Origin of the sequence: Nonomuraea sp. MG754425 (assembly GCF_021699195.1) — a bacterium.
In the GTDB taxonomy this organism is placed as follows: domain Bacteria; phylum Actinomycetota; class Actinomycetes; order Streptosporangiales; family Streptosporangiaceae; genus Nonomuraea.
On sequence record NZ_SSXE01000031.1, the window covers coordinates 57,672 to 114,101 of the forward strand.

Sequence of the window (56,430 nt, forward strand, 5' to 3'; positions counted from 1 at the left end):
CGGGCCACGCGGCGCTGTTGATCGAGGAGCGCGGGGTTCTCGTCGCCGGCGACATGCTGTCCGATGTCCTGGTTCCGATGTTCGACCTGGACGCCGCGGACCCGATCGAGGACTACCTCACCGCGCTGCGGCTGCTCGAGGGCGTGGCGAGCGGGGTCGATGTCGTCGTCCCGGGCCACGGTTCCGTCGGCGGAGCCGGCCAGGTGCAGGCACGGATCGACCAGGATCGGGGGTATGTACGCGCATTGCGGGACGGCCAGGTCGCCGCCGACCCACGGGTCGGCCCGTCAGCCAAGCCCGGCTGGGAGTGGGTGAGCCACGTGCACGAAGGGCAACTCCAGCGTCTCGCCCAGGGAAGCGAGCGCGACGGGGCGTCCCACTAGCGATCGGTGCACGACACGGCCGGTGCGCCTGTCGCCGGTCGGGATCTGGGGCGGCGGCTCCCCACGCGGCGGCATCGTCGCCGTCTGACGGGGCCTGCTCCCTCAGGAGGCCAGGAGGCGCAGGCCGTCGTGGGAGGGGGTGCCGGGGTCGGCGGTCCAGGTGATGAGCCGCTGGCCGGGGTCGGTGGCGCAGACGAGCGAGGACCAGTCGAGGGTCAGGTCGCCGGCGACCGGGTGGCGCAGGAGCTTGGTGCCCATGCCGCCGACGGCGACGTTGTGGGCGCCCCACCACCGGCGGAAGTCCGGGTCGCGCACCGACAGCTCGCCCACCAGCTCCATCAGCCGGGGATCGTCGGGGTCCCTGGCGGCTTCCATGCGCAGTTGCGCCACGCCGCTCGGGGCGATGTCCCGCCAGTCCGCGTACAGCCGCCGCATGGCGGGGTCGGTGAAGATCAGCCGGACGAAGTTCCGCTGCCTCTCCGGGATCCGGCCGAAGTCGGTGACGAGGGCGGCGGCCATCTGGTTCCAGGCGAGGATGTCGGTGCGCCGGCCCAGGACCACGGCCGGGACGGTGGCGAGGTCGTCGAGGAGCCGCCGCAACTGCGGCTGGACCTGCTGGGCGACGGGCCGGCGTGGCCGGGCGGCGTCCTTGCCGGACAGTTCGAACAGGTAGGCGCGTTCGTCGTGGTCGAGCCGCAGGATGCGCGCGATGGCGTCCAGCACGGGTGCGGAGGCCCGGCGACGTCCCTGCTCCAGGCGCGTGTAGTAGTCGGTGCTGATCGACGCCAGCAGGGCCACCTCCTCCCGGCGCAGTCCCTTGACCCGCCGCCGGCCGCCGGAGCCGGGCAGGCCGACCATGGCCGGGCTGAGCGCCGTCCGGCGGGCCCTGAGGAAGTCGCCCAGTTCACTGCGATGCGCATTGCTGCTCATATGACCCCAGTCTGGCACCCGGTGCGGACGGCGTGAGGGGGCCGGGCCTGTCCCAGGACAGCGCCGTCCCAGGACACAGGCCGCCCGTTTTCCGCCGGGGCGGCGCATGTGACGGTGGATGCCCGCAACCACCTGAGGAAACCCGAGGACATGAAGACGAACGTCACCTTCTCCAGCGGCGGCCTGGCTGTCGCCGGGATCCTGTTCACCCCGGACGGCCACGCCGGGCACCGATCGCCGGCCGTCGTCGTCTCCCACCCCGGGGGCGGCGTGAAGGAGCAGACCGCCAGTGTGTACGCCGAGCGCCTGGCCCGTGCCGGTTTCGCCGCGCTCGTCTTCGACGCCGCGTACCAGGGTGAGAGCGCGGGCGAGCCGCGCGGCCTGGAGAACCCCTTCCAGCGCGCGGAGGACGTCAAGTCCGCCGTGAGCTTCCTCACCACCCGGGACGACCTCGACCCGGATCGCATCGGCGCGCTGGGCATCTGCGCCTCCGGCGGCTTCGTCCCGTACGCGGCGCAGACCGACCACCGCATCAGGGCCGTGGCCACCGTCAGCGCCGTGGACCTGGGGCACGCCTTCCGCGAGGGGCTCGGCCGGACGCAGCGGCCGGAGGTGCTCCAGGCCCTGCTCGACCAGGCCGGGGCCGCCCGTACGGCGGAGGCGCGGGGCGAGGCGCCGTGGCTGGTGCCCTGGATCCCCGCCGGCGCGGAAGAGCTGCCCGCGGACGCGACCAGGCAGGTCCGCGAGACCTGGGAGTACTACCGCACACCGCGCGGCCACCATCCCAGGGCGGTCCAGGGGTGGGTGTTGCGCAGTATCGACCAGATCGCGCAGTACGACTCGTACGCGATGATCGGCCGCATCTCGCCCCGGCCGCTGCTGATGATCATCGGCTCGGAGGCGGAGAGCGGGTACGTCAGCCGCGAGGCGATCGAGCGCGCGGCCGAGCCCAAGGAGTTGTTCGTCATCGACGGCGCCACCCACGTGGACCTGTACGACAAGGACGAGTACGTCACCCCCGCCGTCGCCCGGCTCGCCGCCTTCTTCGGCGAGCACATGTGATCGGCAGGTCGCGAGTGATCCACGCCGGGCCCTGTCGCGACGGGGGACCGGCGTCGTATGGTAGATCAACTCCGTGATATGAGGGGGCATAGGTGGAACTGTCACGTCGTGGGCTGATGAAGCTGGGCGGTGGAACGGCTGCCGGACTGGCCTTCGGAAACACCGGACTTCCCGCGGCGGCCGGCGCCCTGTCTCTACCGGCGTCCCCGTCGTTCGACCTGCACGATGACGTGACCGCCCTGTTCATGCACCAGAAGGCGTGGTGCGCGCCGGTCATGCAGTGTGCGGGCTACGACCATCTCAACAAGCACTGGTACGTCACCCAGGTCATGTACATCCCGGCCGACGGCGTGACACAGACGACGCGGACCTACCAGGGCGACCTCTGCGTCACCAAGCTGAGCGCGGACGGCACGACGAAACTCGGCCGCATGTATCTGATGGGCTTCGGCCACGGGGCGCAGTTCGGCATCGAGGCGACGGCCGCCGGGCAACCGCCGTACCTGTGGATCGAGTACGACTCCGTGCCGTCCTCGGCGGGCGTGGGGGCCGGCGTCAAGCTCTGCCGGATCAGGTACATGGGGCCGCCGACCGATCAGCCGGCGCGGCACTTCCGCTGGGACAACGCGCAGGACCGGGCCGACATGAACTTCCTGGACCGCACGCCCGACCCGCTGCAACTGCCCGGCGCCGGGGCGACGCTGTCCGCACCCCGTCCCGTGGTGGATCCGCTGAACAGGCGGCTGCTGGTGCGCTTCACCCGCAACGGGCAGCGGCAGGCGGCCGTGTGGGACCTCGCGACCGCGGTGGCCGCGCCGCTCGGGGCGCCGCTGGTGCTGCGGGAGAACCTGCCGAAGGAGGAGACGCTCGCGCAGGGGTTCTGCTGCTACGGCTCGTACATGTACCAGTTGGAGGGGAAGGGGTACGCGAAGATCCCGCGCGACCCGGCGGACGAGGGGACGACGTACATCACGAAGATCGACCTCAACTCCTCCGCCACCGAGCGGGTGTTCACCCGGGCGCTGAAGAGCCTCGACTACCGGGAGCCGGAGGGCATGAACATCATGCTCGTTCCCGACCCGGCCAACGCGGGCGCGTACCTGCCCCGGCTGACCTTCGGCTTCGCGTCGGGGCTCCCGGGCGACCGGCGGGTCAACATCGCGTACAAGGATGCGCTGATCTAGCGTCTTCGCAGGCTGTGCGCACGGAGTCGTTCGACGACTGCGGCGGCTGGTACTGTGTGTGGCGCAGTGACGACTGGGTCCGCTGCGGAGGCCGAAGAGGAGGTGAGTTGATGACTGTCGTGGAGACCGCCGCCATGCGCGGCGCCCGGACCATCCTCACTTCCCGGGCCTCGTCCTGACCCGCACCTGCCGTCCGCTCCCCTAGCGGGAGTCCCCGGTCGCGCGTGCCGTCCGGAGGGGCCCCGTTCCAAGGGTCTCCATGGTGTCTCATCAACCTGCCCGCATCTCTCCCGCGCGCATCCTGACTCCGGCCGGCCACGGCCGGGACGAGGACCGCGACCCTTCCCGCGCCGACGCGCGCCCGCCTGCCGAGCAGGCACGTCCCGAGCAGGACGGCGCGCGCCCGCGACGCGCCGTCAGCCGCTTCTCCCACCGCAAGGCATGACGGAAAGGAATCTGGTCATGGACCTTCCCCGTATCTTCACCATCCGCGAGAGCAGCCACCGCATCCACAACCCGCTGACCGACGCCAAGCTCGCCACCCTGGGCCGGGCCCTCCACCTGGCCCCCGGCACACGCGTGCTCGACCTGGCCAGCGGCTCGGGCGAGATGCTCTGCACCTGGGCCCGTGACCTGGGCGTCACGGGCACGGGCGTGGACATCAGCAGCGTCTTCACCGAGCAGGCCCGGGCCCGCGCCGTCGAGCTCGGCGTCGCCGACCGGGTCGCGTTCGTCCACGGCGACGCGGCCGGTCACGTCGCGGACGAGCCGGTCGATCTCGCCGCCTGCGTCGGCGCCACCTGGATCGGCGACGGCGTCGCAGGAACGGCCGAACTGCTCGGCCGCAGCCTCCGCCCCGGCGGTCTGATGCTGATCGGCGAGCCCTACTGGCGCCGGACGCCGCCGGACGAGGAGGCCGCGCAAGCCTGCCACGCCACGAGCCTGGCCAACTTCCTGCTCCTGCCCGAGCTGATCGAGCGGTTCGGCGACCTCGGGTACGACGTCGTGGAAATGCTGCTGGCCGACCAGGACAGTTGGGACCGGTACAGCGCGGCTCAGTGGCTCAACCTGCGCCGCTGGCTCGACCGGAACCCGGACGACGAACTGGCCGACGAGGTACGGGCCGAGCTCAGCACCGAGCCCGCCCGCTACGCCCGGTACACGCGTGAGTATCTCGGCTGGGGAGTCTTCGCCCTGATGCGGCGCTGATCGTCCGAGCCGCGCGGGGCCGGGGGCGGCCCGCCGTCTGGCCTCGCGCGGCTCGCCGTGAGCGTCGTTCCTCGCCGCTGGCTATCCTGTGGCACGTCGAGCCGGGCACGGCTCCCCCACCACGAGCCCACCGGAAGGCGACGACCGTGACACCCTCCCAGCGGCGGAGCGCCTGGCCGGCGACGGCGGTGGTGGTGGTAGTGGCGCACGCGGTCCTGGCTCTCCTGACGGCGATCATCCTGGCGGGCGTCTGGCGGCTCGGCGCGGACCTGTGGCAGATCCTCACCGCGGCGGGTGCCTCCGTGCTGCTCCATGCGGGAACGGTGGTGGCCCGCCGACGGCCGTGGCCCGGGTACGCGATCGGCGCGCTGGCCATGCTCGTCCTGGTGACGATGCCCTTCCTGGGCTGGTCACCCAGCATGCTGCCCTCGGCGGTGTGCTTCCCGTACATGTTGTGGCGGCTGGCCGGCCTGGTGCCGATGCGCTCCTCGGTGCTCGCGCTGGCCGTCGCCGTGCTCGGGATCGTCCTGACCGAGGTGGTGGCGTGGGCCCGGCAGCCCGCTGACGACCCCGGGTGGACCCGCCTGGTCGAGGGCGGGCTGCTGCTGCTCGTGGTCGGCGGCGGGTGGCTGGCGGCCCTGCTGGCACGTCGCAGGCGCGAGGCCGGCCGCCGGGCCGAGAGCGAACGGCTGGCCGCGGCGGTCGCGGACGAACGGGCCGGCATCCGCCGCGACCTGCACGACGTGATCGCGCACACGGTCACCGTCATGGTCGCGCGGATCGACGCCGCGGCGGTGACGACGGCCGATCCGGCGACCCGCCGCGAACTCGGCGACATCGCCGAGGCCGGCCGGGACGCCCACCTGGGCCTGCGGGCGATGCTGGCCACCCTGGGCCCGGCCACTGTGACGCCGCGCGCCGATCCCCGCTCCGGGCAGGTCCCGATCTCGCTCGACGCCCTCCCCGACCTCGTGGCCGCGGCGGCGAGCCCGCTGCACGCGGTGACGTTCGCCGAGGTGGGCGAGCGGCGGCCGCTGAGCCTGAGCGCCGAGGTCGCGGCGGTCCGGACCGTGCAGGAGGGCATCACCAACGCGCTGCGCCACCTCGAACCGCCGGTCGAGGTGACCGTCCGGCTGCGCTGGGCCCCGTCCGAGGTGGTGGTGGAGGTGCGCGACGACGGCGGAGGGGCGCTCCGCGACGCCGGCAGCCACGGGACCGGCCTGATGGGCATCGAGGAACGGGTGCGTGCCGCGGGTGGCACCCTGTCGATCGACGACGGGGACCACGGGTGGCTGCTGCGGGCGCGGCTCCCCACGAAGGAGGGGGCATGACGGGGATCCGGGTCATGCTCGTCGACGACCAGGAACTGCTGCGGGCCTCGCTCCGCACGGTGCTGTCGGCCGACGCGCGCATCGAGGTCACCCACGACGTCGCGAACGGCGCCGACGCGATCGAGGTCGTCCGGCGGCACCGCCTCGACGTGGTGCTGATGGACATCCGCATGCCGCGCATGGACGGGGTCGCCGCCACGGCGGAGATCGTCAGGATCGCACCGGCGACCCGGGTGCTCATGCTGACCACGTTCGATGACGACGAACTGGTCGTGGCCGCCGTCCGGGCCGGCGCGAGCGGCTACCTGACCAAGGACGTCCGGCCCGCCGCCCTGGCCCAGGCCGTGTGTGACGTGGCCTCCGGGACGTCGGCACTGGCCCCGGGGGTGGCCGCGACGATCCTCGACCTCGTACGGCAGGTGCCGATGCGGCGGACGGCTGCCCTCGACGGCCTCACCCCGCGCGAGGTCGAGATCTTCGGCCTGCTCGCCCGCGGCAGGTCCAACAGCGAGATCTGCGCGGACCTCGTGCTGAGCGAGAACACGGTGAAGTCGCACGTCCGGGCCGTGCTGCAGAAACTGGGCCTGCGCGACCGCGTGCACGCGGTGATCCACGCGTACGAGAACGGGCTGGTGGGCCGGCACGATCTGCCCGGCTGAGATTCCATCCTGCCGGGTGGCGGCGTCTCACCCCTCGGGGTGATGCCGGCCGGTGCCGCCCGGCCTAGGTTCGACGACGTGCGATTCCCACCTCTGCGTTCTCCTCGTGTGCTCTGCCTCCTCGTCCTCGGCGGTGTGCTGCTCGGCTGGCCGGCACCGGCCCATGCCGGCGGCGACCGGCCGGTCGACGAGTACCGCTCCGTCTACGGCACGCCGGGTGTCGCGGCGGCCGTGATCGACGGCTCGTCCGTCGAGACGATCGTCCGCGGCCGGGACGGAGACGGCCACGCGGTGACCGCGCGGACCCCGTTCCGGATCGCGTCGATGAGCAAGTCGATGACGGCTACGGCGATCATGCTGCTGGCCGACCGTGACCGCGTCTCCCTGGACGACCCGGTCGTCAAGGTGCTGCCCGAGTTCAGGATGGCCGATCCGCGCTTCACCGCGATCACCGTGCGCCATCTCCTCAGCCACACCTCGGGGCTGTCGAACAGCACGAACAACGAGTACGTGTTCCCGCCCCCGCGCAGCGCGCGGGAGATCGTGGCCGGGCTGGCCGGCAAGACCCTGGTCGCCGCTCCGGGCACCCGCTCGGAGTACCACAACACCAACTACTCGATCGCGGCGCGGATCGTCGAGGTGCTGTCGGGGCAGTCCTTCGACGCCTTCCTCCGCACCGAGCTGTTCACGCCGCTGGGCATGACCGGCACCAGCTCGACGTCGGGGTGTTCCGACGGCGCCGAGGGCCTGCCGTCCGGGTACGAGGTCGTTCTCGGGGTGGCCGTCGCGGCGCCGGAGATGCCGGGAATGTGCGTCGGCAACGGCGGGGTGATCTCGACCCTGGACGACATGGTGCGGTGGCTGCGCTTCAACCAGGGAACCTTGGGGCCGGACCTGCTGAGCGCCGGCTCCCTGGCCGAGTTGCACACCGTCCAGCCGGAGGCCGGCGACTACGCGCTCGGCTGGCAGTCCCGCTCCGTCACTGCCGGCGCCCCGCCGTCGCTGGTCGGGCACGGCGGCACGCTGGCGACGTGGACCGGGGACATGGTCTTCTCGCCCACGACCGGGATGGCCGCCGTCGTCCTCACCAACAGCGGCGGCGATCCCAGCCTGCTCTCGGCCAACCTGCTCGCCGAGCGGACCGGGGCGCCGGCGACGCCGATGAGCAACCCGCTCACCGTCGTGAACGCGGTCCTGCTCGGGCTCACGGTGGGGATGACCGCGCTGCTGGTCACCGCGGTCGTCCGGGCGCGCCGCTGGGCCGCGCGACGCCGCGCGGCGCGCCGGCCATGGCTGTTGCCGCGGCTCGTGCCCCTCGCCCTGGTGACGGTGCTGGGCGCGGTGCTGCCGACGGTGATCTGGGGGGCGTTCAACGTCCAGTACTGGATCGTCACCGCCTGGCTGCTGCCGCTGCTGACGCTGCTCTGCCTCCTCTGCTTCGGGCTCGGGGCGCTCGCGCTCGGCCGTCGGCTCTGGTGCTTCCGTCGCACCGGTCAGGCGACCGCCGCGCCGGTACGGCCGGCCACGGCGGACGTCTGACCCGGGCGGGGCGGGCGTGCGGGGCGGTCGGGCGGGATCACCACACCTCGACGTCCACGCCGATCGTGAGGGTGCGCAGGGCACTGAGCGCGAGACAGGTGCGGTCGTCGCTGCTCAGCCCGTACTTGCCGGCTTCGCCCGTCCCGGGCAGCAGGTCGAGCACGGCGCTGATGTGGCCGCGATCCGCCGCGCTCCGGGCCACGTCCGCGGACTCTCGTCGCCTGGCCGCCTTGGGCAGCGTCGCGAGCCGGGAGTGCCGGGCGGCGAGCTCGGCCACCTGGGCGGCGGTCGGGCCGGTGGGCCTGCCCTCGGCCGCGATCCGTTCGGCGAGCGGCAGGAGCTCCTGCACCGAGGACCAGTTGATCTCGCCCCACAGCCGGAGCAGATCGGGCTGCCCGTAGACGGTGAGGGCGTGGGCTCCCGTCCAGTCGTCGAACCAGCGCACGCCGAAGGCATGCCGCTCGTTCGGGTCGTGCCGCTCGCTGCGCTCCCCGATCAGCTCGCGCACCAATTCGGTCTCGCCCCGCCGCAGCAGGCACACCAGCCAGGGCACGCCGCTGTGGTACCGGCCGCGCGGCGTGCCCACGCCGCCGTCCAGCACGACGCGGGCCTCCTGCTCCCGGCCGCACTCGGTGAGCGCCCAGACCAGCGGCAGGCGGACGTCCCAGTTCGAACGGCCGGCGTCGGCGGCCGCGCGCGCGGAGGCGAACCACTGCTCGGAGCGGTCACGATGCCCCAGGACCGCGCAGGCCCCGGCGACCGCCGCCAGGTCCGCCGCCTCGCCCACGTCCGCGAGATCGTCGTCGGCGTGGGGGAAGACGGCGGCGGCCTCGGCATCGTGACCGGCCGCGCCGAGCACGAGCGCGATCCGCGCCAGGTGTCCGGGACGTCGCCGGTGTTCCGGGATCGCGAAGGCCAGGTCGCGGGCTTCGGCGGCCTCGCCCCGGCGGGCGTGGACCATCGCGAGCTGCTGGAGCGTGTCGACGGTCCAGTCCTCGAAGCCCAGCGAGACCGGGTGGGACAGGTCGACGAGCGTGCCGCGGACCACCGTGATCAGGTCGGAGACGGTCGCCGTGTCGGGCGGCGGCCACGTCCCCGTCGCCTCCGCCGTGCTGCCGCGTCCCCGGAACGGCGCCAGCAGCCGCGCGCTCTCCGGCGAGGCCGCCCACACGCCCGCGTGCGCCGGGTCGGGGAAGATCTCCTGCTCGCCCCAGCGGAACGGCCAGGCGCAGCGGCGGGCGACCGACCAGCAGAGCCGGGCGTCGAGATCGCCCTCGCGGCCGGGCGGCGCGATGAGCGTGCCGTCCTCGAACGCCACCGCCCAGGTCTCCTCGTCCAGCGCGAACGCCGGGTCGAGCCGGAGCCGGTCGCCGAGGTCGCGGCCGGTGAACAGCAGCGGGCGGCGGGCGGCCGGCTCCGGCTGATGCCGTCCAGGACGCGCAGCCGCTCGGGCTGTCCGGCGAGGGACCAGATCTCGATCCGTCCCTCGGCGGTGACGCAGGCGGCCCGCGCGCCGTCCGGTGACCAGGCCCACGACCGGGCGTCCGCGCCGCGCGGGTTGGACGGGCTCGCCCGGACGTTCAGGTCGTGCCGGTGCTCGCCGGTGGTTCCGTCGATGATCCCGACGATTCCGCCGGCCGGGTCCACCACCGCCAGCCGGCCGCCCGGACCCCAGCAGAGGACGTCGGCGCCCGGGTAACCGGGCAGTTCCGCCGTCGTCTCCCCCGTCAGGGCGTCGGCGACGACGAGCCTTCCGTCGCGCGGGTAGGCGAGGAGCCGCTCGTCCGGGCTCCACTCGGGCGGGGCCGCGTCCTCGTCCTCGTCCAGGGGCAGGATCCAGGAGACCCGCTGTCCGTCCACGTCGAGCGAGATCGCCGCGTGCGAGTACACCGCCTCGCCGTAGATCCGGGAGCCGTCGCGCGACCAGAACGCCCGGTCGAGGATGTGTTCGGGCTCATCGCTTTCGCTCTCCCAGGACTCCTCGGGCGGTTCGCGGAACTCGATCGGCGGGGTTCCCTCCGGGTGGGCGTCCGGCGGCCCGGCGACCGAGCCCTCGTGCATCGCCACGATGACGTTGCGCAGGAAGCCGGACCCGCCTCCGTAGACGAACGCGCGCCTGCCGTCGGGGGCGAACGCCATGCCCGGCGGCCTGCCGGAGGCGAGGAAGAACGCGTCGGCGATCGGCTCGCGGGCGGTGCCGAACGCATCCCACACGCCGGTCGCGTTGGTGTTGTACTCCAGCGCGATCCGCGTGCCGTCCGCCGACCACTGGAGGCAGCGCGCGCGGTCGCCGAACCCGACGCCGCCCATGACGGCGTCGATCGCGTGGACGCAGCGGCCGGTGGCGACCTCGAAGATCTGCAGGACACCGCCCCGGTCGTAGTCGGCGCCGGTGCCGCTGCCGACCGCGAGGTGGCGGCCGTCGGGGCTGAGCGCGTGCCCGGTCAACTCGCCGTGGTGCACGTCGGCGTGGCGCAGCAGCGCGCCCGCCGCGCGCAGCCGGGCGGTCGCGAAGCGGTGCGCGTCGGTGACCCCGTGCGCGTGTTCCAGCGCCCGCAGCGCCTCGCGCAGCGGCACGGTGTCGCGCTCCGGGCGGAACGCGGACCAGTCGGCGTTCTCGAGGGTGGCGAGGGCCTGGCCGGGGTCCATCCGCTCGTCCGGGACGCCGGTGAACGGCGGGGACGGCGGCGGCGTGCCGGGCTCCCGGCCGTCGAGCACCGCCTGCAGCGCGTCCTCGTCGTGGATCGGGATGCCGCGCACCGCCGCCGGACCTGCCTTGGCGCCCGACTTCGCCCCGGCGAAGACCAGGTCCGTCTTCGCCGAGACCGACGCCGTCACCTTCGCGCCCAGCGCCTCCAGGCCGCGTTTGGCCTCATCCTTCGAAAGCCGGCCGAACCGCCCGGCCAGCACGATGTGGCTGCCACTGATGATCATGCCAAGCGACCGTAGCGGAGAATCCCGACACTTTATGGCGAAGTGCCGCTTCAGCGCCGTGGACGTGCCCCGGTCGGGCTGTTCGCCAGGGCCGCGCCCAGCGGCGTGTGCGCGTAGCGGACGGACCGGCCGGCGCGGGTGCGGGTGACCAGGCCGGCGTCGCGCAGCACCGCCAGATGGCCGCCGACGGCGCCCAGGCTCAGGCCGAGCTGGGCGACGAGCTGCGTCGTCGTCGCGGGCACGTCCAGCGCGCGCAGCACCTCCGCGCGGCGCGGGCCGACCAGCCGGTCCAGGGCCGCACCGCCCGGTGCGCGCGCCACGGGGCCGAGCAGGTCCGCGACGCCCCGGGCCGGATAGACCAGGGCGTACGGCCATGGTGGCTCGACGTAGCTGATCAGGGTGCCGAACACCGTCGGCATCAGCAGCAGGCCCGCGCCGGCCGGCCGGAGGCGGTCCCACTCGGTACGCGAGCCCGTACGCACCTCGATGGTCCCGGTCTGCCCCTCGGCGCGCCAGCTCACCCGTGGGTCGAGATCGGACAGCGCTGCCGCCCAGCCGTACATGGCCAGGTGGCCGGCGCGGCGGACCAGGTCACGTTCCAGCACCGCCCGCAGCCGCGGCCAGTCGGGCTCGACCAGTGCCCGCCAGCTCGCCTCGAGCGCGTCGGCGAGCCGGGTGACCACGTCGGGCGCGTCGAGGATGCGTCGCACGTAGCGTGGCGGCGTCCGCAGCCCGGCCAGGTTGCGGGCCAGTTCCAGGCGGGCCCGGCGCAGCGGCGTGGCGCGTACGACGGCCAGTTCGGCGGCGAAGCCGGCGCCGGAGCCCGACGGCGGCGGATGGACGAAGTCGGCGTTGTAGCCGCCGCGGCGGAACAGCGCCGTCAGCGCCCCGACCGCGGGCACCTCGCGGCGCAGCTCCGCGTACCGGGGCGCGACGCGCTCGGCCCACGGCCGCAGCGGGCCGGCGGCCTGCACGCCGGCGGCGACGCGCAGCGCCTGCATCGCCTCGCCCAGCGGCGAGATCGCGTAGCGGGTCCGCGCCACATCGACCGGGCCCACCTCGATGGCCAGCATGTTTCGCCTCCACACGAAAGGATAGCCACCGTGGCCGGGCCGCCGTGATGCTGTCGGCCATGATCCCTGCACCCGGGTCCGCCACCTACCGCGAGGTGTTCGCCGTCGGCCAGTTCCGTGTGCTGTTCGGCAGCTACACGCTCTTCCTGGCCGGCGAGACGGTGCGGACGCTCGCGCTGTCCGTGACGGTCTACGCGGCCACCGGGTCGCCGCTGCTGTCGGCGCTGGCGTACGCGGCGGGCTTCCTGCCCTACGCCGTGGGCGGCACGCTGCTGCTGGCTCTCGCCGACCGCCTGCCGCCGCGTACCGTCATGATCGGCTACGAGGTGCTGCGCGCCGCGGTCAGCGCCGTGCTCGCCGCCGGTCTGCTGCCGGTGCCGGGCATGCTGGCGCTCGTGTTCGTGACGGGGCTGCCCAGCGCCGTCGCCTCCGCCGCACGCACCGCCCTGCTGCCCGACCTGCTGGACGGCGACCGCTATGTGCTCGGCCGCGCCGTGTTCTCCATGGCGGCCGGCGGCACGCAGGTGCTCGGCTTCGCCGCCGGCGGCCTGCTGATCGCCGCCGCCGGCGCGCCGGGCGCGCTCTGGATCACCGCCGCGACCTGCCTGGCCTCGGCCGGGCTGCTGCGGCTGCGCCTGGCCGACCACCCGCGCCGCCGCACCGGCGGTGCGGCCGGCGCCGGCGAGACCTGGCGGGTGAACCGGGAGCTGCTGGGCCGGCCCGCGGTCCGGGGACTGCTGCTGGCGCACTGGGCGGCGCCGGCGCTGATGGTCGGGGCCGAGGGCGTGCTGGTCCCGTACGCCGCGCGGGCGGGCGCGCCGGACGCGGCCGGTCCGCTGTTCGCGGCGGTCGCCGCCGGGATGTTCGCCGGCAACCTGATCGTCGGCCGCCTGGTGCGCCCCGCGGACCGGGAGCGGCTGGCCGGCCCTCTCGCGCTGGCGCTCGGAGTGCCGCTGCTGGGGTTCGCGCCGGGCCCCGCACCGGGATACGCCGCCGTCCTGCTGGCGGTGTCCGGTTTCGGGGTCGCCTACCAGCTCGCGCTGGCCCGCCGGTTTCTCGACGCGGTGCCCGAGACGCGGCGCGGACAGGCGTTCGGCCTGCTGCTGACCGGCACGATGACGCTGCAGGGCCTGGCCGCCGCGGCCGGAGGCGCGCTGGGCGAGGTCGCGGACCCGGGGCTGGTCGTCACGCTGGCCGGCGCGGCCTCGGCCACCGCCGCCCTGCTGTCCTGGCGGACGCTGTCACCCTCCCGGCGTCCCTGACCTCGGTGTCGACCTGGGTGGACCGCGGTCGGTGACCGCCGTGGCCCTCGGCGTCGCGGTGGCGGAGCTCTGAGCCGGGTCGGGACGCCGGAGAATCGGGGGATAGCCGACTGTAAACAGAAAGTAATTGATCAGGCACTGTGAGTTGCGTCATCGTGCTCTAGTCCGAGCACCTCACCCCGCAGGAGCACTCATGCTGCGTGTTCACCACCTGCTGTCCGGAGCCGTTCTCATCACCGCCGCCGGTGCGGGCCTCGCCCTGCCCGCATCGGCTTCCGCCCAGGCCGCTCCCACCCCCATGTGTCTCGACGTCACCAACTACCGGGGCAACGGCATCGACATCTACCAGTGGGAATGCCAGAGCGGCAACAACAACCAGAAGTTCGTCATCGACAACGGCCAGATCAAAATCAAGGACACCATCGGCACCAACCGCCCGATGTGCGTAGACGTCACCAACAAAAATCAAGGACACCATCGGCACCAACCGCCCGATGTGCGTAGACGTCACCAACAACCGCGGCAACGGCATCAAGATCTACCAATGGGAATGCCAGAGCGGCAACAACAACCAGAAGTTCGTCATCGACAACGGCCAGATAAAGATCAAGGACACGCTCTGAGCCAGGCGGAGCACCCGGTGGCGGGGCCGGTGTCACCGGTCCCGCCACCGGCGGTCAGGCGAGGTGGTGCACCTGGGTCAGCGGGAGGGAGCCGGCCGGTGGCAGCCCCGTCGGCCGGCCGTCCACCAGCACGGGGCCGCCGTCGCGCGGCACCCGCACGTCCGGGACGGCGGTGTTGCGGACCATGTCCGCGCGGGTGAGCCCGCGCGAGCCGGCGACCGGCAGGTAGCTCACCCCGGACGGCAGCGCCCGCCGCGCCGCGGCGTCCTCCAGGGCCTCCCGCGCCACGAAGACGTGCGCCAGCCGCCGCGGCGCGTCGCCCATCGCGCCGAAGAAGCGCCGGTAGGCCCGCGGCTGCCCGGCCCGCGTGGAGGCCGCGCCCGAGGCGCTCACGCCCCAGGCCACGAACCCCGACTTCACGACCAGTTCCGGCTTCGCGCCGAACCAGGCCGGGTGCCACAACACCAGGTCGGCGACCTTGCCCGGCGCGATGCTGCCGATCTGGCCGGCCATGCCGTGCGCGATCGCCGGATTGATGGTGATCTTGGCGAGGTAGCGCAGGACCCGCTCGTTGTCGTGGCGGCCGGCCACCCCTGCCACGGCCTTGGCGTGCGCGGCGAGCTGCCACGTCCGCCGGGCCGTCTCCCCGACGCGTCCCATGCCCATCGAGTCGGAGTTGACGATGCTGACCGCGCCGGCGTCGTGCAGCGCGTTCTCCGCCGCGATCGCGCTGGCCCGCACGCGGCTCATGGTCACCTCCGCGTCGCCGGGCAGCAGCGGGTTCTGCCGGTGCACGGTCATCGTCATCGGGAACAGCTCCGCCACCGTGTTGACCGTGTACGGCAGCGTCGGCGTGGTCGAGGAGGCCAGCACGTGCCCGTGGGAGAGGATCTCCAGCAGGTCGGGATGGCCGCCGCCGCCCTCGACGTGGTAGGCGTGCACCGTCCGGCCCCGCGTCGCCCCGATGGTGTCGGCCAGCAGGCCCGACTCGTTGAGCGAGTCGGTGTGCAGCGCCACCGGCAGGTCGGCGGCGTCGGCCACGGCCAGGCAGGTGTCGACGACCGCGGGCTGCGCGCCGAAGTCCTCGTGCACCTTGAAGCCGCCCGCTCCGCCGAGCACCGCCGCCTCCAGCGGGCCGCGCCGCACCGACGAGCCCCGGGCGAGGAAGGCCACGTTCACCGGCACCTCCCGCCACGCCTCGATCATCAGGTCGAGGTTGCGCTTGGGGTTGACGCCGATGTCCCACACGCCGCCGATGCCCATGCCGACCACGGTCGTGACGCCCGCCGACAGCGCCACGTCGAGCAGCGCCGGGCTGGACAGGTGGACGTGCGAGTCCACCACGCCGGGGGTGACGATCAGGCCCTCGGCCGGGATCATCGCCGTGTGCGGGCCGACGACGAGTTCGACGTCGTTCACCGCGTCGGGCGAGCCGGCCCGGCCGAGCCCGGTGATCCGGCCGTCCTTGATCCCGATGTTGGTCTTGAGCACGCCGAGCAGCGGGTCGAGGACGAGCGCGTTGGTGACGATCACGTCCAGCTCGGAGTGGCGGGCGCCGCTGGTGAGCAGCAGCCCCTCGCGCACCGTCTTGCCGCAGCCGCCGAGCAGTTCGTCGCCGGCCTCGGTGTCGTCGCGTTCGACCTCGACCACGAGCCCGGTGTCGGCCAGGCGCACCCGGTCGCCGGTGGTCGGGCCGTACACGGCCGCGTACGTCGCCCTGTCGAAGCTCATTCCCGGCCTCCGCTCGCCCGTCCGGCGCTCGTCGTTCGTGTCCTGCCGCCGCCGCTCATTCCTCGTCTCCCAGCGTGAGCCGGGGCGCGGTGGCCGCGCCCCCCAGCATGACCAGCCGCACCGTGACCGCCGCCCCGGGCGGGAAGCACAGGCTGCTGCCCGCGGGCACGTCCAGCCGCCGCCCGCGGGCCGCCTCCCGGTCGAACGACAGCGCCGCGTTGGCCTGCCAGAACGGGTAGTGCGACGACACGTGCACGTCCACGTCCGCGGTGTTGGTCACCTCGACCTCCACCCGGTCGCGGCCGGGCGCCGGTTCCGGCCGCCCGGTCGCCGCGGGCAGCACGGCCCCCGGGTCGGCCGGGTCCGGCTTCGTGCCGAGGGGGTCGTCCACGGCCACGAGCGCGGTGCCGGCCGGGAACAGCGCGTCCACCTCGACCCGGCGGACCAGCGCCGCGACTCCGGGCCTGGCCTCCTCGACGCGCACCGCGGCGCGGCCGGCCGCGATCACCGCCTCGATGGGCAGCCCGTCCCAGGCGGCCTCGAACACCGCGTCGGCGATCAGCGCCACGACCTCGGGCGCCGACAGCAGGGCGCCCCGGTCACGGCGGCGCCGGGCCAGCTCCGCCACCGTGAAGACGGTCAGGCGGTCGTGCTCCGCGGGGGTCAGATGCATCGACGCCTACCAGTCCCGGACGAGTTCCATGGTCGAGCAGTGGATGCCACCGCCGTTCTTGAGGATCTCGTCGTACGGCACCGGCACGATCTCCACGCCCTCGGCGGCCAGCCGGTCGGCGGTGCGCACGCAGTGCGCGGGGAACAGCAGCCGCCGTGGCCGCACCGTGAGCGAGTTGCAGGCGTACTGCTCGTCGGGGTGCGGCGAGACGACCTTGATCCCGAGGCTGTCCAGCCGGGCGAGGAACTCGTACGGCAGGCGGTGGGTGTTGGCCAGCGCCAGGTCGTGGTCGACCATGTGGAACTGGCCGTCCACGTGGATCGTGTACCCCGGCAGCGGCACCGGCACCACCTCGATGCCGAGCGGTTCGAGGATCCCGGCGAGCTGCCGCGCCCCCTCGGGGTTGCACCGGATCGACACCCCGAACACCGCCAGGTCGCGCCGGAGCTTGACGAACGTGCCGCCCTCGGCGAGCCCCGTGCCGGTGATCGTGCCGAGGATCGGCATGCCGAGCGCGGCGACCGTCCTGGTCACCGACGCCTCCTCGCCGCGCCGCATGCGCGGGGCCAGACGGGTGATGACGGCCCCGCCCGGCACGGTCAGCATCGGGTCGCGGGTGTAGACCGACTTGGTGTGCTCGGGCAGCTCGGGCGCCTGGACGACCTCGATGCCCTCGGCCCGCAGCGCCGACACCAGCGCCGCGTGCTGCTCGGCCGCGAGCCGCAGGTCGGGCGCCTGGTCGCCACGCCAGTACCAGCGGCGGTCCGGGTCGACGAGCGCGCCGGCCCTGGGGTCCCACGCCTCGGCGGTGATCTTCGACAGGCCGCTGCTCGGCGGGCGTACCAGCACCGTGCGCAGCGGGCTCACCTCGTCGGCGGCGCCCCAGCGGCGGCCCCAGTAGCGCTCCAGCTCGGCCGGGTCCTGGAAGCCCGGTTCGGGCTCCGGGCCGACCAGCTTGTGGTAGTAGTGCTCAGGCTGAGCGCCGTCGTCGGCGATCGTCGTCATGTCAGTCCTTTCCTCCACATCCGTGCGTCATCATCGCGTCACAGCTCCGCGACCCGGAGCCGCTGGGCCGCCACGGCGGCGAACAGCGTGATCAGCGAGAACACCAGCAGCATGACCGCCACCGGCCAGAGGCTCTCCCCGGTAGCGGCCAGCAGCGCCGTCGCGGCCAGCGGCACGAACCCGCTGATGGCCCCGGACACGTTGTACGACAGTCCCACGCCGGAGTAGCGCACCTCGCTGGTGAACATCTCGCTGAGCAACTGCCCGCAGGCGGCGTAGCTCACCGACACCAGCACGACACCGATCACCAGCCCGGCCGCGACCCCGGCCGGGGTGCCCAGGCCGACCAGCCAGAAGATCGGGAACGCCGCCACCGCCGAGGCCGCCGCGCCCCAGACCGCCACCGGCCCCGCCCCGACACGGTCGGCGATCTTGCCGAACAGCGGATACAGGCACAGGTTGATGAACGAGGCCAGCGTGGCCGCGTTGAGCAGCACGGTACGGTCGATGCCCGCGGTGTCGGAACCGTAGTTGACCAGGAACGTCCCGCACAGGTAGTAGCCGCCGATCCCGACGAACGACACCGCGACGCCGACCACCAGCCGCCACCCGCTGGTGCGGATCAGCTCGACCAGCGGACGCTTGGCGTCGCGCTGCTGGGACAGCATCTTCTGGAATACCGGCGACTCGTCCACCCTGCTGCGCACCCAGAGCGCGACCAGCAGCAGCGGGAAGCCCAGCAGGAACGGGATCCGCCACCCCCAGGACTCGAACTGCGCGTCCGGCAGCAGGCTGACCAGCGTGAACACCGCCGTGGCGGTCAGCGAGCCGACCGGGGAGCCCATCTGCGGCATGACGCCGTAGATGCCGCGCTTCTCCTTCGGCGCGTGTTCGACCGCCAGGGTGGCCGCGCCGCTCCACTCGCCGCCGACGGAGATGCCCTGCAGCAGGCGGAGCGTGGCCAGCAGGATCGGCGCCGCCACCCCGATCTGCGCGTACGTCGGCAGCAGGCCGATGCAGCCGGTCACGACGCCGATGAGGACGACGGTGACCATGAGGATGCGGCGCCGGCCGTACCGGTCGCCGAGGTGGCCGAAGACGGCCGCGCCCAGGGGGCGGGCGACGAAACCGACGCCGAAGGTGGCGAAGGAGGCCATCGTGCCCGCGAGCGGGCTCAGCTCGGGGAAGAACTGGCTGTTGAAGACCAGTGCCGCCGCCGTGCCGTAAACGTAGTAGTCGTACCATTCCAGCGCGGTGCCCGCGAAGGCGCCCAGCGCGACCGTCCGTGGGTGGGTTTCCGGCCGCTGGGGGTGAGCCGAGGATTGCATGATGCCACCTTGTCGCGTCCCTGACCTGCGCTTCAATCGCAAATCGGCACCCGCGTGCCGCCACTAGACTGTGCATTTGCACAACCGAGGAGGTTCCGGGGATGGCGGTCGAAGAGCTCTCGCGCGAGCTGGTGCGCGACGTCGCCCCGCTGGCCGACCGGTTCGTCTCCGAGCTGGCCGGCATCGGCGCCCCCTACGCGGGCACGGTCGTGCCCGAGGAGACCCTGCTGGCCGACGCCCGCCGCAGCCTCGAACTGATCCTGCGCCTCATCGGCCGGCTGCCCGTGCCCGACCACGTCGCGGGCGCCTCGGCCGAGATCGGCGCGGCGCGGGCCGAGGCGGGCGTGCCGCTCGACGCGCTGCTGCAGGCCGTACGCCTCGACGCCCGGGTCGTGTGGGACGAGCTGCGCCTGCGGGCCGACCCCGGCGACGCGCTCACCCTGATGGCCGAGGCGCCGCGCGTGTGGGAGGCGGTCGAGCACCACTCGATGGGCATCCTGGCCGCCTACCAGCAGCGGGTGCTGGAGATGGCCCAGGCCAGGCAGGACGAGCGGGCGCGGTGGTTCGCCCGGCTGCTGGAGTGCGACGGGCGTCACCCCGACATCCGGCGGCAGGCGGCCACCGTGCTCGGCTTCGACGAGGGCGCCTGGTTCGCCGTCGTCGCGCTCCCACCTGGCCCGTTCACGGCTCTGCGGCCGGTCCGCGAGCAGCTCGCCGCGCTCGGCGTCCGGGTGCACGCGCAGGAGTGGCCCGCCGGGTCGCTCGTCGTGCTGCAACTGCCCTCGCGGGCGGGCGCCGCCGCGGCCGAGGGCTGGTTCCGCGGCGTGCGGTGCGCGGTGAGCCCCGCCGTCGAAGGTCTCGCCGCGCTGCCCAGGGGGGTCCGCCTGGCCGAGCTGACCCTGTACGCGCTGCCCCCCGACGCCGCCGGCCCGCTCGCCACCCGCGACCTGTGGCCGGCGATCGCGGCCGGCATGCTCGGCGAGTTCCGGGCCGACCTCGTCCGCGACGCGCTCGGCGGGCTGGGCGAGCTGCCCGAGCGCGACGTCGCCAGGGTGCTGGAGACCGTGGAGCGTTACCTGCGCACCGGCTCGATCGCCGAGACCGCCCGGCAGCTCTACTGCCACCGCAACACGGTGCTCAACCGGCTGCGCCAGTTCGCCGCCGTCACCGGCCGCGACGTGATGACCTCGGCCGACGCCGCCGTCGTGACCCTGGCGCTGCGGGCCCGCGCCTACGAGTGAGCGAGGTGTGTCAGTCGAGGACGTGGGCGTGCAACGCGCGCAGGACCGCGTTGGTCCGGTCGCGCGCCCCCAGCTTGAGCAGCACCGTGGAGACGTGGTTCTTGACCGTCCCCTCGGCCAGGAACAGCGCGCGGGCGATCTCCCGGTTGCTGTACCCCTCCGCGACCAGGCGCAGCACCTCCAGTTCCCGCCCGGTGAGCCGCTGGATGTCCGGCAGGCCGTCGTCGTCCGGCGGGCGGCGGCGGTGCACCGCGCGCACCAGCCGGTCGGTGATCGACGGCGAGATGAGCGTCCCCCCGCCGGCGAGGACCCGGATGGCCTTGGTCAGCCGTTCGAGGGTCACGTCTTTCAGCAGGTAACCGCAGGCCCCGGCGCGCATCGCGTCCAGCACGAGGGTGTCGTTGTCGAACGTGGTCAGCACGAGCACCGGCGGCGACTGTCCGGCGCGGTCCCGCAGCGCCGACAGGGTCCAGATGCCGTCGTGACGGGGCATCCGCAGGTCGAGCAGGACCACGTCGGGCGCGTGCTCCCCGATCGCCGCCAGGGCGGACATGCCGTCGTCGGCCTCGCCCACCACCTCGATGTCGTCGGTCAGGTCGAGCAGGCTGCGGATGCCCTGCCTGACCAGGGTCTGGTCGTCGACCACGAGCACCCGGATCATCGGGCCGGCACCGTGGCGGTGACGCGGAAGCCGTCGCGGCCGTCGAGCCGCACCTCACCGCCGATCGCGTCGATCCGCTCGCGCAGGCCGCGCAGGCCGTTGCCGGGCCGCACGTCGGGGCTGCCGCGGCCGTCGTCCACGGTGGTGAGCCGCACGCCCTGATCGGGGGTGTTCTCGACGCGGATGCGCAGCGCGGACGCGCCGGCGTGCCTGATGGTGTTGGTGACGATCTCCTGGATGACGCGGATGAGCGTCATGGTCACCTCCTCGTCCGGGCGTACGTCGTCGTCGATCCACACGGAGATGTCGAGACCGGGGATGTCGCGGACCACGGCGGTCAGCGACTCGCGCAGGTCGGGGGCGTCCGAGCGGAGCTGCCCGACGGTCGTGCGCACGTCGCGCAGCAGGTCGCGGGCCACCCCGTCGGCGCGCTCGACGTGCGCGCGGACGGCGGGGCCCTCGTGGTGCTTGGCCACCTCCAGCTCCAGGGTGAGCGCCGTGAGCTGGTGTCCCATGAGGTCGTGCAGTTCGCGGGCGATGCGCAGGCGTTCGTGCGCGCGGGCGGTGTCGGCCATGACGACGCTGGCCGTCCGCAGCTCCACGTGCGCCTCGGCGAGTTCGCGGCGCAGCCGTTGCTCGCGCACGATCGCCAGCGCGCTGAGCACCGTCGCGGTCTGGAGCAGCAGGTAGACCAGGGCGCTGAGGCCGATGTCGGTCGGCGTGCGGGCGTCGAGGGCCACCGACGCGGCGATGACGCCGGTGTTGAGCACGATCACCACCGGGATCACCCGGTGCGGGGTGAGGTACGCGCTCAGCGTCGCGGTGAAGACGAGCAGGATCGGCAGCCAGCCGGCGTTGGGCGCGGCCAGGACCGTCAGCCAGCCCAGCACGACGGCGACGCCGTAGCTGATCAGCGCCCGTCGCCGGCGGCCCAGGTCGTCCCAGATCGCCGCGGCCGTCGCGGTGACCAGCAGCCCCGCGAACACCGCGCCCCACAGCGGCCGTGGCACCACGATGTGGCCGAGCCCGATGAGCGTCGGGGCGCCCACCGCGACGCAGACCAGCAGGACCAGCAGACCTGCCCACACATCTGGCCCGATTTGCCGCATATAGCCACTGTAGTGGGCGGACAGCCGGCACTGAGGTGCCGAAAGTCATGGGTGCCGGCACTGACCATCGGCACAAGACCGGCAAGCCGCCCTCCTCGTAGCGTCGGCGACATGTCAGCGACAACCGCAACAGCCGCCGTCGAGGCGGACCGCCTGTACAAACGGTTCCGCGCCAAGGTCGCGGTCGACGAGGTCAGCCTGTCGATCGCGTACGGCGAGGTCTTCGGCCTCCTCGGACGCAACGGCGCGGGCAAGACCACCACCGTGGAACTGATCGCCGGGCTGCGCCGGCCCGACCGCGGCACCGTCAGCGTGCTCGGCCTGGACGTCCGGCGCGACCGGGCCCGGCTGCGGCAGGTGCTCGGGGTGCAGTTGCAGGAGGCCACCCTGCACGCCACGCTCACGGTCGCCGAACTCGTCCGCCTCTACGCGACCTTCTACCGCGACCCGGTCCCGGCCGGCGAGCTGATCGAGTCGGTCGGCCTGACCGAGTCGGCGCGGACCCGTTTCGCCAACCTGTCCGGCGGCCAGCAACAGCGGCTGTCGATCGCGCTCGCCCTCGTCGGGCGGCCCCGGCTGGTGATCCTGGACGAACTCACCACCGGCCTCGACCCCGAGGCGCGCCGCCAGATGTGGGCCACCATCGAGGACCTGCGGGTCTCCGGCGTGACCGTCGTGCTGGTCAGCCACGCCATGGAGGAGGTCGAGCGGCTCTGCGACCGGGTCGCGCTGCTCGACGCGGGCCGGGTCGTCGCCCTCGACTCGCCCGCCGGGCTGGTCCGCAGGGCCGGGTTCGCCCAGCGGGTCACCTTCCGTGCCGCCCTCCCCCTGCCCGCCGGGCTGCTCGAGGACCTCGACGAGGTCGATCGGGTGCACACCGGCAACGGGCGCGTGACCGTCGAAGGGCACGGCGACCTGCTGCAGGCCGTGAGCGTCGCGCTCGTGCGCGCGGGCGTCGTGGCCACCGAGACCCGTAGCGAGCAGGCCGGCCTGGACGACGCCTTCGTCGCCCTGACCGGGCACCGGCTCGACACCGAGGAGGACGCACGGCGATGAGCGAGGTCACCGTCTACCGGCCGGGCCCGCGTTCCTGGGCCGTCATGCTGGTCAGCGAGCTCAAGATGGTCGCCAGGGACACCGCGGGGCTGATCGTGCCGCTCGGCCTGCCGATGCTCATCCTGCTGGTCAACGCCTCGTCCGCCGGCCGGCAGCCGGTCGGGCAGGGCCGGACCGCGCTCGACGCGTACGTGCTGCCGCTGGTGTTCACGATGGTCGTGGCCATGACCGGCATCGTCAACATGCCGAGTTTCCTGGCCTACTACCGCCGCAGCGGCATCCTGCGACGGCTCGGGGTGACGCCCGCGTCGCCCGCGCTGGTCCTGGTCGCGCAGGCGGCCGTCGGCATCCTGCAGATCGCGGTCGGCGTCGTGGCCGCGTGGATCCTGGCCGTGCTGCTGTTCGACGCCAACCCGCCCGTGAGCGTCGGCCCGGCGATCGGCGTGCTGGCGCTCACGACGGCCGCCATGTACGCCATCGGCCTGATCGTCGCCGCGCTGTCGCCCACCCCGAACTCGGCGGTGGCGATCGGCCTGACCGCCTTCTTCGCCCTGGGGGCCTCGGGCGGCATGTTCGGGGGGCGGGACAGCCTGCCCGACGTGATCGCCACGATCGGCGGCGTGCTGCCGTTCGGCGCGGGCAACCAGGCCCTGTCGGCGGCCTGGCTGGGCGCGCCCGTCGAGGCCGGCCCGCTGCTCGGGATGGGCGCGACCATCGTGGCCGGGGTGGTGATCTCGGCGCTGTTCTTCCGCTGGGAATGACCGCTGCGCCGGGTCAGGCCGGTACGGCTCGCATGACGCCGGCCACCTCGTCCACCACGGCCCGGGTGGGTCGCTGGCAGACCAGCCACGTCGTCATCACGGCCTGCGGCAGCTCCTGGACGGGCCGCCAGCGCCAGCCGGGCAGCCGCAGCGCGGCGACGTGCGAGGCGACCAGCGCGGCGTCGGAGCGCGTCGCCTGCGCGCAGGCCAGGACGTGCTCGGTGAACTGGGCGAACTGCCAGTACGGCCGGACGCCGGCGGCCAGCACCGCCGCCGTGACGCTGGCCTGGGCGGGCTCCCGTTCGCGGGCGTGCACGAGCACCCGCAGCGTGTGCAGATCGCCGACCCGGTAGCCGGGCTCGTCCGCCAGGGGATGGCCGGGCCGCACCGCCAGCCCGAGGGTCTCCTGGCGCACCAGCCAGGAGGCGAAGTGACCGGGCGGCTGCCGATGGACCAGGCACAGGTCGAGCCTGCCCTCGTGGAGCAGGCGGAGCTGGTCGAAGCTGGTGGCCTCCACGTAGTTCAGCTCGGCGTGCGGCAGTGCGGCGGCCACCGCCTCGACGACCGACGACAACCAGGACGCGGGCGTCGCGGGCGGCACGCCGACGGAGACCACCTGCCGCGCCCTGGCCGCTTCCGAGACGACCTCCTGGGTGGTCGCGGCCAGGCCGAGGATCTGCCTGGCGTGCTGCAGCAGCGCCTCCCCGCTCGGCGTCAGCCGCACCCCCCGGGACGTGCGATCGAACAACCGCTGGCCGAGCCGCCGTTCCAGATCCATGATCTGCCGGCTCAGCGACGGCTGCGAGACCAGCAGCCGCTGGGCGGCCTGATAGAACGAGCCCTCCTCCGCGACCGCGGCGAAGTAGCGCAGGTGCCGAAGTTCCACCACTCCTCCTCGACCGGCCGCTCGGCTATGCCTGTGGAACATAGCAGAGGTGCCCAGAAGGACTTGGACCGCACGGTGTGCCGGGCCCTGTACTGATGTCGGCGGCCATCACCGATGCTGCCGCACGACGGTGAGCAGCGCTGCGTGCTGCGTTCTTCGAGGAGTGAGATGAGGCTAGGCGTGTGTTCGGCCTGCCTGCCGGAGCTGACGCCGGACCAGGCGGCGGAGGCGGCGGCCGAGGCAGGGTATGCCGGAATCGAATGGCGGGTCTCCGCCGAGGCCGCCGATCCGCAGGCACCGGCGCACTTCCTGCGCAACAACCGGTGCACCCTGCGCCCGGAGCGGGACGACGTCCGCCGCGCGCGCCGGCTGTGCGACCGGGCGGGCCTGGCCGTGATCGGGCTGAACGGCTCGGTCCGGGCCGGTGACCTGCGGGGGGTCGAGCAGCTCATGGGCCTGGCGGCCGAGGCGGGCGCACCGCGGATCCGCCTGTGGGCGCCGTCCACGGCGGACGGCGGCTTCCACGAGTCGCTGGACCGGGCCGTCGCCTTCTTCGGCGAGGTCGCGGCGCTGGCGGACCGCCTCGGCGTCCAGGCGCTGCTGGAGATGCACCAGCGGACGATCTGCCCCAGTGCCGCGCTGGCCAAGCAGGTCGTGGCCGGGCTGCCCGCGCACCTGGTGGGCGTGATCTACGACCCGGGCAACACCGTGGTGGAAGGCTCGGAGGATCCCCGGCTGGCGCTCGCGATCCTGGGCGAGCACCTGGCCCACGTGCACCTCAAGAACGCCGCCCACGAACGCGCCGGGGACGGCGGCCCGTGGCGGCACCGATGGACGCCGATGGACGACGGCGTGCTCGACGTGCCCGCGATCCTGCGGCTGCTCGACGGCGCCGGCTACCGCGGCTGGGTGTCGGTGGAGGACTTCAGCGCCGAACGGCCGGCGCGCGACACCCTCGCCTTCGACGCCGCCTACCTACGCGGCCACGCCACGTTCGAGCCCGCGGCGGGAGGGCGGCCGTGAGCGCGCGAGGAGCGATCCTCACCGGAGGGGCCGGCGTCCTCGGCACGGCCATCGCCGCCCGGCTGGCCGCCGACGGGTTCGAGGTGACGCTCCTCGACATCGACGAGGCGGCCGTGGCGGAGGTGGCGGACCGTCTGTCGGCGTCCGGCGGCGGGAACGTCGTAGGGCGGCGGGTGGACGTCAGCGACCCCGGCGCGGTCGGCGCGGAGATCGCCCGGCTGGACCGCGCGGGCCGGCGGCTGGACTGCCTGGTGAACAACGCCGCCGTCAACCCCCGCCTGCCCCTGTCCGGGCAGGCCCCTGAGGTCTGGGACCTGACGATGGCGGTCAACGTGCGCGGGCCCATGTTGCTGTGCCAGGCGCTGCTGCCCTGGTGGCGGCGTCATGGCGGCGGCCGGGTGGTCAACGTGAGTTCGCGTACCTGGCTCGGGGGCGGGCCCACGGCGTACGTCACGTCCAAGGCGGCCGTCGTGGGCCTGACCCGGACCCTGGCCGTCGAGCTGGGCCCGCTCGGCGTCACCGTCAACGCCGTGGCGCCCAGCGTGGTGGAGACCCCCTTGACCAGGGCGGGACGCACCGACGCGGAGTTCGAGCGGTTCACCGCCCGCCACCTGGCGATGACCCCGCTCGGCCGGCTGGCCCGCCCCGGGGACGTGGCCGCCGCCGTCGCCTTCCTCGCCGGCGACGGGGCCGCCTTCATCACCGGTGAGGTCCTGCACGTGTGCGGCGGGGCCCAGCTCGCACCGTCGGCCTGACAGTCCAGCCAGCGAAAGATCGACTCATGCCCTACTTCGAACGCTCCGGCGTACGCCTGTTCTACGTCGACTACCCGTCCGCCGCCGACTACCCGTCCGCCGCCGGCTCCCGGCCGCCGCTCACCCTCCTGCTCGTGCACGGCCTGTGGGGCGCGGCCGAAGGCTGGATCCACCAGATCCCCGCCCTGCGCACCCGCTACCGCACCGTGGCCGTGGACCTGCGCGGGCACGGCCGCTCCGGCGCCCCGCCGTCGGGCTACGACCTCGGCGACCACGCCGAGGACCTGGCCGCGCTGATCCGGCACGCCGGACTGACGCCGGTCGTCCTGCTGGCCCATTCGATGGGGTGCTCGGTGGCCACCGTCCTGGCCGCCCGCCACCCCGATCTGGTCCACGCCCTGGCGCTGGTCGACCCCGACTACGCCGGCGATCCGGGCGAGCGGGAGTGGCTGGCCCGCCTGGCCGACGACCTGGAGGGGCCGGACGCCGACCAGGTCGCGCAGGATCTCGTCAGCGACCGTTTCCACGCCCCCGCCACCCCTGGGCACCTGCGCGCCTGGCACCTGCTGGAGGTGCTGGCCCGGCCGGCGTGGGTGCGGGCGCAGACCTTCCGGCACAGCGCGTTCGGCCCGAGCAGCCTGCGTTTCCGTCCGCAGGCCGAACCCGTCCTGCGGCGCCGCCGCCGGCCGGTGCTGGCCTTCCACCGCCATCCGGCACGCGCCGAGGTGGAGCGCCGGTGCCTGCCCGGCGAGCACAGCCGCATCGTGCAGCACCCCCACGCGGGCCACTTCATCCACCAGGAACAGCCCGACGAGGTCAACGACACCCTGATGCAGTGGCTGGCCGCCCTGCCCCCGTCAGAAAGACAGGTACCCAGCCATGGCCGTTGACGAGAGCCTGGCGCCGGGCGGCGCCGCCCCTCCCCCGTCATCACCCCGATTCAGGGCGCGAGCCTGGGGCGTCACCGCCGTCCTGGTGCTCTCCTCGGTCGTGGTGTTCCTCGACAAGGCCCTCCTGGGCCTGGTCGCCAAGCCGATGAGCGCCGAGCTCGGCATGTCTGCCGCCGGTTTCGGCTCCCTGGGCAGCGCCTCCTACGTGCTGTTCGGCGTCACCTGCGTCGCCGTCAGCTTCGCCGCGCAGCGCGTCTCGCCGCGCTGGGTCCTGCTGGTCTGCGGCCTGTTGTGGGCCGCCGGCCAGGTGCCGGCCGTCGTCGCCGCCACCGGCGGCATGCTGTACGCGAGCAGGATCCTCGTCGGAGCCGCGGAAGGACCGGCCAACCCGCTGGCCATGACCGTGCTGTACTCGTGGTTCCCCAACGAGCGGCGCGGCCTGCCGCAGGCGCTCTACACGGCGGGCGCCGCCGTCGCGAAGATCGCCCTTGCGCCCGTGCTCACCCTGATCATCATCGGGTTCGGGTGGCGGGCCGGGTTCCTCACCGTGGGGGCGCTCGCGCTGGCCTGGTCGCTGCTGTGGCTGGCCACCGGGCGGCAGGGGCCGTACGGCGCCGCCCCCGCCCGCGGCGACCGGCCGCGGCCCGGAGACCCGGCCCGCGTGCCGTGGCATCGCGCGCTGCTCAACCGCACCTTCATCGGCTGCTTCGTCGCCTACTTCGCCCAGAATGCGCTCGCCGCCATCATCTTCACCTGGCTGCCCTCGTACTTCGAGAACGCGCTGGGGTTCTCACCGGAGGCGGCCGGGGCGCTGTTCGGGCTGCCCAGCGCGCTCGGCATCGTGGCGCTGGTCGCCTCCGGGGCGGTCACCGACCGGCTGCTGCGCAGGGGCGTCACCTCCAGAAAGGCCCGCGGCCTGCTGGGCGGCGCGTGCCTCACCGGCGCCGGCATCCTGCTGACCTGCCTGCCGCTGATCCACACGCCGCTGCCGGCCATCGCCCTGCTGATGCTCGGCTACGGCATCTCCGTCACCGTCAACACCTTCGCCAACCCGGCCGTGGCCGAACTCGTGCCGCCCGCCCAGCGCGCCGGAATCCTGGGCGTCTTCGCCGGGCTCAGCGTGACCGCGGGCATCGCCAGCCCCGTCATCACCGGCCGGCTGCTGGACCTGGCCGCCACCCCCGAGGCCGGCTACACCACCGCCTTCCTGCTCAGCGGTATCCTGCTCGCCGTCGCGGGAGCGCTGTTCGCGCTGCTCGTCCACCCCGAGCGAGACCGCCACGACCCCACCCGGAGTGCGCATGTCCCGGCCTGAACCGCACGTCCCGCCCCTCGACCTCACCCCGGACGAACTGCTCTCCACCACCCGCGCGGTACGCCGCCGGCTGGACGTGACCAGGCCGGTGCCGCGTGAGGTGCTGCTCGACTGCACCCGCCTGGCCCAGCAGGCGCCCACCGGGCGCAACCGGCAACGCTGGGACTTCGTCTTCGTCACCGACCCCGACCGGCGGCGCGCCCTGGCGGAGCTGTGGCGGCGCGGCCTGACCGAACCCGCCGCCCCGCGCTCCCACGACGGCCCCAGCCGCCACGACTTCACCGCCGGGTCGGGCTGGCCCGCGATCGCCGGCAGCCTGAACCATCTCGTCGAGATCCTGGATCAGGTACCCGTCCTGATGGTGCCGTGCATCCGGGTCGGCTCGCGGGCGGAGCTCGACGATCCGGCGACGCAGGCCGGCACCTGGGGATCGGTGCTGCCCGCGGTGTGGAGCTTCATGCTGGCCGCGCGCAGCCGCGGGCTCGGCACCGTGTGGACCACCCCGCACCTCAACGTCGAACGCCAGACGGCCGCGCTGCTCGGCCTGCCCTACGAGACGACCGTTCAGTGCGGGCTCATCCCCGTCGCCTGGACGATCGGCACGGAGTTCAAGCCCGCCCGCCGCGTCCCGGTCACCGAGGTCGTCCACTGGGATCGCTGGTCGCCGGGGTGATCGGCGGGCGCGCCGGACGGGTGCGCCGGGCTGAAAGGCGGCGCGCCCGCTCGTCAGGCGGCGCGCTCGCGTTCGGCGCGCAGTTGCAGGGCCACATCGATGATCATGTCTTCCTGGCCGCCGACGTAGCCCGCCTCCCCCACGCGCTGCAGGATCTCGTGGGCGGGCACCTCGTACCGCTCGGCCGCGCGCTCGGCGTGCAGCAGGAAGCTGGAGTACACCCCGGCGTAGCCCTGCGTGATCGCCCCGCGGTCGGCGAACGGCAGCCGGTGCAGGAACGGCTTGACCACGTCGTCCGCGGCGGCCAGCGCGCCCTGGACGTCCACGCCGGTCGGGATGCCGAGCCGGTCGAAGGTGGCGACCAGCACCTCGGTGGGCGAGTTGCCCGCGCCGGCGCCGAGGGCGCACAGGGCTCCGTCGATCTGGAGGGCGCCGTTCTGCGTGGCGAGCACGGAGTTGGCGACGCCGAGCGAGAGGTTCTGGTGGCCGTGGAAGCCGACCTGCGCCTCGTGACCGATCTCGGCGACCAGCGCGCTGACGCGGGCCTGCGCCTCACCGAGTACCAGCGCGCCCGCGGAGTCGACGACGTACACGCACTGCGCGCCTCCGTCCACCATGATGCGGGCCTGGGCGGCGAGTTCCGCGGGGCCGATGCGGTGCGACAGCATGAGGAAGCCGACGGTCTCCATGCCCAGGTCGCGTGCGGCGGCGAAGTGTTGCAGGGACACGTCGGCCTCGGTGCAGTGCGTGGCGATCCGGGCGACGGAGGCGCCCGCGTCACGGGCCTGCCGCAGGTCCTCGACGGTGCCGAGGCCGGGCAGCAGCAGGACCGCGATCCTGGCGTTCGTGGCCTCGTCCACGGCGGCGGCGACGAGCTTGACGTCGTCCTCGAGCGAGAAGCCGTAGTTGAAGGAGGAGCCGCCGAGTCCGTCGCCGTGCGAGACCTCGATGACCTCCACGCCGGCGTGGTCGAGGGCGTGCACGACGCCGCGGACCTGCTCCTCGGTGAACCGGTGCGCCATCGCGTGGCTGCCGTCACGCAGCGTCGAGTCGGTGATCCTGATCTTCTGGGTCATGCGTGCACCTTCACGAGTTGCTCGCCCACCCGGGCGGCGGCGGCGGTCATGATGTCGAGGTTGCCGGCCCACGGCGGCAGGTAGTCGCCGTTCCCCCGCACCTCGAGGAACACCGCGACGCGGGCCATGCCGTTCCAGATGTCGCGCGGCGCGTCGAACTGCGGCTCGGCGCGCAGGGTGTATCCGGGCACGTACGCGGCCACCTCGCCGATCATGGCGTGGATCGACTCGGCGACGGCCGTGGTGTCGGCGTCGGCGGGGATGGCGCAGAACACGGTGTCCCGCATGATCATCGGTGGGCTCACCGGGTTCAGGATGATCACCGCCTTGCCCTTGGCGGCGCCGCCGACCTGCTCGATCGCGCGGGCGGTGGTCTGGGTGAACTCGTCGATGTTGGCGCGCGTGCCGGGGCCCGCGGAGCGGGAGGCGATGGAGGCGACGATCTCGGCGTACGACACCGGGACCACGCGGGAGACGGCGCTCACGATCGGGATCGTGGCCTGCCCGCCACACGTGATCATGTTGAGGTTGGGCACGTCGGACAGGCTGTCCAGGTTGACCGGCGGGCACACGAACGGCCCGACGGCCGCGGGGGTGAGGTCGATGGCCTTGATGCCCGCCGCGGCGTAGCGCGGGGCGTTGGCGGCGTGCGCCTTGGCCGAGGTGGCCTCGAAGACCAGGTCGGGCAGGGTGTCCTGGTCCAGGAGCCAGTCCACGCCGCCGGCCGAGGCCGGCACGCCCAGCGCGCGGGCACGGGCCAGGCCGTCGGAGGCCGGGTCCACGCCGACCATGGAGTGGACCTCGATGACCTCGCTGCGCAGCAGTTTGACCAGCAGGTCGGTGCCGATGTTGCCCGGTCCGACGATGGCGGCGCTCAGCCCGCTCACTTCGCCTCCCCCTGCGTGCCGGTGGCGAAGGCGGCCGTGACCGAGCCGATGCCGCCGAAGGTGGCCGTGACGACGTCGCCGGCCGCGACGGGAACGGCCGCGGTGACGGAGCCGGGCAGGACGATGTGTCCCGCCTCCAGCGTGATGCCGCGCTCGCCGAGCACGTTGGCCAGCCAGACCAGCGCGTTCACCGGCGAGCCGAGCACGGCCCCGCCCGCGCCGGTCTGTTCCAGCACGCCGCCGCGATGCAGGAGGCAGCCGGTCAGCGCCAGGTCGACGTCGCCCAGCCGGGCCGGCCGGGTGCCGAGCACGACGCCGCCGCTGGAGGCGTTGTCGGCGATCGTGTCCACGAGGGTGATCTTCCAGTCGGTGATGCGGGAGTCGATGATCTCCAGCGCGGGCAGCACGAAGTCCACGGCGGCCACGGCCTGCGCGGCGGTGACGCCGGGGCCGGACAGCGACCGGCCCAGGACGAACGCGATCTCCGGCTCGATCCGCGGTTGCAGGAAACGGGCGGTGTCGATGGGCGCGGCGTCCAGATGGAACATGGCGTCGGTCAGATGACCGTAGTCGGGCTGGTCGACGCCGAGCTGCCGCTGCATGGCGGCCGAGGTGAGGCCGACCTTGTGACCCTTGATCACGGCGCCGGCGTCGGTCCAGCGCCGCACCTGCGCGAGCTGGACGGCGTAGGCGTCGGTGACCGACAGATCGGCGTGTGTGGTGGTCAGGGGTGGGATGGGGATGCCGGTGGCGTACGCGCTGAGCAGGTCGGCCGCCGCCGTCTCCACGGAGCCCGCGTCCATGTGGGTCCTTTCGTCGTCTTCGATGTCCGACCTTCGTCCTCCGTGACGGCGGCGGGCAAGCCGGGCGTCTCGCCTGGCGGGCCGCCTGCGCCGGGACGGGCGGCGGCGGCCGGCGCGGCCGGGCCGGGGGCCCGGTCAGTGGCAGGCGTGCGCGGCCGGGGACGGCGGCACGTCGAGGGCGGGGCTGCGGTCGAAGAAGTTCACCGGCAGCAGGTGGAACCCGGCCCGCTCCACCGGCATGACCGGCCAGTCCTCCGCGCGCGGAACGTGCGTGACGCCGAGGGTGTACCAGACGACGATGTCGGTGTCGACGGTCGGACGATCGGCCCGGGTCCAGACGGGCAGGCCGTCCCCCTCGCGGTGCTGGTTCGGGAAGTCCCCGGCCGACCGCATCTCCGACGGCGAGTACGGGGTGACCCAGACGTTGCGCCTGGTGAAGCCGGCCCGCCGCGCGATCGGGGACTCGTCCTGCGCGAGCAGGGTCGCCGACGCCCAGCCCGGCAGCAGCTTGTACCCGACGGGCAGGCCCCAGGCGTTGGTCCTGCCCCGGTTGACGATCGTCCAGTTGCGCGACACCTGGGGGTCGGTGCGGCCGACGCCGCCGAGTTCGCTCTCCAGCAGGGTCTTGCGGACGGTGAAGGCGCTGCCGGTCGGATTGTCGGGTCCGACCGGGATGGGGGCCGCGTCGTTCTCGAAGACGCTGTTGTCCGGGCCGTCGATCTCGAAGTCCAGCCGGAAGGAGAAGATGTGCTGGTGGTAGGGGGCGACGATGTTCTCGCCGATCCGCGTGGCGCTGGGGGTGGGCTCCCCCTCGTGGATCGCCCGGGTCTGCACGATCCCGGTGAGCTTCGCCTCGACCTGCACCGAGCCGTCCTGGTGGAAGTACCAGAAGAAGCCGTACTCGTAGTTGCCGACGGTGGCGATCGAGCTGACCACCAGACGCCGCGAGCGCCGCACCTCCGTGGCGCCGGTGACCCAGTCCTGGTGCTTCCAGAGGATGCCGTCGTCCTCCTCGTGCACGCAGATGGCGTTGGGCAGCGTGTACGGCTCCCCGTCCTCGCCGGCCATGACCGCGTCGAGGTAGCGGATCTCGCCGAGGCAGTCGCAGCCGAGGACGAGGGAGTTGGTGAGCTTCCCGAGGCCGAACTCGCCGACGTCGAAGGCGCTGCGCCAATGGTGCTCCGGCGCCGCGTCGCCGTAGGGCACCACCATCTCGGCCACCGAGCCGCGGTGCAGGATGCTGCGGTACGCGTCGCCGTCGCGGTACTCCAGCCCGTGGACGACCAGCCCCTCCAGGGGGTGCAGGCTGACCTGGAAGCGCCACTTCTGCCAGGTCAGCTCGTGGCCGTCGAGGGTGAACCCGACCCCTTCCGGCTGGGTGATCTCCAGGGGTTTGACGTCGTCGCGCAGCGGGGCGCCGGATCCGGCGTCGTAGTTGGCGCAGGCCCGGTTCATCGGGCGCACGCCGTGGTCCTTGACGTCCAGGACGTCGCCGGTCACGAGGTCCACGAACGCGACCACGCCCTCGATCGGGTGGGCGTACCCGTTGTCGGCGGGAGAGTCGCGCACGTAGGAGATGGCGCCGCAGACCCGTTCGCCCTGGATGCCGGGGATGTTGCCGACGCACCACGGGTCGACCTGGACGTGGGTCACGTCGGTGATGCCGCGCCTGGCCAGCGCGTCGAGGTAGCGCCGGTCCTTCTTGACCGCCGCCGCCACGCTCTCGAACTCGCCGAGGAGCACCGGGGCCGCGCCGTGCGCGACGACGTCGGCGGACTCGACGGACTGCGCGTCGAGGTCGATCCGGACGTCGTACGAGCGGCCGGTGGAGCGGTCCACGACCATGGCACGGGCCCGCCTGGGGACCTGCGTGCCCGCACGGAGCAGGGCTTTGTCCGGCTCGTCGGTGAACACGGCACTGAAGCCCGGCCTCTCGCCGACACCGGCTCCCCGCACGAGCCGGGCAACCGCCGAAATCTCGCCGGCGGTCAGTGGAGCGAACAATTCGTGCCGCATGTGGTTCCTCTCCCGAAGGTGGCCTCCACTGTCGCGCCGGGAAGGGGGCCCGACCAAGACCGCGTCTCGGTCAGTGAACCCTGCTCGGCCCGGCGGCGTGCGGTGACCGATCGGCGCCCGCGTGCCGGTCGGCCGAGATGGGTCAGGCCGCGGCCAGGTCGTCGTTGCGCAGGCGCATCTGCTTGCTCCTGGACATGAGCCGGTACAACGTCGGGCTGCTGAACAGCACCCTTCGCAGCCGGATCATCAGGGTGCGGCGGGCCTGCTCGGCGCGGGTGGCGGGGGTGAACAGCGTGCGGTTGGTCAGGCCGCTGCGCTGGCAGGCGTCGGTGTAGGGACGCAGCCTGGCCTCCCAGGCCGTCAATGCCGCCGCCAGGTCGCCGGGGTGGCGCTGGAGCATGTGGCCCAGCAGGTCGGCGCCGGCGATGCCGCTGGTGGCACCCATGCCGGCGTACAGGGTGACGCACCAGGCGGCGTCGCCGACGAGGACGACCCGGCCGCGGTGCCAGGTGTCGAGGCGGGCCTGTTCCACGGAGTCGAACAGGTACTCGTCGCTGGTCTCCAGCACCCGCACGGCGGTCTCCATCAGCTCGCCGAGCGGTTCGGGGCCGTAGACCTCGCGGATGCGTCGCGCGGCCGGCTTGGTGAACTCGGCGTCCACGTCGTCGGTGTGGTAGGAGAACAGCACGGTGGGCGGGCGGTCGGCGAAGGGGAAGACCCAGAACGAGCGGCCCGGCTCGGTCAGGATCACGCCCTCGCCGCGGGCCAGGCCCGGCAGTTCGGCGGGCAGGGCGAAGGCGGCGATCATGTGGTCGAGCCGGTGCAGGTACTTCTCCGGCGGGCCGAAGGCCAGCTTGCGCACCGTGGAGCGGAGCCCGTCGGCTCCGACGACCAGGTCGAAGCGTTCGGTGCGCGCCGTGCCGTCCGCGGTGTCGCGCAGGGTGACCGTCACGCCATCGGCGTCCTGCTCGATCGCCTCGGGCACGGTGGCGTAGCGGATCTCGACGTCGTCGGGCAACGCGTCGAAGGCGGCGCGTTCGACGTCGCCGCGCATCATCATCCAGGGGCCGTTCGGCAGGTCGGCGAAGCCGATGCCGGGCCGGCGGCGGCCCGCGCGGTCGATGTCGTGGTTGACGCGCCGGGCCGGGATGCGGTTGCGCAGGCCCTTCAGGATGCCGAGCCGGTCGGCGGCGATCCGGCCGGAGCCGAACATCGCGATGAAGTAGCCGCCGCCGCGCCGGGCGGCGGCCTTCTCGATGACGACCGGCCTCCAGCCGGCCTGGTGCAGGGCGATGGCAGTGGAGATGCCGCTGACGCCGAGCCCGACGACCAGGGCCCGGGGGGACGATTGCGCGGAGGTGGTCATGATGTCGATCCCTTGCTGAGGGGCGATGAGGTGTGGGCGAGCTGACGCGCTCGACGGGCGGCGCGGGGCGGGACGCGGGCACGGCGGAGCCGCCGGTCGTGCGATGGGTGCGGTGGACGGTCACGGCGTCCCCGGTGACGATCAGGTCGCAGCGGGTCCGGCCGGTGCCGGCCGCATGGTGTGCCGTCTACGGGAGTACTGGCGGCCGGAGGCGTCGGTCACGATGGTGACGTCGCGGGTGCTGCCGGGAGCTTCGGTGAGGAAGGCGCGTCGCCGCGGATCATCACCTCTCCTTCGCGGGTTGGTCGCAGGGTGGCGGCAGGGCGACCGCGCGCAGGAACGCGTCGGCGAAGTACTCGCAGGACTCCTCCATGCTCGGCAGGACGAGGCCGGGCACCAGTTCGCTGACCGGCCGCAGCAGGAAGTGGTGCAGCACGGGCCCGACGAGCTGATGCATGAGGATCGGCACCGGCAGGTCGCGGATGCGGCCGCGCGTCACCTCGCCGGCCAGCCACTCGCTCACGCCATTGAGCAGGCGCGGGCCGACCAGCTCGGTGAGTTGTTTGAGCCCGTCGTCGGACGGCTGGGCGAGCAGCCGCGCGATCATCGCCGGGGCCAGGCGCGGGCGATGGTCAAGCCCTTGGGCGAGGCGTCGGTAGAGCAGGTGGACGGTCTCGGCGAGGTCCCGGTCCGGATCGGAGAGCGCCTCGCCCACGTCGAGGCCGTCCGCGTACTTTTCGAAGATCGCCCGCAGGAGTTCGTCGCGGCCGCCGAACGCGGCGTACAGGCTGTGCACCGAACAGCGGGCGGCGGCGGCCACGGCCTCCAGGGTGAGGCCCGTCAGCCCGTGCTCGGCGATGAGCCGCGCGCCCGCCTCGATCGCCCGCTCGCTGACCGGGTTCCGCCTGCCCGGGTCGACGCCGGAGGCCCGGACCGCCTCGTCGAGCTGGTGACGGGTGCCGCCGAGCTTGCGCAGCAGGGTGCTGCGGGAGATGCCGGCTTCCTTGGCGATCGCCAGCACCGGGACGTCGCTCACGTCCTTGCCGAGCCGGTGGGCGGCGCGGACGGCGGCGTCCACCAGTTCCGGTGGGACGGGGTGCGCACTCATGATCGACCCTTCTCACTCTGATACAAGAGTAAATGTATCACTGAATCGTGTATCAGAGTCAATCGAGCCCAGCCGGGAATCGTGCAAGGCCCCCTACGCCTCGGCCGCACCTCCCGGAGGGTCAGGCCGCGGGCGGTCGCTGTTCGACGCCGCGGGCGATGGCGGCCGCCGCCGCGTGCAGGCCGGGCAGGAGCGTCCGGGGCGCCAGCCGGCCCATCGGCACGGTGGCCGACACGGCCGCGTGGACGGTTCCGCCGGCGGGGACGACCGGCACCGCGATGCTGCCGAACCCGGGCAGGGTCTCCTCGGCCTCCAGGGCGAAGCCGCGCTCGCGGATCAGCTCCATCTGCCGCGACAGGTGCGCGAAGGTCGTGACGGAGCGCGGGGTGAGGGACGGCAGCCCGGTGCGGGCGAAACAGCGGAGCTGCTCTCGTGGGTCGGAGCACGTCGAGAGCAGCATCTTCCCGGTGGCCGTGCACGACGCGGGCAGCCGGCCGCCCACCCGGGAGTAGCTCTGGGTGGTGGCCATGCCGGAGACCTGCTCCAGATACAGGACGTGACCGCCGTCGAGCACCGCCAGGTGAATGGTCGCCCGCGTGGTGGCGAACAGATCGGTCAGCACCGGCCGCGCCACGGAACGCAGCACCGCGGAGGCGGGGACTCGCTGGCCGAGCTCGAACATGCGCATGCCGAGTTGGTAGGAATCACCCCGGCGCTCCAGCAGGCCCCACTGCACCAGTTCCTGGGCCAGCCGGTACGCCGACGCCTTCGGCACCCCGGACCTGCGGCTCAGCTCGCTCAGCCGAAGCTGGTAGGCCCCCGATTCGAAGGCGCTGAGAAGCAACTGGGCTTTACCGAGCACGGAGTTCGGGTAGTCAAGGTCATCGCCCGGGGCGGCGGGTGCGTCCATGAACGACGGTGACGGCATCGGGGGCTCCTTGCTGTCGAAGGACCAGAGCCCGATTATCCAGATGGATAACCACCGAAGTCCATAGAGTGAACGTCACTTCTTGTTACATCTATGTAGAAAAATGGTCGTAATACCACAAAAAGTGCATCGGACGCGCTACGGGTCAGACGAAGTCGATGAAGCCCAGGTACATCCCCATGGCGCAGGCGTACCTGAGCCGCCCCCGCTCCTGGGGCGGCAGCCGGACGGTCGCGGGCAGGCGCACGTCCCGCCCGCCGATCGTGACCAGGCCCGTGCAGCCGGGCGTCCCGGCCGGACGGAGGACGACGTCCGTCGCGACGCCCGCGCGGGCCCGCACCAGGCCCGGACGGTAGCCGCGGTCCGTCGCCCACACCTCGACCACCTGGGTTCCGTCCGGGCGCGGTTGCGCCACCGGCTCCGTCGCCGGCCGGGTGACGGAGGCGGGTGTCCAGCCGCCCAGCCGCAGGCCGGAGACGACCGTCCAGCCCCCGCAGGCCAGCGCGACGACCACGGCCACCCGCACCAGGCGGGTCTCCGTCAGCACGCGGACGAGCGCGCCGAGCAGCGCGAGAGCCGGGGCCGTGCCCACCACGAAGCCCGCCATGACCGCCGCCCCGCCGAGCACCGAACCGGTGGACACCGCCGTGATCTCGGCGCTGATCGTCATCCCGCAGGGCACCAGGATCGTGGCGGCCCCGAGCGTGGCCGCCCGCGTGGCCGTGCGGCCCGGCGGCACGGTGACGCCGCCGCAGGCGTCCCCATGGCGACGGCGGAGCAGGCGGACCGCGAAGCCGATCACCAGGACGCCGGCCACCACGAGCAGGACGGCGCGGGTCTGCGGCCCGAGGCGGATCGCCGAACCGAGCGCGCCGAGCAGGGCGCCGGCCGCGACGTGCGTGACGGCCCGGCCCAGCAGGAACGACCCCACGGAACGCAGCGGGCCGGGCTGCCGCGCCAGGCCGAACAGCAGCCCGCCCTGGACGGCCGCGCACGAGGAGGCGCCCGCCACCAGACCGGCCGCCACCCCGCCGGTGAAGACCGCGACCGTCCCCGCGCTCATCGGCCCGCCGGACGCGGCGCCGCGCGCCGCGCGCACGATCCCGGGCCCGGGATCCTCCCGGCGGAAGCTGTCATCGCGGATCGCCTCGCGTCTCAGTCGATGGCCGATGGGTGCACGCAGTCGAGCACCCCGCCGGGTCGCCGGCCAAGGGGCGATCTCGCTGACCGAACCGGGGCGGCCACATCTTTCCTCCGGGACGTTCCGCTCACCAAACCCGTTCGTGGACACCCCCGCGTGCGGCCTACCAGGCTGATCCCGGAACCCGCGACGAGGCGGTACGGCGTACGGATGGGGAATTCATGGCGCAGGTGGAGAGCACACAACCCGGGCACCCGAGGTTCGAGGCGCCCGAGGCGTACGAGATGTTCGTCGCAGGCGAGTGGGTGCCCGGCGCGGAGGTCTTCGACGCGGTCGATCCGAGCACCGGCCGGGTGTGGGCGCGCCTCCCGCAGGCCGCGCCGGAGCAGGTGCGCGACGCCGTCCGGGCCGCGGGCGCGGCGTTCAAGGAGTGGCGCAGGACCAGCCCGGCCACGCGGCAGCGGCTGCTGGCGCAGATCGCCGACCGGGTGGAGGCCGACCCCGACCGCTGGGCGCGGCTGCTGGCGACCGAGAACGGCCGGCCGATCCGGGAGGCGTACCTCGCCGACGTGCCGAACTGCGCGGCCGTCTTCCGCTACTTCAGCGGCCTGGTACGCGACCTGCACGGCGACCAGATCCCGGTCGAGGACCCCGAGACCCTGATCTACACCACCCGCGAGCCGCTGGGCGTCATCGCGGCCGTACTGCCGTGGAACTCGCCGATCATCACCCTCGCCAACAAGGCGGCCCCCGCGCTGGCGGCCGGCAACACGATCGTGGTCAAGCCGAGCGAGTTCGCCACCGCCAGCGTGCTGGAGTTCGCGGCGCTGATCGCCGACCTGCTGCCGCCCGGCGTCTTCAACGTGGTCACGGGGGACGGCCGGACCGGCGCGGCGCTCGTCTCCGACCCGGACGTCGCCAAGGTGACCCTCACCGGCGGCGGGCCCACGGCCAGGAAGATCATGGCGGCGGCGGCCGAGGCGCTCACGCCCACGCTGATGGAGCTGGGCGGCAAGAGCGCCCTCATCGTCGCCGAGGACGCCGACCTGGAGCGGGCGGTCGCGGACGCCGCGCTCGGCATCTACCTGGCCAACGGCGAGGCGTGCATCGCCTCGTCCCGGCTGCTGCTGCACGAGGCCGTCGCCGACGAGTTCCTGGAGCGCTTCGCCGAGACCGCGAAGTCGATCCGCGTCGGCGACGCGCTCGACCCGGAGACCCAGGTCGGCCCGCTGGTGTCCAGGCCGCAGTTCGAGCGGGTCACCTCCCGCATCGCGGCCGCGCGCGGCGAGGGGCTGGCCATGCCGGCCGGCGACGAGCCGCTCGACCTGCCCGCGGCCAACCAGGAGGGGTTCTTCGTCCGGCCGACGATCTTCGCCGGGGCCCGGGTCACCGCGCGGATCGCCGGCGAGGAGGTGTTCGGGCCGGTCACCGTCGCGGAGCGGTTCACCGACTACGCGGACGCCGTCGCCCGCGCCAACGGCACGCGCTACGGTCTGGCCGCGGGCGTCTGGACCGCGGACCTCACCCGGGCCCACCGCATCGCGCGCGAGCTGGACGCGGGCATCGTCTGGGTCAACAAGTGGTTCGACCTGCCCGCCGGCATGCCGATGGGCGGTGTCAAGGACAGCGGTTTCGGCCGTGAGCTGTGCCGCGAGACCCTGGCTGAGTACTCTGCGTCCAAGGTCGTGAACATCGACCTCGGCAGCCCCCGCTTCCCGCTCTGGGGGAGCACCCTGTGACCGGCGATCCCGCGTGCCGGACGGGCACCGCGCGGATCGGCTGATCGCCGTTCGGGAGAATTGGATATCTCACGTGATATGCCTGATCCATGGGTGAAGCGCCGCCGGAGGCAGCCGGTCCCACGACCCGGGAACGGCTGCTCCAGGCCGCCATCGGCATAGCCGCCCGGCAGGGGCAGGGCGCGGTCACCTATCGCGCGGTCGCCGCCGAGGCGGGTGTCACGCACGGGCTCGTCCGCTTCTACTTCGGCACCCGGCAGGCGATGCTCAGCGAGGCGTTCGAGCTGGCCGCCCGCCGGGACGCCAGGGAGGCCGGGCTGCTGAGCGAGCGCCTCGACGACCTGGGCGCCGACTTCGTGCGGACCATCAGCGAGCACGGCGAACGCCAGATCCTGCAGTACGAGTACCTGATCAGCGCCGTGCGCGGCACCGCCCCGCTGAAGGACGTCGGCGCGTTGTACGACTTCTACGCCGCTCAGGTCGGGCAGACGCTGCGCAACATCCGCGTGGACGATCCCGACGGTTCGCTGGCGGCCCTCGTGTTCGCCGCCTTCGACGGGCTGGTGCTCCAGCACGCCGTGTACGGCGACCCGGAGCGCACGGAGCGGGCCCTGGCCCGGCTGCGTGACGTCCTCCGCCTGCTGCAGGGCGAGCGCGACTGACGGTCGTGCCGGTTCGGTCACCGGTCCCCGGAGATGGCGGCGGACCGGTGAATGGCAAGAAACTCCCGCTGAACCCCTGTGTCATCTCTGGAAGGGCGGAATCTGACATGGGATCGACGTCGATTCGCTACGGGTACGCCGACACCCCGTTCGGCCAACTGCACTACGCGGAGCAGGGCACCGGGCGGCCCCTGCTCCTGCTGCACCAGACGCCCCGGTCCTGGGACGAGTTCCGCGAACTCGTCCCGCTCCTGGCGGACGGCCGGCGGGTGATCGCCATGGACATGATCGGCTTCGGCGGCAGCGCGAAGGTGCCGGGGCCGCACACCATCGAGTTGTTCGCGACCGGCGCCCTGGCGCTGCTGGACGCCCTCGGCATCGACCGGACCGACCTGCTCGGTCACCACACCGGCGGCGTGGTGGCCGTCGAGATCGCCGCGAGTGCCCCGGGACGGGTGGACCGGCTGGTGCTGTCGTCCACCCCCTGGGCCGACTCGCGCTACCGCGCCGGCCACGCGGACGAGCCCAAGGTCGACAACGCCGTTCCGGCCCCCGACGGCTCGCACCTGCGCGCGCTCTGGGACCAGCGGCGGCCCTACTACCCGCAACCGGGCACGGACCTGCTCGACCGGTTCCTGCACGACGCGCTGACCCCCGGCCTGGACCCGGCCGAAGGCCACCGCGCCTGTTCCCGGTACTACATGGAGGACAAGATCGGCCTGATCACGGCGCCCGTGCTGCTGCTGGGCGCCACGGCGGACCCGTTCGCCCTGCCGCAGTTGGAGCCGCTGCGGCGCAATCTCACCGGCGCCGAGAGCGTCCGCTCGGTCGTCATCGAGGACGGCATGATCCCGCTGATGGAGCAGAAGGCCCCGGAGGTCGCGGCCGTCGTGGCCGAGTTCCTCGACGCCCCGGCGGCCGGCGGGCCGGTCAGGGGCGCTGCTCGTCCGACAGGGTGATGGACTTGGTGATGCGCCTGCTGACCATGCCCAGCAGGCCCACGTACTTGTTCACGTCGGCCCGGAAGGTGGGTGCGGTCACCGACAGGGCCGCGACCATCGTGCCGGTGGCGCCGATGAGCGGGATGGCCACGCTGAGGTAGCCGATGCGGATCTGTTCCCGCTCGATGGCGTAACCGGCCTTCCTGGCCTGGTCGAGCTCCTGGGCCAGCAGCTTGGGCAGGATGACCGTCCGCGGGGTGATGCGGGCCAGCGGCGCGGCGACCACCTCGGTGAACAACGAGGCCGGGCCGAAGGCGAGCAGCGCCTTGCCCGTCGCCGTGCAGTGCAGCGGCATGCGACCGGCGACCCGCGAGGGGCGCGACACCTGGCTGTGGCCCGACACCTTCTCCAGATAGATCACCTCGAGGCCGTCCAGCACGGCCAGGTGGATGGTCTCCCCGGTCGCCTGGTACAGGTCCTCCATGTAGGGGCGGGCCGCCTCACGCAGGATGCGCTGACGCGGCACCCGCTGGCCGATCTCGAACAGGCGCATGCCCAGCCAGTATTCGGAGCCGCGCCGTTCCAGCAGCCCCCAGCGCAACAGTTCCTGCGCGAGCCGGTGCACCGACGCCTTGGCCACGCCGCTGCGCCGGACGATCTCGGACAGGCCCAGGCTCTCGTCGTCAGGTCCGAACGCTTCCAGGATCAGTCTCACCTTGCCGAGCACGCTGTTCGCGGCGCCGTCAAGGTCTGATGCGATAGGGGGGTGCATAATCGACATTGACTGATAATTGCCTTGATGTCCGGTTCGCACAATGGATGTGTTCCGGTAGACGAAACGCCGGCAAAGAATGGAGGGTGTCCGGGTTCCGTTCGTGACGACAGACCCGAACACCCTCGCGACCACGCCGTACGGTCGGCCCGGCTACGGCACGACGACCGCCCGGCCGCGTACTCTCCCGTCCCGCAGCAACTCCAGGGCCCGCCCGATCTCGGAGAGGTCGAAGCGCTCGACGTTCAGCCGCAACTCCCCCGCCAGCAACCACTCGACCAGCAGCGGCGCGATCTCACGGGCGCGGCGCTCCTGCCTCACCATGTTCACCGGGAGCAGCGCCACGTCGTCCAGCAGCCACGACGGCAGATCGACCGTGACGGACGCGCCCAGCACGTAGCCGATCACCACCGCCCGGCCGCCGGGCCGCACCCAGCGGGTCCGCTCGATCAGCCCGTCGCCGCCCAGCGTGTCCACCAGGAGGGAGGCGCCGCGTTCCGCGGCCAGGCCGGCGGCGTCGGAGAGCAGCACCCCGTGCACTCCCTCGGGCACCTGGTCCACCTGTTCGGGCCGGGCGACGACCCCGGTCACGGTGGCGCCCGCGCGCAGCGCCAACTGGGCGAGCATGGAGCCCACCGCACCCGCCGCGCCGGTGACGACGACCTCCTCGCCGGGCTCCAGCCGGGCGACGTCGTGCAGGGCGACGTACGCGGTGGTGGTCGGGACGAAGAAGGACGCCGTGACGTCGGCGGGCAGCGCGGCCGGGACGGGGGTGACGGCCTTGGGCGAGACCGACACCCGCTCGCTCCAGCAGCCGTCCCGCAGCAGGCCGAGCCCGCCGCCCCGGAGCAGGACGTGCGTACCCGGCTCGATGCTGTCGGAGGCCAGCACGACGCCGCCCGCCTCCACGCCTCCCACGTACGGCAGCGGCGGCCGCATGCCGAAGGACCCCCCGGACACCGTCAGGTCGAGGTGGCCGAGCGCCGCCGCCCGCACCTCGACGAGCACCCTGCCGGGTTCGTCCACGGGCTCGGGGACGTCCTCCACCACCGGGGGCGCGCCCCAGTCGTGGAAGCGTGCCGCCCGCATCACGACCCGCCCGCGGAGTTCTCGGCGAGGAAGGCCAGGCTCAGCGGGTTGTACACGTCGGCCTTCTCGTGCTGCGGCCAGTGACCGCACTCCTCGAACAGCTCCAGTCGCGAGCCGGAGATGGCCTCGTGCATGGCGGCCGCCTCCGGGATCTCGCCGAAGGGGTTCTGACGGCCCCAGACGATGAGCGTCGGCTGGGTGATCCGGGCCAGATCGTCGGGGCGCAGGATGTTGCGCAGCCGGGTCGGCAGGTCCTGCAGGCACAGCAGATTGTCGAGATTCGCCGCGAACTCGGGGCTGTGGTAGATGGCGTGACGCACCTGCACCAGTTCCTCGGTGGCGTCGGCCGGGTCGGCCATCAGCAGGCGCAGCCGCTTGCGGGTGAGCTCGACGTCGTCGCTCTCCACCGCCTTGCGGGTGCTGGTCCGGATGCGCTCCATCACCTCCGGGTTCGCCACGGTGCCGCCCGCGCAGAGCAGTTGCAGGCTGGCGACCCGGTCCGGGTGGTCGATGGCGGTCCGCGCGCCGACCCAGCCGCCGAGGGACTCGCCCACGATGTGCGCGCGCTCGATGCCGGTGGCGTCGAAGTAGGCCAGCAGGTGCTCGACGTAGCGGTGGATCTCGTACGGATGGTCGGGCTTGCCGGTGTAGCCGTGGCCCAGCATGTCGATGGCGTGGCACTCGTAGTGGGCCGCGTGCGCCGGCAGGTTGCGGGTGAACGCCTCCAGGTGACCGCTGGTGCCGTGCAGGAACACCACGGGCTCGCCGGCGCCGGCCCGCAGGCTGCGGGTCAGCACGCCGCCCGCGTCGACGTAGGAGAGGCTCAGCTCGATCGGGGTCAGCTCGGTCCAGATACTCATCGTTGTCACACCTTCGAGGGCTTGTCTTGGTTGATCCGGTGCACCTGCGTGTTGCCGCGCGACAGCAGCAGGCGGACCAGGGCGACGGCCAGCGCGATGGCGGGCAGGATGACCAGCAGCTTCTTCACGCCGGCACCCACGGGTTCGCCAGCGAGTCGAAGAAACCGGTGACCACGGCGTGGTAGGCCACGGGACGCTCCTCCTGGAGGTGATGGGACACGTGGTCCATGATGTGCAGGTTGCCCCGCTGGACCATGCGGGCCAGCATGAGCGGGTAGTCGGGGGTCAGGAAGGCGTCGTTCATGCCCCAGACGAACAGCGCGGGGGCCCGCACCTGACCGAGTTCCCTGGTCAGGTCCTGCCACTCGCCGCGCGGCGAGTCCGACATCGCGGCCAGCTCCCGCTCCTGCGGGTCGAGGCTCTGCTCGTAGCGCAGGTCGAGCGTCGAGTCCGGGAGCCGGTCGGCGTCGTACCACTCCAGGCTGGTGATGAGCCGGCGCATCTTCTCGCGGGTCGGCCCCTCACCGCCGTAGTAGGCGTCGCGGGCGGCGCGGCCGCGGTGGCCGTTCTCGGGCAGCGGGGCGAGCGGGCCGTAGAACACCGGCATGCTGCCGGTGACGACCAGCGAGCGCACCCGCTCGGGGTAGCGGGCCGCCAGGCACAGCGCGATGGTGCCGCCCCAGGAGTTGCAGACGAAGTCGGCCTGCTGCACGCCGAGCGTGTCCATGAGCGCGACCGTCTTCTTCGCGTGGAAGTCCCACATCGGGCCGCTGATCCGGCACTTGTCCGACCTGCCGTACTGCAGGATGTCGACGATGAGGCAGCGGCGGTCGGCGGCGAAGAGCGGCGCCACCGGGCCGAAGTCGCTCCATCCGGTGCAGCCGGGGCCGCCGCCGTGCAGGAAGATCGTGTCGCTGCCCGTCCCCATGTCGAGGTAGTGGTATTTGACGCCGTCGGCGTCGGCGTACGAGCCGTTCGGAGGTGGCAAGGCGAGCCCCTTTCGGTGGTTCATGCGAGGATCTCGGCGTGGTCCCGGGTGGTGGTGTCCACCGCGACCCGCACCAGCAGTTCACACAGGCGGCGCATGGCCCGGACGTCCACGGTGTTCATGCCGAGGGCGAAGTCGGTGGTGGTGTGCGCGGCCTTCGGCATGCCGACGCGGGCGGTGGGGATGCCGCGGGCCCGCAGGATGTTGGCGTCGGTGGCGCCGCTGTTGTCCGGCACGGGCGCGTGCGGACGGGCGGAGACCCGCTCCCAGGCGCGCACCGTGCTGCGCACCACCCAGTCCTCCGGCGGCGTGCTGCTCCCGGGCACGGCCAGGACGAGCTCGACCGTCAGGGCCGGATCCAGCCCGCGGACGAACGCGGCCAGCTCCCGCTTCACCTCCAGCGGGGCGGCGCCGGGCGCGATGCGCAGGTCCAGCCGGATCCGGCAGGCCGCCGGCGTGACGGCGAGCATGCGCTCCCAGCCGCCCGCGATGGAGCCGATGATCCCCTGCGGCGCGGCCGTGGCCGTCCGGTGCCGCTCCGGATATCCGGCCAGCCACCGTTCGAGCTGGACGACGACCTCGGCGGCGGTGACGATCGGGTTCGCGTACGGCAGCCGGTGCCGGCTCCCCGCGTACGTGTGGATGCCGGGCACGACGATCTCGAACCAGCACAGGCCGACCTCGTCGTGCGCGACGAAGTCACCCGGCTTGGCGATCACCGCGCGGTCGGCCTGCCAGCCGCGTTCCAGCAGGAACGAGCAGCCGGCGCCCTGCCCGGTGTTGGCCCGGCCGCGCGCGTCGATCGCGTTGGTCGGCATGCCGCCCGCCCCGAAGGCCAGCAGCAGGTCACCGCGGAGCCGGGGGCCGGCCGCCGCCAGCGCCTCGCCCGCCACCAGGACGCACGCCGCGTGGCCCTTGGGGTTGCCCGCGCCGAGGCCGGTGACGTAGGGGCCCTCGCAGGTCGCCTCGGCGCGCATGTCCGGGCGCAGTTCCGGGCCGATCCACGGCAGGTCCAGCTCGGGATCACCCGTCGTGAGCGTGTCGATCGGGGCGTACAGCATGAGGTCGGGGCCGCTGCCGTCGCCGCGGATCCGGCCGACCGCGTTGGCCTGCCCGTCGTCGATGCGCTGGAAGTGCGCCTCGACGCCCGCCGCCGCCATCCGGTCGGTCAACCGGCGGGCCAGCGGCGCCTCGCCGCCGGTGGGGCTGGCGATCGAGGTCACCTCCACGGCGGCCGCGCGCAGGCGCTCCTCGGTGACGTGCGCCAGCGCGGCCAGGACGACGCGCTCCCGCTCCTCAGCGGTCATGCCGTCCGCCCGGGGTCGATCACCGCGACCCCCATGCCGGTCAGCCATTCCGGCATCGGCTCGTACGCCAGCGTGCGGCCGGGCCGGAAGCCGCAGGCCGCGGCCATGGCGAGCCAGCTCCGCAGTTCCTGGGCGCCGTTGCCCGCCGACTCCTCGATCTGCTCCGTGCTCAGCCGGCCGTAGCGCTCCAGGTCGCCCTGCTCCAGCGCGGCCAGGAACTCCTCGTCGAACTCGGGGTAGATGGTGGGCCGCGCCGCGGTGATGATCTCGCGCCGGCGGCGGTCGTAGCGCTCCCAGTCGCCGCGGCCGTTGAGCCACGCCTCCACCAGGAACTCCTCGTCCTCGCCGGCCGGATCCTGCCAGCGGCTGGGCCACGGCAGCCGGTGCGACAGGCCGCCGGAGGCGATGACGGCGACGCGCAGCTCACCGGGCAGCGCGGCCACGGCGGCGGCGAGGTTGCGGCCGAGTTCGACGCAGCGGGAGACCAGCGGCAGCGGCGTGGCGAAGACGTTGACCACCAGCGGGATCACCGGCACGTCCAGGTCGCGCAGGAGGTACTGGACGGCGTGGCTCTGGCCGTGGTCGATCTGCAGCCTGGCGGAGATCGCCACCTCGGTGCCCGCCGCGGTCAGGTGCTCGGCGAGCGCCTGCGCGACCTCCGGGCGGGTGCGCTGCGGCCCCGACGGCGTGCCGGCCTCGCCGCTGGCGATCACCTCGCCCACGCCGAGGGTGAAGGCGGGGATGAGGTCCAGCCAGAAGCCGCGGAAGTGGTTCGAGCCGATGATGATCGCCACGTCCGGCCGGGCCTGCGCGAGGGCGTCGCGCGCCGCGCCGAGCGCGTCGCGGAACCGCTCGGCGCGGTCCCTGTGCCGGACCTGCTCCCAGTGGGTGTTCATGAGCGTCGAGTGCGAGGCACCCACGCCCAGGACGATCCCGGCCATGCTCTTGCTCCTTCGTGGTCAGTCGGTCGTCCGGCGGGTGACGTCCGCGACGTCCACACCTTCGGCCTTGAGGCGGTCGGCGCGTTCCTCGGTGACGTCCTCGGCGAGCTTGCGCCACTGCAGCAGGGAGTCGTCGGGGCGGTACAGACGCTCCGGCGGGGCGTCGGTGACCTCGACCATCCACTTGTCCTGGCCGGAGAACTGGCCGTGGAACAACCAGCGGACGGCGCCCAGGTACTTGGCGTAGAAGGGCAGGGTGCGCAGGCCCTTCTCGAAGTTGGCCATCACGCCGACGTACAGGTGGTTGCCCGCGTCGACCGGGACGTAGAACTCGTAGTGGATGAAGTTCGGGTACACGATGCGCAGCACGCCCGGCATGCTCACCGAGGCGAAGCCGGGGAAGTCCTCGGCGGCGATGGCCGGGTTGACCTCGCGGTGGCTGCCGGTGTTGCCGATGTTGGCGACTTCCTTCGGCGGCTTCATCTTGAACCAGGCCTGGTTGTTCCACCGGCCCAGGCCGGGGAAGTCGGCGTCCCAGTGCTGGGCCTCCTGCACCCGGTAGAGCCACCGGCCACGGCGGACGATCTTCGTCTCGTTCCAGACCGGCATCGCCTTGAACAGCCGCCAGAGGGCGGTGCGGTGCAGGTACTTGGCGTGTCCCTCGTCGTAGCCGTTCTCGCAGGCGAAGCGCCAGTTGCCCTCGCGGGCCTGGATGCGCGCCCCGATCACGGCCGGGTTGTCGCGCAGTTCCTCGGGAAGCTGGTCGTCGATGGGCGGGGCGTCCTCGCCGTCACCGACGAAGATCCACACCATGCCGAGGCGCTCCTCGACCTCGTAGGTGGGCTGCGTCACCTTGCGGCAGATCGGCGAAGCCGGGCCGTCGGTGATCGCGGCCACGAGGTCGCCGGTGTCCAGGTCGAACGTCCATCCGTGGTACGGGCACGAGATCGTGCCGGGGAACTGCTGGTTGCCGTAGCTGAGCGGCACGCCCCGGTGCGGGCAGCGGTCCTTCAGCGCGTACGCCCTGCCGCCGTCCCTGATGACCACGATGCGCTCGCCGAGCAGGGTGATCGCCTTGGGCTTGCCGGTGATGTGCGAGGAGAACGCCACCGGGTACCAGTAACCGCGAAACCCGCTGGCGGCCGCCTGGTAGTGCGGCCAGCTCGACCAGTCCTGCCGGCCCGGCAACCTGCCGCGCCGCGAGGGCCGCCGCCTGGCGTTCCCACCCGTCGAGGGCGGGGCGCCCGCATCCGCCGTCAATGTCGCCTCCGTGTGATGTGTCAGGCAAAGGTGCGCGGCGCCCCTGATGCGGCGCTCGCTCGGTGCACGCAGTCCACCACCAGGGGCGGTGTACGGGACAGCAGGTCATCCCGCCCAGCGGACCGGCGGCCCGATCACCAGTGCGGTTCCGGTCAGCGGTCCGCGGACTGCGGGTTCCCGGCGTCCGGCTGTGTAGCTTCCGTGGCCTGAAGCCGGCACGCCGGCGCGTGGGCCGACCATCGGGAGACAAGGTGGAACCAGCGGACATCGGGTCCGAGTTCGAGACCGACATCATGATCATCGGGGCGGGGCCGACCGGGCTCTACGGCGCCTACTGCGCCGGCTTCCGCGGCCTGCGAACCGTGGTGGTGGACGCGCTGCCGCAGGTCGGTGGGCAGATTTCGGCGCTGTACCCGGAAAAGCAGGTACGCGACGTCGCGGGCGTCCCGTCGTTGACCGGGCGGGCTCTGGTGCAGGCGCTGCACACCCAGGCGGCGACGTACGAGCCGGTCTGGCTGCTGGGCAGGCAGGCCGTCGGCCTGCGGCGCCGCGCCGACGGCCGCCCGGTCGTGGACCTGTCCGACGGCACCTCCGTCACGACGGGCGCCGTCGTCCTGACCGCGGGCATCGGCACCCCCACGCCGCGCCCGCTGCCCGGCTGCGAGGAGTGGATCGGCAGGGGGCTGTCGTACTTCGTGCCCGACCTGTCGGCGCACACCGGCCACGAGGTGATCGTCCTCGGCGGCGGAGACAGCGCCGTCGACTGGGCCCTGGCGCTGGAGCCGCTGGCCAAGTCGGTCACGCTGGTGCACCGCCGGGCCGCCTTCCGCGCCCACGCGGCGAGCCTGGCCAGCGCCCGCGCGAGCGACATCGCCATCATCACCGACGCCCACGTGCTGTCCCTGGCCGGGGCGGACCGGGTCGAGCGGGTGCACCTGCGCAGGCGCGGCGAAGCGGACAGCACGCTGCCCGCCGACTCCGTCATCGCGGCGCTCGGGTTCGTCAGCGACCTCGGCCCGCTCGCCGGGTGGGGGCTGGAGCTGCGCGGACGGTCCGTCCTCGTGGACCAGCGCATGCGCACCAACCTGCCGGGCGTCTACGCGGCGGGCGACCTGACCGAGTACGACGGCAAGGTCCGCCTCATGTCGGTCGGGTTCGGCGAGGTCGCCACCGCCGTCAACAACGCGGCCGTCGAACTCGACCCCGGCCTGCCCCTCTTCCCCGGCCACTCCACCGAAGCCGCCTGAACCACCATCCGTTAGGGGAGAAGACATGAGCTACGTCATCGGCCCGGCCTGCATCGACGTCAACGACCGCGCGTGCATGGACGTCTGCCCGGTCGACTGCATCTACGAAGGCGGCCGCAAGAGCTACATCAACCCGGCCGAGTGCATCGACTGCGGAGCCTGCGAGCCGGAGTGCCCGGTCGACGCGATCTTCGTGGACCGGTCGGCGCGCGGCGACGACACCCGCACGCTGTTCGTGGAGGACTCCCGCAACTTCTTCCTGACCGTGCTGCCGGGCCGGACGACGCCGCTCGGCGAGCCGGGCGGCTCCGGCAAGGTGGGCGCCCTGTACACGGACACCGAACTGGTCACCGGCTACGAGAGCTGAAAGGCCGGGCCCCGCGCGGGGGCCCGGCCTTTTGTCATCGCCCGGTGAACCGGGCCTCGCGCCTGTCCAGGAACGCCTGCAGCCCCTCGGCCGCGTCATCGGTGTGGATCAGCTCCATGACCGCCGCGCGCTCCCCTTCCAGGGCCTGCTCGATCGGCAGGCCGTAACCCTCGTCCACGATCCGCTTGAGCATGCCGATGGTCCGGGTCGGCTTGGCGGCGAGCGTGTCCGCGTGCCGGGCCACCACCTGGTCGAAATCCTCGCCCGCCACGACGTCCACCAGCCCCAGCCGCAGCGCCTCCGTGGCGGTCAGCCGGGCGCCTTCGATCATCAGCAGCTTGGCCCGGTGCGGGCCGAGCAGGCGGGGCAGTCGCTGGCTGCCGCCCGCGCCGGGGAACAGCCCCAGGTTCATCTCGGGAAAGCCGAACGTGGCCGGCTCGGCCAGGATCCGCAGGTCGCAGGCGAGCGCCAGTTCGGCGCCGCCGCCCAGCGCGTGACCGTTCATCGCGGCGATGACGGGCTTGGGCGCCAGTTCCAGCAGCCGCTGCACCTCGATCCAGCGGCGCATCCGCACGTGGTTGGCCTCGGACAGGTCCCGCATCACGGCGATGTCGGCACCGGCGACGAAGAAGCGGCCCGTCCCGGTGATGACGACGCAGCGCACCTCCGGGTCCTCGGCCAGCCTCGGGACCAGGTCGAGGAACTCCTCGATCATCGCCGGGTCCACGGCGTTGGCCGGCGGCCGGTCGATGACGACCGTCGCGACCCCGCCTTCGTACCGCACTTCCAGCACTGATCTCGTCATGGACGGCTCCTCCCCTTCACTCCAGGACTCCGGCTTCGCGCAGCGGCGCGAGCTCGGCCTCTGCCATGCCGAGCAGGTCTTCCAGCACCGCGTCCGTGTGCTCGCCGAGCAACGGGGCCGCCGTGACCAGCGCCCCGGGTGTCTCGGACAGGCGCACGACGATCCCCTCGTGCCGTACCGCACCGGCGATCGGGTGCTCCAGCACGGGGTAGAAGCCGCGCTCCGCCAGGTGCGGGTCGTGCTCCACCAGGTCCTGCCCGGTGGCGACGACGGCGGCCGCGATGCCGCGGGACTGCAGGTCGGCGGCCAGGTCCGCGCCGTCCTGCCGGGCGCACCAGGCCGCGAGGGCCGCGTCGATCCGATCCTCCTCGCGCAGCCGGTCCTGCGGCCCGGCGGACTCCAGATCGTCCAGCCCGGCGCGCCGGGCCAGCCGCCGCCACTGCTCCTCGTCGCGGACGGCCAGCGCCAGCCACCGGTCCTCGCCCCTCGTCGGGTAGACGCCGTGGGGCACCATCCTCGGGTGCCGGTTGGGCTGGGCGGCGGTGCGCCGGTCCGCCGGGAGGTCCGCGGGCAGCCGGGCCTGGAGGACGGCCGGGCCCATCGTGGCCGCCATCGCCTCGAGCTGCGAGAGGTCGACGTGACCACCACGCCCGGCGGCGACCAGGTCGAGGGTGGCGAGGACCGCGGCGTTGGCCGCCACCATGTCGCCGAGCCCGAACGTCAGCCCCTGCGGCGCCTCGCCGGGATCGGCGGTCTCGCTGGTGAGCCCCGACATGGCGGCGAGGGTGTCGGCGAAGGTCACCGCGTCCCGCCAGGGGCCGCTCTGCCCGACGCCCGCCATGGAGACCAGGATGACGCCGGGGTTGATCTCGGCCATCCGGTCGTAGCCCAGCTCCCAGCGGGCGAGCACGCCGGGGCTGAAGTTCTCGACCACGATGTCGCAGCGGGCGACGAGCCGCCGCAGGATCCCCAATCCCTCCTGGGTCCGCAGGTTGAGCGCCACGCTGCGCTTGTTGCGGTTGTAGTTGAGGAAGTAGCCGCTGTCGTCGAAGCCGGCGTCGGGGCGCAGCCGCATCGAGGGGGCGAAGCGGGTGGGGTCCTGCCGGTGCCGGGACTCGATCTTGATGACGTCCGCGCCGTGCTCGGCCAGCGTCTTGGTCGCGTACGGGCCGGCCAGCACCCACGTCAGGTCCAGTACGCGGACGCCGTCCAGCACCCGGCGGGCCGGGCCGACGGTCGGGCGGGAGGGCCGCCGGCCGCGCGGGCTCCCGGTCCGCCAGGGTGCCGCCGGGTCGGCCCGGTCCGGGGCGGCGAGCCGTACCGGCCGGGGCAGGCCGGGCGCGGGGAAGGGGAAGCCGACGTCGAGCACGCCCTCCTCCGGCAGGTCCGGCCCGTGCACGCGGGTGAAGAAGTCGCGGGCGGCGAGCTGCTCGTTGGCGGTCAGGCGGGCGGCCGTGCTGACCTCGGCCCAGGGCAGCGCCCGGCGGCGGCCCTCCCGCGCCAGCTCCGTACGGGGGCGGCGGGCGGCGAACCCGGCCACGATCCGGTCCACGTGCTCGCGGCCCTGCCAGCGCAGGACCGGGTCGGCCCACTTCGCGTCGGTGAGGTCCGCCGCCTCGCCGTGCTCGGCCATCCAGGCCAGCAGGTCGGTCCACATGCGGTCGCTGCCGGAGTACCCGCCGGCGACGTGACCGTCTGCGGCGGCGAAGACGCGGTGCGCCACGTGCTCGTACACGCCGCCGTTGCGCGAGGGGTGCCGCCCCGCGTGGATCCACGCGATGGCGGCCGTCTCCAGGGTCGCGGCGACCGCCTCCTGCGCGGAGACGTCGATGAGCTGCCCGCGACCGGTGCGGTCGCGGGCGATGACGCCGAGCAGCGCCGCGATCGCCAGGTGGGCGCCCGCGAGCTGGGCCGCCTGCTCGCGCGGCGGCGCCTTGGGCGGCAGACCCGGCTTGCCGCCCAGCCAGGCCATCCCGCCGGCCGCGGCGGCGACCAGGTCGCCGGCCTCCCGGTCGCGCCACGGTCCGGTCAGGCCGAACGGCGTGACGACCGCGTGGACGCTCCCCTCCCAGCGCGAGCGCGGCTCCTCCCCCGTGACGGTCAGGCCGCGCAGGCCGCCGCGCGGGCCGCTCTCGATGACGACGTCGGCCTGCGCCGCGAGCTCGTCCAGGCGCGCCTCGCCCGCGCCGCCCTCGGGCAGCCGCACCAGGCGTTTGCCGGCGTGCCAGTGCAGGTCGTCCGCCCGTGGCAGTTCCGCGTCGGCCGGACGTTCGACCCTGACCACGTCGGCGCCGAGGCCGACCAGCAGCCGGGCCCCCTGAAAGGCCAGTTCGTCGGTGAGGTCGAGGACCCGCAGGCGATCGCCGCGCCCGTTCTCCTCCATGCCGTTCTCCCTTCGCAGCCCGTTCTCCCTGTCGCGGGACGTGCCGGGGCCGACCGTAGGGGCCGGGCCACCGGGCGGGCGACCGCAACGGTCTGCCCAGCGGGACGACTCGCCGGTGTCAGGGCGCGGCACGGCCGCGGTCGGCGTCCCAGGTGTCCGCCGTGACGCCCTGATCGCGCAGCTCCCCCTTGACGACCTTGGTGGCGGTGTTGCGCGGCAGCTCGCCGAGGACGCGCACGTAGCGCGGAACGGCGTGCCGCGGCAGCCGCTCCAGGCACCAGGCGCGCACGGCCCGCGGCTCGATCGCCGCCCCGCCGGCCACGGCCACCGCGACGAGCAGTTCCTCCTCAGTCAGCTCGGAGGGCACGCCCACGGCGGCGGCGTCCAGGACGCCCGGCATCGCCGCCACCACCCGCTCGACCTCCCAGGTCGCGATGTTCTCGCCGCGCCGCCGGACGACGTCCGCGCGCCGGCCGGCGAAGTGCAGGAAGCCGTCCTCGTCGAACCGGCCGCGGTCGCCCGTGTGGAACCAGCCGTCGCGCACGACCGCGCGGGTGGCCGCGGGGTCGCCCACGTACTCGCTGAAGGTCGTCCAGGGGGTGCGCGGCCGTACGGTGATCTGCCCCGGTCGCCCGCACGGCACCGGGCGGCCGTCGTCGTCCCTGATCACCACCTCGTACTCGGGCACCGGCCGCCCCGCCGCGCCGGGACGGTGGTCGGCGGAGCTGCCGGCCGCGACGTCGCCGAGCTCGGTGCAGGCGTACGCCTCCAGCAACTCCACCCCGAACCGCTCCCGGAAGCGCCGGGCCAGCGCCGCGGGGGCCGGACCGCCGTAGGCGCGGCGTACCCGGTGGCCGGTGTCGTACGGGGTCGCGGAGGTTCGCTCCAGGATGGCGGCCATCGCGCCCATGAAGTTGAAGGCGCTCACCCCTTCGGTCCGGCAGGTCTGCCAGAACCGGGAGGCGGAGAACCTCGGGCGCACCACCAGGACCGCTCCGGAGATCAGCGCCGGCAGCAGGCCCGCGTGCCGGACGTTGATGTGGTTCCACGGGAAGACGTTGAGGAGCACGTCATCGGCGGTGTAGCCCATGCTGCGCACGACGCGCCGGGCGTGCCGGACCCCCGCGAAGTGCGGCAGCAGCGCGCCCTTGGCCCGGCCGGTCGTGCCCGAGGTGGCCATGACCACGGCCGGGTCGGCGGGCGCCGGGCGGTGCCGGGGCAGCGGGCGCCGGTCGGCGAGCAGGTCGTCCAGGATGATCGCCCGCGGCAGCACGCCGGGCTCGCCGTCCACCAGCACCACGCGGTCCATGGTCGCGGCGAACGTGAGCAGGCCGGGGTTGCGGCGCAGCACGTCCGCCCCGGCGATGAGCGTCCTGGCCGTCCCGGCCGCCGGCCGCCGGGCGTCCAGGGCGAGCGGGACCTCGACGGCGCCCAGCCTGGCCAGGGCGAAGACGACGGACACGAGCTCCGGCCCCGGTTCCAGGCAGGTGAGGACGTGGTCGCCGGGAGCGATCAGCCGCGCGAGGCCGCGGGCGGCGGCGACGGCCAGGTCATGGCACTCGCCGACGCCGAGGGCGCGTCCGTCCGCGAACCTGGCGAGCCCGGCGCCGGGTGTCACCGCCGCCCGGCGTTCGAGGAGGTCGAACATGGTCTCAGGAGCCGCCGTGACGTCGTCGTGGTGCTGATCGGTCATGGTGTTCCTCGTTGAGCTGTGGTTCCGGCCACCGGACCGAGAACCTCGGGGCGGCGGGCACGTCTGCGGACGATGAGGGGATGAATCAGAGATCAGAGACATCGGGCCCCCGTGTCGTCCTCGTCACCGGCGGGACGAGCGGTATCGGCCTCGGCATCGCCACCGCGTCGCTCGCCGCCGGCCACCGGGTGGCCGTCCTCGGCCGCGACCCGCGCCGCTGCGCGGAGGTGACCGCCGCGCTCGACCCCGGCCGGATCATGGCCCTGCCCTGCGACACGACGGACGAGGCCGCGCTGAGGGCCGCGGTGGGCACGGTGGCCGGCCGGTGGGGGCGCATCGACGGCCTGGTCACCTCGGCGGGCCGGCTGGCCAGGGGTTCGGTGGAGACCCTGGACACCGAGGTGTTCCGGGCCTGTCTGGAGACCAACGTGCTGGGCACCTGGCTGGCGGTCCGGGCGGCTCTGCCCCATCTGCGCCGCTCCCCGGCCGGACGGATCGTCACGATCGGGTCCGTCCTGGGCGGGGTGGGTGCCGCGGAGCGGTCGGCGTACAGCGCCACGAAAGGGGCGGTCGCGGCGCTGACCCGCTCGCTCGCGCTGGAGCTGGCGGACACCGGCATCACCGTGAACTGCCTGGCCCCCGGGCCGATCCGGACCGAGATGAACACGGGCGCGGACGACCTGGAGACGCAACGGGCGCTGCTGGCCAGGGTGCCGCTCAAGCGGTGGGGCACCCGGGGCGAGGTGGCGCACATG

General features: G+C 73.4%; 52 protein-coding genes (2 of these 52 running past the window's edge). 23 read left to right on the forward strand and 29 right to left on the reverse strand.

Going from position 1 to position 56,430, the window contains the following annotated elements:
- Positions 1-383, forward strand: partial view of an MBL fold metallo-hydrolase gene (locus FAF44_RS13770; protein ID WP_237103513.1) — the 3' portion only. The gene continues 451 nt to the left of window position 1, outside the view; only the last 383 of its 834 coding nucleotides appear in the window; its start codon lies off the left edge, out of view; the stop codon is at positions 381-383.
- A 102-nt stretch (positions 384-485) separates the two neighbouring features.
- Here FAF44_RS13770 and FAF44_RS13775 read toward each other — a convergent pair whose 3' ends face one another.
- Positions 486-1,313: a helix-turn-helix domain-containing protein gene (locus FAF44_RS13775; RefSeq protein WP_237103514.1), complete on the reverse strand. Its 828-nt coding sequence runs from the start codon at positions 1,311-1,313 to the stop codon at positions 486-488.
- A gap of 150 nt (positions 1,314-1,463) precedes the next feature.
- Here FAF44_RS13775 and FAF44_RS13780 point away from each other — a divergent pair, with 150 nt between their 5' ends.
- From FAF44_RS13780 to FAF44_RS13805, 6 genes are all read left to right on the forward strand, one after another.
- Complete coding sequence (locus FAF44_RS13780) at positions 1,464-2,375, forward strand: alpha/beta hydrolase (RefSeq protein ID WP_237103515.1); 912 nt, start codon at positions 1,464-1,466, stop codon at positions 2,373-2,375.
- A gap of 92 nt (positions 2,376-2,467) precedes the next feature.
- Positions 2,468-3,559 carry a hypothetical protein gene (locus FAF44_RS13785; protein ID WP_237103516.1) on the forward strand — a complete coding sequence of 364 codons (1,092 nt, stop codon included), beginning with the start codon at positions 2,468-2,470 and terminating at the stop codon, positions 3,557-3,559.
- 462 nt (positions 3,560-4,021) lie between these two features.
- Positions 4,022-4,768: a cyclopropane-fatty-acyl-phospholipid synthase family protein gene (locus FAF44_RS13790; RefSeq protein ID WP_237103517.1), complete on the forward strand. Its 747-nt coding sequence runs from the start codon at positions 4,022-4,024 to the stop codon at positions 4,766-4,768.
- 146 nt (positions 4,769-4,914) lie between these two features.
- Positions 4,915-6,099 carry a sensor histidine kinase gene (locus FAF44_RS13795; RefSeq protein WP_237103518.1) on the forward strand — a complete coding sequence of 395 codons (1,185 nt, stop codon included), beginning with the start codon at positions 4,915-4,917 and terminating at the stop codon, positions 6,097-6,099.
- Positions 6,096-6,758, forward strand: a complete 663-nt coding sequence (locus FAF44_RS13800; protein WP_237103519.1) for a response regulator transcription factor — start codon at positions 6,096-6,098, stop codon at positions 6,756-6,758. The genes FAF44_RS13795 and FAF44_RS13800 overlap by 4 nt, the downstream gene beginning before the upstream one ends.
- Positions 6,759-6,836: 78 nt before the next feature.
- Positions 6,837-8,297: a serine hydrolase gene (locus tag FAF44_RS13805; RefSeq protein WP_237103520.1), complete on the forward strand. Its 1,461-nt coding sequence runs from the start codon at positions 6,837-6,839 to the stop codon at positions 8,295-8,297.
- A gap of 1,053 nt (positions 8,298-9,350) precedes the next feature.
- Here the strand turns inward: FAF44_RS13805 and FAF44_RS13810 are convergent.
- Complete coding sequence (locus tag FAF44_RS13810) at positions 9,351-11,231, reverse strand: WD40 repeat domain-containing protein (RefSeq protein WP_237103521.1); 1,881 nt, start codon at positions 11,229-11,231, stop codon at positions 9,351-9,353.
- 50 nt (positions 11,232-11,281) lie between these two features.
- Positions 11,282-12,304 carry a helix-turn-helix domain-containing protein gene (locus FAF44_RS13815; protein WP_237103522.1) on the reverse strand — a complete coding sequence of 341 codons (1,023 nt, stop codon included), beginning with the start codon at positions 12,302-12,304 and terminating at the stop codon, positions 11,282-11,284.
- A 59-nt stretch (positions 12,305-12,363) separates the two neighbouring features.
- On the opposite strand from FAF44_RS13815, the gene FAF44_RS13820 reads away from it, so the two are divergent.
- Both FAF44_RS13820 and FAF44_RS13825 read left to right on the forward strand, forming a co-directional pair.
- Positions 12,364-13,566 carry an MFS transporter gene (locus tag FAF44_RS13820; RefSeq protein WP_237103523.1) on the forward strand — a complete coding sequence of 401 codons (1,203 nt, stop codon included), beginning with the start codon at positions 12,364-12,366 and terminating at the stop codon, positions 13,564-13,566.
- A gap of 494 nt (positions 13,567-14,060) precedes the next feature.
- Positions 14,061-14,189 carry an RICIN domain-containing protein gene (locus tag FAF44_RS13825; protein WP_237103524.1) on the forward strand — a complete coding sequence of 43 codons (129 nt, stop codon included), beginning with the start codon at positions 14,061-14,063 and terminating at the stop codon, positions 14,187-14,189.
- Between the two features lie 54 nt (positions 14,190-14,243).
- Here FAF44_RS13825 and FAF44_RS13830 read toward each other — a convergent pair whose 3' ends face one another.
- From FAF44_RS13830 to FAF44_RS13845, 4 genes are read right to left on the reverse strand one after another with little or no spacing between them, the layout of a single operon-like run.
- Positions 14,244-15,920 (reverse strand): urease subunit alpha, encoded by a 1,677-nt coding sequence (locus FAF44_RS13830; RefSeq protein WP_237103525.1) that lies wholly within the window; start codon positions 15,918-15,920, stop codon positions 14,244-14,246.
- Between the two features lie 55 nt (positions 15,921-15,975).
- Positions 15,976-16,593, reverse strand: a complete 618-nt coding sequence (locus FAF44_RS13835) for an urease subunit gamma (RefSeq protein ID WP_237103526.1) — start codon at positions 16,591-16,593, stop codon at positions 15,976-15,978.
- A gap of 6 nt (positions 16,594-16,599) precedes the next feature.
- Positions 16,600-17,598, reverse strand: a complete 999-nt coding sequence (locus FAF44_RS13840; protein WP_237103527.1) for a dimethylarginine dimethylaminohydrolase family protein — start codon at positions 17,596-17,598, stop codon at positions 16,600-16,602.
- A gap of 38 nt (positions 17,599-17,636) precedes the next feature.
- Positions 17,637-18,926: an MFS transporter gene (locus FAF44_RS13845; RefSeq protein WP_237103528.1), complete on the reverse strand. Its 1,290-nt coding sequence runs from the start codon at positions 18,924-18,926 to the stop codon at positions 17,637-17,639.
- A gap of 101 nt (positions 18,927-19,027) precedes the next feature.
- Between FAF44_RS13845 and FAF44_RS13850 the strand changes: the two genes are divergently transcribed.
- Entirely contained in the window at positions 19,028-20,167 is a 1,140-nt protein-coding gene (locus tag FAF44_RS13850; RefSeq protein WP_237103529.1) for a CdaR family transcriptional regulator, read from the forward strand.
- A gap of 10 nt (positions 20,168-20,177) precedes the next feature.
- Here the strand turns inward: FAF44_RS13850 and FAF44_RS13855 are convergent, their stop codons facing one another.
- Both FAF44_RS13855 and FAF44_RS13860 read right to left on the reverse strand, forming a co-directional pair.
- Entirely contained in the window at positions 20,178-20,828 is a 651-nt protein-coding gene (locus FAF44_RS13855) for a response regulator transcription factor (protein WP_237103530.1), read from the reverse strand.
- Positions 20,825-21,937: a sensor histidine kinase gene (locus tag FAF44_RS13860; RefSeq protein ID WP_237103531.1), complete on the reverse strand. Its 1,113-nt coding sequence runs from the start codon at positions 21,935-21,937 to the stop codon at positions 20,825-20,827. Before FAF44_RS13860 ends, FAF44_RS13855 begins: the two co-directional genes overlap by 4 nt.
- Positions 21,938-22,048: 111 nt before the next feature.
- Between FAF44_RS13860 and FAF44_RS13865 the strand changes: the two genes are divergently transcribed.
- On the forward strand, positions 22,049-22,993 hold the full coding sequence (locus FAF44_RS13865; RefSeq protein ID WP_237103532.1) for an ABC transporter ATP-binding protein: 945 nt from the start codon (positions 22,049-22,051) through the stop codon (positions 22,991-22,993).
- Complete coding sequence (locus tag FAF44_RS13870; RefSeq protein ID WP_237103533.1) at positions 22,990-23,754, forward strand: ABC transporter permease; 765 nt, start codon at positions 22,990-22,992, stop codon at positions 23,752-23,754. Before FAF44_RS13865 ends, FAF44_RS13870 begins: the two co-directional genes overlap by 4 nt.
- A 13-nt stretch (positions 23,755-23,767) precedes the next feature.
- On the opposite strand, the gene FAF44_RS13875 is transcribed toward FAF44_RS13870, so the two are convergent.
- Positions 23,768-24,640, reverse strand: a complete 873-nt coding sequence (locus FAF44_RS13875; RefSeq protein ID WP_237103534.1) for a LysR family transcriptional regulator — start codon at positions 24,638-24,640, stop codon at positions 23,768-23,770.
- A gap of 168 nt (positions 24,641-24,808) precedes the next feature.
- Here FAF44_RS13875 and FAF44_RS13880 point away from each other — a divergent pair, with 168 nt between their 5' ends.
- Genes FAF44_RS13880 through FAF44_RS13900 form a run of 5 tightly spaced genes read left to right on the forward strand, consistent with a single transcriptional unit; the run spans position 24,809 to position 29,296 of the window.
- Positions 24,809-25,663 (forward strand): sugar phosphate isomerase/epimerase, encoded by an 855-nt coding sequence (locus tag FAF44_RS13880; RefSeq protein WP_237103535.1) that lies wholly within the window; start codon positions 24,809-24,811, stop codon positions 25,661-25,663.
- Entirely contained in the window at positions 25,660-26,418 is a 759-nt protein-coding gene (locus FAF44_RS13885; protein ID WP_237103536.1) for an SDR family NAD(P)-dependent oxidoreductase, read from the forward strand. The genes FAF44_RS13880 and FAF44_RS13885 overlap by 4 nt, the downstream gene beginning before the upstream one ends.
- 26 nt (positions 26,419-26,444) lie before the next feature.
- Positions 26,445-27,308: an alpha/beta fold hydrolase gene (locus tag FAF44_RS13890; RefSeq protein WP_237103537.1), complete on the forward strand. Its 864-nt coding sequence runs from the start codon at positions 26,445-26,447 to the stop codon at positions 27,306-27,308.
- A complete protein-coding gene (locus FAF44_RS13895; RefSeq protein WP_237103538.1) occupies positions 27,298-28,623 on the forward strand; it encodes an MFS transporter in 1,326 nt (441 codons plus the stop codon). Before FAF44_RS13890 ends, FAF44_RS13895 begins: the two co-directional genes overlap by 11 nt.
- Positions 28,610-29,296 (forward strand): nitroreductase family protein, encoded by a 687-nt coding sequence (locus tag FAF44_RS13900; protein ID WP_237103539.1) that lies wholly within the window; start codon positions 28,610-28,612, stop codon positions 29,294-29,296. The genes FAF44_RS13895 and FAF44_RS13900 overlap by 14 nt, the downstream gene beginning before the upstream one ends.
- 53 nt (positions 29,297-29,349) lie before the next feature.
- Here FAF44_RS13900 and dmpG read toward each other — a convergent pair whose 3' ends face one another.
- From dmpG to FAF44_RS13940, 8 genes are all read right to left on the reverse strand, one after another.
- Entirely contained in the window at positions 29,350-30,372 is a 1,023-nt protein-coding gene (gene dmpG, locus FAF44_RS13905; RefSeq protein WP_237103540.1) for a 4-hydroxy-2-oxovalerate aldolase, read from the reverse strand.
- Positions 30,369-31,259, reverse strand: a complete 891-nt coding sequence (locus tag FAF44_RS13910; RefSeq protein WP_237103541.1) for an acetaldehyde dehydrogenase (acetylating) — start codon at positions 31,257-31,259, stop codon at positions 30,369-30,371. Before FAF44_RS13910 ends, dmpG begins: the two co-directional genes overlap by 4 nt.
- Complete coding sequence (locus tag FAF44_RS13915) at positions 31,256-32,062, reverse strand: 2-keto-4-pentenoate hydratase (RefSeq protein ID WP_237103542.1); 807 nt, start codon at positions 32,060-32,062, stop codon at positions 31,256-31,258. The genes FAF44_RS13910 and FAF44_RS13915 overlap by 4 nt, the downstream gene beginning before the upstream one ends.
- Before the next feature lie 135 nt (positions 32,063-32,197).
- The gene (locus FAF44_RS13920; protein WP_237103543.1) at positions 32,198-34,078 is read right to left on the reverse strand and encodes a primary-amine oxidase; all 1,881 of its coding nucleotides are present in this window, start codon (positions 34,076-34,078) and stop codon (positions 32,198-32,200) included.
- A gap of 142 nt (positions 34,079-34,220) precedes the next feature.
- Entirely contained in the window at positions 34,221-35,444 is a 1,224-nt protein-coding gene (locus FAF44_RS13925) for an FAD-dependent monooxygenase (protein WP_237103544.1), read from the reverse strand.
- Positions 35,445-35,727: 283 nt separating this feature from the next.
- Complete coding sequence (locus FAF44_RS13930; RefSeq protein ID WP_237103545.1) at positions 35,728-36,552, reverse strand: TetR family transcriptional regulator; 825 nt, start codon at positions 36,550-36,552, stop codon at positions 35,728-35,730.
- A gap of 121 nt (positions 36,553-36,673) precedes the next feature.
- Positions 36,674-37,480, reverse strand: coding sequence for an IclR family transcriptional regulator (locus FAF44_RS13935; RefSeq protein WP_237103546.1), 807 nt, complete (start codon positions 37,478-37,480; stop codon positions 36,674-36,676).
- A 145-nt stretch (positions 37,481-37,625) separates the two neighbouring features.
- Positions 37,626-38,579: a sulfite exporter TauE/SafE family protein gene (locus FAF44_RS13940; RefSeq protein ID WP_237103547.1), complete on the reverse strand. Its 954-nt coding sequence runs from the start codon at positions 38,577-38,579 to the stop codon at positions 37,626-37,628.
- 263 nt (positions 38,580-38,842) lie between these two features.
- Between FAF44_RS13940 and FAF44_RS13945 the strand changes: the two genes are divergently transcribed.
- The 3 genes from FAF44_RS13945 to FAF44_RS13955 all read left to right on the forward strand — a co-directional run bounded on the left by FAF44_RS13945 (position 38,843) and on the right by FAF44_RS13955 (position 41,981).
- Positions 38,843-40,360, forward strand: coding sequence for an aldehyde dehydrogenase (locus FAF44_RS13945; protein ID WP_237103548.1), 1,518 nt, complete (start codon positions 38,843-38,845; stop codon positions 40,358-40,360).
- An 89-nt stretch (positions 40,361-40,449) separates the two neighbouring features.
- Positions 40,450-41,022, forward strand: a complete 573-nt coding sequence (locus FAF44_RS13950; RefSeq protein WP_237103549.1) for a TetR/AcrR family transcriptional regulator — start codon at positions 40,450-40,452, stop codon at positions 41,020-41,022.
- A 107-nt stretch (positions 41,023-41,129) separates the two neighbouring features.
- Positions 41,130-41,981, forward strand: coding sequence for an alpha/beta fold hydrolase (locus tag FAF44_RS13955; RefSeq protein ID WP_237103550.1), 852 nt, complete (start codon positions 41,130-41,132; stop codon positions 41,979-41,981).
- Here the strand turns inward: FAF44_RS13955 and FAF44_RS13960 are convergent.
- From FAF44_RS13960 to FAF44_RS13990, 8 genes are all read right to left on the reverse strand, one after another.
- Positions 41,953-42,678 carry an IclR family transcriptional regulator gene (locus tag FAF44_RS13960; RefSeq protein ID WP_237103551.1) on the reverse strand — a complete coding sequence of 242 codons (726 nt, stop codon included), beginning with the start codon at positions 42,676-42,678 and terminating at the stop codon, positions 41,953-41,955. The genes FAF44_RS13955 and FAF44_RS13960 overlap by 29 nt on opposite strands.
- A 210-nt stretch (positions 42,679-42,888) precedes the next feature.
- Positions 42,889-43,824 (reverse strand): zinc-binding dehydrogenase, encoded by a 936-nt coding sequence (locus tag FAF44_RS13965; protein WP_237103552.1) that lies wholly within the window; start codon positions 43,822-43,824, stop codon positions 42,889-42,891.
- Complete coding sequence (locus tag FAF44_RS13970; RefSeq protein ID WP_237103553.1) at positions 43,824-44,684, reverse strand: alpha/beta fold hydrolase; 861 nt, start codon at positions 44,682-44,684, stop codon at positions 43,824-43,826. The genes FAF44_RS13965 and FAF44_RS13970 overlap by 1 nt, the downstream gene beginning before the upstream one ends.
- A 5-nt stretch (positions 44,685-44,689) precedes the next feature.
- Positions 44,690-44,812, reverse strand: a complete 123-nt coding sequence (locus FAF44_RS54635; protein WP_272894470.1) for a hypothetical protein — start codon at positions 44,810-44,812, stop codon at positions 44,690-44,692.
- On the reverse strand, positions 44,809-45,672 hold the full coding sequence (locus FAF44_RS13975; protein ID WP_237103554.1) for an alpha/beta fold hydrolase: 864 nt from the start codon (positions 45,670-45,672) through the stop codon (positions 44,809-44,811). The genes FAF44_RS54635 and FAF44_RS13975 overlap by 4 nt, the downstream gene beginning before the upstream one ends.
- Before the next feature lie 20 nt (positions 45,673-45,692).
- Complete coding sequence (locus FAF44_RS13980) at positions 45,693-46,979, reverse strand: M20 family metallopeptidase (protein ID WP_237103555.1); 1,287 nt, start codon at positions 46,977-46,979, stop codon at positions 45,693-45,695.
- Complete coding sequence (locus tag FAF44_RS13985) at positions 46,976-47,920, reverse strand: hypothetical protein (RefSeq protein WP_237103556.1); 945 nt, start codon at positions 47,918-47,920, stop codon at positions 46,976-46,978. Before FAF44_RS13985 ends, FAF44_RS13980 begins: the two co-directional genes overlap by 4 nt.
- Before the next feature lie 18 nt (positions 47,921-47,938).
- Positions 47,939-49,180: an aromatic ring-hydroxylating dioxygenase subunit alpha gene (locus FAF44_RS13990; protein WP_237103557.1), complete on the reverse strand. Its 1,242-nt coding sequence runs from the start codon at positions 49,178-49,180 to the stop codon at positions 47,939-47,941.
- A 251-nt stretch (positions 49,181-49,431) separates the two neighbouring features.
- Between FAF44_RS13990 and FAF44_RS13995 the strand changes: the two genes are divergently transcribed.
- Together FAF44_RS13995 and FAF44_RS14000 are read left to right on the forward strand one after the other, a co-directional pair.
- Positions 49,432-50,427: an NAD(P)/FAD-dependent oxidoreductase gene (locus tag FAF44_RS13995; RefSeq protein WP_237103558.1), complete on the forward strand. Its 996-nt coding sequence runs from the start codon at positions 49,432-49,434 to the stop codon at positions 50,425-50,427.
- 25 nt (positions 50,428-50,452) lie between these two features.
- Positions 50,453-50,794: a ferredoxin family protein gene (locus FAF44_RS14000; protein WP_237103559.1), complete on the forward strand. Its 342-nt coding sequence runs from the start codon at positions 50,453-50,455 to the stop codon at positions 50,792-50,794.
- Positions 50,795-50,828: 34 nt separating this feature from the next.
- Here FAF44_RS14000 and FAF44_RS14005 read toward each other — a convergent pair whose 3' ends face one another.
- From FAF44_RS14005 to FAF44_RS14015, 3 genes are all read right to left on the reverse strand, one after another.
- Positions 50,829-51,599 carry an enoyl-CoA hydratase/isomerase family protein gene (locus FAF44_RS14005; RefSeq protein ID WP_237103560.1) on the reverse strand — a complete coding sequence of 257 codons (771 nt, stop codon included), beginning with the start codon at positions 51,597-51,599 and terminating at the stop codon, positions 50,829-50,831.
- 16 nt (positions 51,600-51,615) lie between these two features.
- On the reverse strand, positions 51,616-53,982 hold the full coding sequence (locus FAF44_RS14010) for a CoA transferase (RefSeq protein WP_237103561.1): 2,367 nt from the start codon (positions 53,980-53,982) through the stop codon (positions 51,616-51,618).
- 118 nt (positions 53,983-54,100) lie between these two features.
- On the reverse strand, positions 54,101-55,675 hold the full coding sequence (locus FAF44_RS14015) for an AMP-binding protein (RefSeq protein WP_237103562.1): 1,575 nt from the start codon (positions 55,673-55,675) through the stop codon (positions 54,101-54,103).
- Between the two features lie 80 nt (positions 55,676-55,755).
- On the opposite strand from FAF44_RS14015, the gene FAF44_RS14020 reads away from it, so the two are divergent.
- A protein-coding gene (locus FAF44_RS14020; RefSeq protein WP_237103563.1) for an SDR family NAD(P)-dependent oxidoreductase crosses the window boundary here: on the forward strand, positions 55,756-56,430 show its 5' portion. Its footprint extends 81 nt past the window's final position; only the first 675 of its 756 coding nucleotides appear in the window; it begins with the start codon at positions 55,756-55,758; its stop codon lies beyond the right edge, outside the window.

Coding starts and splice junctions, on each gene's coding strand:
- FAF44_RS13930 (WP_237103545.1), bottom strand. CDS start 36,552: ATGAGTGCGCACCCCGTCCCACCGGAACTGGTGGACGCCGCCGTCCGC.
- FAF44_RS13830 (WP_237103525.1), bottom strand. CDS start 15,920: ATGAGCTTCGACAGGGCGACGTACGCGGCCGTGTACGGCCCGACCACC.
- FAF44_RS13915 (WP_237103542.1), bottom strand. CDS start 32,062: ATGGACGCGGGCTCCGTGGAGACGGCGGCGGCCGACCTGCTCAGCGCG.
- FAF44_RS13800 (WP_237103519.1), top strand. CDS start 6,096: ATGACGGGGATCCGGGTCATGCTCGTCGACGACCAGGAACTGCTGCGG.
- FAF44_RS13950 (WP_237103549.1), top strand. CDS start 40,450: ATGGGTGAAGCGCCGCCGGAGGCAGCCGGTCCCACGACCCGGGAACGG.
- FAF44_RS13815 (WP_237103522.1), bottom strand. CDS start 12,304: ATGCTGGCCATCGAGGTGGGCCCGGTCGATGTGGCGCGGACCCGCTAC.
- FAF44_RS13845 (WP_237103528.1), bottom strand. CDS start 18,926: ATGCAATCCTCGGCTCACCCCCAGCGGCCGGAAACCCACCCACGGACG.
- FAF44_RS13870 (WP_237103533.1), top strand. CDS start 22,990: ATGAGCGAGGTCACCGTCTACCGGCCGGGCCCGCGTTCCTGGGCCGTC.
- FAF44_RS13900 (WP_237103539.1), top strand. CDS start 28,610: ATGTCCCGGCCTGAACCGCACGTCCCGCCCCTCGACCTCACCCCGGAC.
- FAF44_RS13810 (WP_237103521.1), bottom strand. CDS start 11,231: ATGATCATCAGTGGCAGCCACATCGTGCTGGCCGGGCGGTTCGGCCGG.
- FAF44_RS13860 (WP_237103531.1), bottom strand. CDS start 21,937: ATGCGGCAAATCGGGCCAGATGTGTGGGCAGGTCTGCTGGTCCTGCTG.
- FAF44_RS13980 (WP_237103555.1), bottom strand. CDS start 46,979: ATGACCGCTGAGGAGCGGGAGCGCGTCGTCCTGGCCGCGCTGGCGCAC.
- FAF44_RS13840 (WP_237103527.1), bottom strand. CDS start 17,598: ATGACGACGATCGCCGACGACGGCGCTCAGCCTGAGCACTACTACCAC.
- FAF44_RS13790 (WP_237103517.1), top strand. CDS start 4,022: ATGGACCTTCCCCGTATCTTCACCATCCGCGAGAGCAGCCACCGCATC.
- FAF44_RS13955 (WP_237103550.1), top strand. CDS start 41,130: ATGGGATCGACGTCGATTCGCTACGGGTACGCCGACACCCCGTTCGGC.
- FAF44_RS13825 (WP_237103524.1), top strand. CDS start 14,061: ATGTGCGTAGACGTCACCAACAACCGCGGCAACGGCATCAAGATCTAC.
- FAF44_RS13775 (WP_237103514.1), bottom strand. CDS start 1,313: ATGAGCAGCAATGCGCATCGCAGTGAACTGGGCGACTTCCTCAGGGCC.
- FAF44_RS13970 (WP_237103553.1), bottom strand. CDS start 44,684: ATGAGTATCTGGACCGAGCTGACCCCGATCGAGCTGAGCCTCTCCTAC.
- FAF44_RS13945 (WP_237103548.1), top strand. CDS start 38,843: ATGGCGCAGGTGGAGAGCACACAACCCGGGCACCCGAGGTTCGAGGCG.
- dmpG (WP_237103540.1), bottom strand. CDS start 30,372: ATGACCCAGAAGATCAGGATCACCGACTCGACGCTGCGTGACGGCAGC.
- FAF44_RS13935 (WP_237103546.1), bottom strand. CDS start 37,480: ATGCCGTCACCGTCGTTCATGGACGCACCCGCCGCCCCGGGCGATGAC.
- FAF44_RS13780 (WP_237103515.1), top strand. CDS start 1,464: ATGAAGACGAACGTCACCTTCTCCAGCGGCGGCCTGGCTGTCGCCGGG.
- FAF44_RS13895 (WP_237103538.1), top strand. CDS start 27,298: ATGGCCGTTGACGAGAGCCTGGCGCCGGGCGGCGCCGCCCCTCCCCCG.
- FAF44_RS14010 (WP_237103561.1), bottom strand. CDS start 53,982: ATGGAGGAGAACGGGCGCGGCGATCGCCTGCGGGTCCTCGACCTCACC.
- FAF44_RS14015 (WP_237103562.1), bottom strand. CDS start 55,675: ATGACCGATCAGCACCACGACGACGTCACGGCGGCTCCTGAGACCATG.
- FAF44_RS13865 (WP_237103532.1), top strand. CDS start 22,049: ATGTCAGCGACAACCGCAACAGCCGCCGTCGAGGCGGACCGCCTGTAC.
- FAF44_RS14005 (WP_237103560.1), bottom strand. CDS start 51,599: ATGACGAGATCAGTGCTGGAAGTGCGGTACGAAGGCGGGGTCGCGACG.
- FAF44_RS13965 (WP_237103552.1), bottom strand. CDS start 43,824: ATGCGGGCGGCACGCTTCCACGACTGGGGCGCGCCCCCGGTGGTGGAG.
- FAF44_RS13925 (WP_237103544.1), bottom strand. CDS start 35,444: ATGACCACCTCCGCGCAATCGTCCCCCCGGGCCCTGGTCGTCGGGCTC.
- FAF44_RS13835 (WP_237103526.1), bottom strand. CDS start 16,593: ATGCATCTGACCCCCGCGGAGCACGACCGCCTGACCGTCTTCACGGTG.
- FAF44_RS13985 (WP_237103556.1), bottom strand. CDS start 47,920: ATGGCCGGGATCGTCCTGGGCGTGGGTGCCTCGCACTCGACGCTCATG.
- FAF44_RS13880 (WP_237103535.1), top strand. CDS start 24,809: ATGAGGCTAGGCGTGTGTTCGGCCTGCCTGCCGGAGCTGACGCCGGAC.
- FAF44_RS13820 (WP_237103523.1), top strand. CDS start 12,364: ATGATCCCTGCACCCGGGTCCGCCACCTACCGCGAGGTGTTCGCCGTC.
- FAF44_RS13850 (WP_237103529.1), top strand. CDS start 19,028: ATGGCGGTCGAAGAGCTCTCGCGCGAGCTGGTGCGCGACGTCGCCCCG.
- FAF44_RS13920 (WP_237103543.1), bottom strand. CDS start 34,078: ATGCGGCACGAATTGTTCGCTCCACTGACCGCCGGCGAGATTTCGGCG.
- FAF44_RS14000 (WP_237103559.1), top strand. CDS start 50,453: ATGAGCTACGTCATCGGCCCGGCCTGCATCGACGTCAACGACCGCGCG.
- FAF44_RS13855 (WP_237103530.1), bottom strand. CDS start 20,828: ATGATCCGGGTGCTCGTGGTCGACGACCAGACCCTGGTCAGGCAGGGC.
- FAF44_RS13890 (WP_237103537.1), top strand. CDS start 26,445: ATGCCCTACTTCGAACGCTCCGGCGTACGCCTGTTCTACGTCGACTAC.